Origin of the sequence: Haladaptatus sp. CMAA 1909 (assembly GCF_043952005.1) — an archaeon.
In the GTDB taxonomy this organism is placed as follows: domain Archaea; phylum Halobacteriota; class Halobacteria; order Halobacteriales; family Haladaptataceae; genus Haladaptatus.
The window spans coordinates 1,035,490-1,089,396 of record NZ_JBIOAV010000001.1 but is presented as its reverse complement, the minus strand read 5'-3'; the positions used below and the strand labels follow the sequence as shown (position 1 = coordinate 1,089,396).

Annotated in this window: 60 protein-coding genes and 1 pseudogene (2 of these 61 cut by a window edge); 38 read left to right on the top strand and 23 right to left on the bottom strand. The window is 62.3% G+C overall.

The features are described from left to right. Positions 1-878, bottom strand: partial view of a universal stress protein gene (locus tag ACGYLY_RS06110; RefSeq protein WP_395282494.1) — the 5' portion only. The gene continues 25 nt to the left of window position 1, outside the view; only the first 878 of its 903 coding nucleotides appear in the window; it begins with the start codon at positions 876-878; its stop codon lies beyond the left edge, outside the window. Positions 879-1,158: 280 nt separating this feature from the next. Continuing rightward, a complete protein-coding gene (locus tag ACGYLY_RS06105; protein WP_395282495.1) occupies positions 1,159-1,596 on the bottom strand; it encodes a hotdog fold thioesterase in 438 nt (145 codons plus the stop codon). A 51-nt stretch (positions 1,597-1,647) separates the two neighbouring features. Between ACGYLY_RS06105 and ACGYLY_RS06100 the strand changes: the two genes are divergently transcribed. The 3 genes from ACGYLY_RS06100 to ACGYLY_RS06090 all read left to right on the top strand — a co-directional run bounded on the left by ACGYLY_RS06100 (position 1,648) and on the right by ACGYLY_RS06090 (position 4,004). Next, positions 1,648-2,109 (top strand): MaoC/PaaZ C-terminal domain-containing protein, encoded by a 462-nt coding sequence (locus tag ACGYLY_RS06100; RefSeq protein WP_395282496.1) that lies wholly within the window; start codon positions 1,648-1,650, stop codon positions 2,107-2,109. Positions 2,110-2,160: 51 nt separating this feature from the next. Continuing rightward, on the top strand, positions 2,161-2,724 hold the full coding sequence (locus tag ACGYLY_RS06095; protein WP_395282497.1) for a hypothetical protein: 564 nt from the start codon (positions 2,161-2,163) through the stop codon (positions 2,722-2,724). A gap of 83 nt (positions 2,725-2,807) precedes the next feature. Next, on the top strand, positions 2,808-4,004 hold the full coding sequence (locus tag ACGYLY_RS06090) for an SLC13 family permease (RefSeq protein ID WP_395282498.1): 1,197 nt from the start codon (positions 2,808-2,810) through the stop codon (positions 4,002-4,004). A 19-nt stretch (positions 4,005-4,023) separates the two neighbouring features. Here ACGYLY_RS06090 and ACGYLY_RS06085 read toward each other — a convergent pair whose 3' ends face one another. Further along, complete coding sequence (locus ACGYLY_RS06085; protein ID WP_395282499.1) at positions 4,024-6,039, bottom strand: hypothetical protein; 2,016 nt, start codon at positions 6,037-6,039, stop codon at positions 4,024-4,026. Positions 6,040-6,182: 143 nt separating this feature from the next. On the opposite strand from ACGYLY_RS06085, the gene ACGYLY_RS06080 reads away from it, so the two are divergent. The 5 genes from ACGYLY_RS06080 to ACGYLY_RS06060 all read left to right on the top strand — a co-directional run bounded on the left by ACGYLY_RS06080 (position 6,183) and on the right by ACGYLY_RS06060 (position 10,202). Then, entirely contained in the window at positions 6,183-7,055 is an 873-nt protein-coding gene (locus tag ACGYLY_RS06080) for an amidohydrolase family protein (protein WP_395282500.1), read from the top strand. Between the two features lie 68 nt (positions 7,056-7,123). Then, positions 7,124-7,339 (top strand): DUF4177 domain-containing protein, encoded by a 216-nt coding sequence (locus tag ACGYLY_RS06075; protein WP_395282501.1) that lies wholly within the window; start codon positions 7,124-7,126, stop codon positions 7,337-7,339. Next, complete coding sequence (locus ACGYLY_RS06070; protein ID WP_395282502.1) at positions 7,332-8,360, top strand: hypothetical protein; 1,029 nt, start codon at positions 7,332-7,334, stop codon at positions 8,358-8,360. The genes ACGYLY_RS06075 and ACGYLY_RS06070 overlap by 8 nt, the downstream gene beginning before the upstream one ends. Beyond that, the gene (locus tag ACGYLY_RS06065; RefSeq protein WP_395282503.1) at positions 8,357-8,779 is read left to right on the top strand and encodes a twin-arginine translocation signal domain-containing protein; all 423 of its coding nucleotides are present in this window, start codon (positions 8,357-8,359) and stop codon (positions 8,777-8,779) included. Before ACGYLY_RS06070 ends, ACGYLY_RS06065 begins: the two co-directional genes overlap by 4 nt. A 61-nt stretch (positions 8,780-8,840) precedes the next feature. Further along, a complete protein-coding gene (locus ACGYLY_RS06060) occupies positions 8,841-10,202 on the top strand; it encodes a dihydrolipoyl dehydrogenase (protein WP_395282504.1) in 1,362 nt (453 codons plus the stop codon). 50 nt (positions 10,203-10,252) lie between these two features. On the opposite strand, the gene ACGYLY_RS06055 is transcribed toward ACGYLY_RS06060, so the two are convergent. The 4 genes from ACGYLY_RS06055 to ACGYLY_RS06040 form a co-directional block, all read right to left on the bottom strand. Next, entirely contained in the window at positions 10,253-10,540 is a 288-nt protein-coding gene (locus tag ACGYLY_RS06055; protein ID WP_231183351.1) for a hypothetical protein, read from the bottom strand. 113 nt (positions 10,541-10,653) lie between these two features. Then, positions 10,654-11,328: a hypothetical protein gene (locus ACGYLY_RS06050; RefSeq protein ID WP_395282505.1), complete on the bottom strand. Its 675-nt coding sequence runs from the start codon at positions 11,326-11,328 to the stop codon at positions 10,654-10,656. A 185-nt stretch (positions 11,329-11,513) separates the two neighbouring features. Further along, a complete protein-coding gene (locus ACGYLY_RS06045) occupies positions 11,514-12,473 on the bottom strand; it encodes an alpha/beta hydrolase (protein WP_395282506.1) in 960 nt (319 codons plus the stop codon). Between the two features lie 6 nt (positions 12,474-12,479). Continuing rightward, positions 12,480-13,466 carry an alpha/beta hydrolase gene (locus ACGYLY_RS06040; RefSeq protein ID WP_395282507.1) on the bottom strand — a complete coding sequence of 329 codons (987 nt, stop codon included), beginning with the start codon at positions 13,464-13,466 and terminating at the stop codon, positions 12,480-12,482. Positions 13,467-13,654: 188 nt separating this feature from the next. Here ACGYLY_RS06040 and sod point away from each other — a divergent pair, with 188 nt between their 5' ends. Then, positions 13,655-14,257, top strand: coding sequence for a superoxide dismutase (gene sod / locus ACGYLY_RS06035; protein WP_395282508.1), 603 nt, complete (start codon positions 13,655-13,657; stop codon positions 14,255-14,257). 107 nt (positions 14,258-14,364) lie between these two features. Here the strand turns inward: sod and ACGYLY_RS06030 are convergent, their stop codons facing one another. Beyond that, positions 14,365-15,033, bottom strand: a complete 669-nt coding sequence (locus tag ACGYLY_RS06030; protein WP_395282509.1) for a helix-turn-helix domain-containing protein — start codon at positions 15,031-15,033, stop codon at positions 14,365-14,367. 159 nt (positions 15,034-15,192) lie between these two features. Between ACGYLY_RS06030 and ACGYLY_RS06025 the strand changes: the two genes are divergently transcribed. Further along, complete coding sequence (locus ACGYLY_RS06025; protein WP_395282510.1) at positions 15,193-17,883, top strand: PEP/pyruvate-binding domain-containing protein; 2,691 nt, start codon at positions 15,193-15,195, stop codon at positions 17,881-17,883. 40 nt (positions 17,884-17,923) lie between these two features. Here the strand turns inward: ACGYLY_RS06025 and ACGYLY_RS06020 are convergent, their stop codons facing one another. After that, on the bottom strand, positions 17,924-18,364 hold the full coding sequence (locus ACGYLY_RS06020; protein ID WP_395282511.1) for a hypothetical protein: 441 nt from the start codon (positions 18,362-18,364) through the stop codon (positions 17,924-17,926). Positions 18,365-18,750: 386 nt separating this feature from the next. Between ACGYLY_RS06020 and ACGYLY_RS06015 the strand changes: the two genes are divergently transcribed. After that, entirely contained in the window at positions 18,751-19,896 is a 1,146-nt protein-coding gene (locus ACGYLY_RS06015; RefSeq protein ID WP_395282512.1) for a hypothetical protein, read from the top strand. Positions 19,897-20,326: 430 nt separating this feature from the next. Here the strand turns inward: ACGYLY_RS06015 and ACGYLY_RS06010 are convergent, their stop codons facing one another. Further along, positions 20,327-21,091 (bottom strand): enoyl-CoA hydratase/isomerase family protein, encoded by a 765-nt coding sequence (locus ACGYLY_RS06010; RefSeq protein ID WP_395282513.1) that lies wholly within the window; start codon positions 21,089-21,091, stop codon positions 20,327-20,329. Positions 21,092-21,145: 54 nt separating this feature from the next. Here ACGYLY_RS06010 and ACGYLY_RS06005 point away from each other — a divergent pair, with 54 nt between their 5' ends. The 3 genes from ACGYLY_RS06005 to ACGYLY_RS05995 all read left to right on the top strand — a co-directional run bounded on the left by ACGYLY_RS06005 (position 21,146) and on the right by ACGYLY_RS05995 (position 23,915). Continuing rightward, the gene (locus ACGYLY_RS06005; RefSeq protein WP_395282514.1) at positions 21,146-21,529 is read left to right on the top strand and encodes a PaaI family thioesterase; all 384 of its coding nucleotides are present in this window, start codon (positions 21,146-21,148) and stop codon (positions 21,527-21,529) included. 112 nt (positions 21,530-21,641) lie between these two features. After that, positions 21,642-23,195 (top strand): NADH-ubiquinone oxidoreductase-F iron-sulfur binding region domain-containing protein, encoded by a 1,554-nt coding sequence (locus ACGYLY_RS06000; RefSeq protein ID WP_395282515.1) that lies wholly within the window; start codon positions 21,642-21,644, stop codon positions 23,193-23,195. Positions 23,196-23,300: 105 nt separating this feature from the next. Next, a complete protein-coding gene (locus ACGYLY_RS05995) occupies positions 23,301-23,915 on the top strand; it encodes a molybdenum cofactor guanylyltransferase (protein WP_395282516.1) in 615 nt (204 codons plus the stop codon). A gap of 237 nt (positions 23,916-24,152) precedes the next feature. Here ACGYLY_RS05995 and ACGYLY_RS05990 read toward each other — a convergent pair whose 3' ends face one another. Together ACGYLY_RS05990 and ACGYLY_RS05985 are read right to left on the bottom strand one after the other, a co-directional pair. Beyond that, on the bottom strand, positions 24,153-24,350 hold the full coding sequence (locus tag ACGYLY_RS05990) for a hypothetical protein (protein WP_395282517.1): 198 nt from the start codon (positions 24,348-24,350) through the stop codon (positions 24,153-24,155). A 131-nt stretch (positions 24,351-24,481) separates the two neighbouring features. Beyond that, positions 24,482-25,123, bottom strand: a complete 642-nt coding sequence (locus tag ACGYLY_RS05985; protein WP_395282518.1) for a helix-turn-helix domain-containing protein — start codon at positions 25,121-25,123, stop codon at positions 24,482-24,484. 84 nt (positions 25,124-25,207) lie between these two features. Between ACGYLY_RS05985 and paaA the strand changes: the two genes are divergently transcribed. The 6 genes from paaA to ACGYLY_RS05955 all read left to right on the top strand — a co-directional run bounded on the left by paaA (position 25,208) and on the right by ACGYLY_RS05955 (position 28,316). Beyond that, entirely contained in the window at positions 25,208-26,149 is a 942-nt protein-coding gene (gene paaA / locus ACGYLY_RS05980) for a 1,2-phenylacetyl-CoA epoxidase subunit PaaA (RefSeq protein ID WP_395282519.1), read from the top strand. Between the two features lies 1 nt (position 26,150). After that, positions 26,151-26,471 (top strand): 1,2-phenylacetyl-CoA epoxidase subunit PaaB, encoded by a 321-nt coding sequence (gene paaB / locus ACGYLY_RS05975; protein ID WP_231183321.1) that lies wholly within the window; start codon positions 26,151-26,153, stop codon positions 26,469-26,471. Continuing rightward, on the top strand, positions 26,471-27,316 hold the full coding sequence (gene paaC, locus ACGYLY_RS05970) for a 1,2-phenylacetyl-CoA epoxidase subunit PaaC (RefSeq protein ID WP_395282520.1): 846 nt from the start codon (positions 26,471-26,473) through the stop codon (positions 27,314-27,316). Before paaB ends, paaC begins: the two co-directional genes overlap by 1 nt. Next, positions 27,309-27,776, top strand: a complete 468-nt coding sequence (gene paaD / locus ACGYLY_RS05965) for a 1,2-phenylacetyl-CoA epoxidase subunit PaaD (RefSeq protein ID WP_395282521.1) — start codon at positions 27,309-27,311, stop codon at positions 27,774-27,776. Before paaC ends, paaD begins: the two co-directional genes overlap by 8 nt. Continuing rightward, the gene (paaE, locus tag ACGYLY_RS05960) at positions 27,773-27,940 is read left to right on the top strand and encodes a 1,2-phenylacetyl-CoA epoxidase subunit PaaE (RefSeq protein ID WP_395282522.1); all 168 of its coding nucleotides are present in this window, start codon (positions 27,773-27,775) and stop codon (positions 27,938-27,940) included. Before paaD ends, paaE begins: the two co-directional genes overlap by 4 nt. A gap of 163 nt (positions 27,941-28,103) precedes the next feature. Then, on the top strand, positions 28,104-28,316 hold the full coding sequence (locus tag ACGYLY_RS05955; RefSeq protein ID WP_395282523.1) for a DUF2196 domain-containing protein: 213 nt from the start codon (positions 28,104-28,106) through the stop codon (positions 28,314-28,316). Here ACGYLY_RS05955 and ACGYLY_RS05950 read toward each other — a convergent pair whose 3' ends face one another. Together ACGYLY_RS05950 and ACGYLY_RS05945 are read right to left on the bottom strand one after the other, a co-directional pair. Next, positions 28,317-28,706, bottom strand: coding sequence for a methylated-DNA--[protein]-cysteine S-methyltransferase (locus ACGYLY_RS05950; protein WP_395282524.1), 390 nt, complete (start codon positions 28,704-28,706; stop codon positions 28,317-28,319). A gap of 353 nt (positions 28,707-29,059) precedes the next feature. Continuing rightward, positions 29,060-29,476: pseudogene (locus ACGYLY_RS05945) on the bottom strand (class I SAM-dependent methyltransferase); the annotation flags it as partial. A gap of 179 nt (positions 29,477-29,655) precedes the next feature. Between ACGYLY_RS05945 and ACGYLY_RS05940 the strand changes: the two are divergent. The 8 genes from ACGYLY_RS05940 (at position 29,656) to ACGYLY_RS05905 (ending at position 36,261) form a co-directional block, all read left to right on the top strand. After that, on the top strand, positions 29,656-30,516 hold the full coding sequence (locus ACGYLY_RS05940) for an NOP5/NOP56 family protein (protein ID WP_395282525.1): 861 nt from the start codon (positions 29,656-29,658) through the stop codon (positions 30,514-30,516). Continuing rightward, positions 30,513-31,148: a fibrillarin-like rRNA/tRNA 2'-O-methyltransferase gene (locus ACGYLY_RS05935; RefSeq protein ID WP_395282526.1), complete on the top strand. Its 636-nt coding sequence runs from the start codon at positions 30,513-30,515 to the stop codon at positions 31,146-31,148. The genes ACGYLY_RS05940 and ACGYLY_RS05935 overlap by 4 nt, the downstream gene beginning before the upstream one ends. Before the next feature lie 45 nt (positions 31,149-31,193). Beyond that, positions 31,194-32,264 carry a glutamate--cysteine ligase gene (locus tag ACGYLY_RS05930; protein ID WP_395282527.1) on the top strand — a complete coding sequence of 357 codons (1,071 nt, stop codon included), beginning with the start codon at positions 31,194-31,196 and terminating at the stop codon, positions 32,262-32,264. Positions 32,265-32,309: 45 nt separating this feature from the next. Beyond that, a complete protein-coding gene (locus tag ACGYLY_RS05925; protein WP_395282528.1) occupies positions 32,310-32,960 on the top strand; it encodes a winged helix-turn-helix transcriptional regulator in 651 nt (216 codons plus the stop codon). A 64-nt stretch (positions 32,961-33,024) separates the two neighbouring features. Further along, positions 33,025-33,864 carry a VOC family protein gene (locus ACGYLY_RS05920; RefSeq protein ID WP_395284146.1) on the top strand — a complete coding sequence of 280 codons (840 nt, stop codon included), beginning with the start codon at positions 33,025-33,027 and terminating at the stop codon, positions 33,862-33,864. 179 nt (positions 33,865-34,043) lie between these two features. Further along, positions 34,044-35,615 (top strand): AAA family ATPase, encoded by a 1,572-nt coding sequence (locus ACGYLY_RS05915; protein WP_395282529.1) that lies wholly within the window; start codon positions 34,044-34,046, stop codon positions 35,613-35,615. Positions 35,616-35,752: 137 nt separating this feature from the next. Next, entirely contained in the window at positions 35,753-35,974 is a 222-nt protein-coding gene (locus ACGYLY_RS05910; protein ID WP_395282530.1) for a hypothetical protein, read from the top strand. Then, positions 35,971-36,261 carry a hypothetical protein gene (locus tag ACGYLY_RS05905; RefSeq protein ID WP_395282531.1) on the top strand — a complete coding sequence of 97 codons (291 nt, stop codon included), beginning with the start codon at positions 35,971-35,973 and terminating at the stop codon, positions 36,259-36,261. The genes ACGYLY_RS05910 and ACGYLY_RS05905 overlap by 4 nt, the downstream gene beginning before the upstream one ends. On the opposite strand, the gene ACGYLY_RS05900 is transcribed toward ACGYLY_RS05905, so the two are convergent. The 3 genes from ACGYLY_RS05900 to ACGYLY_RS05890 all read right to left on the bottom strand — a co-directional run bounded on the left by ACGYLY_RS05900 (position 36,262) and on the right by ACGYLY_RS05890 (position 38,853). Beyond that, positions 36,262-36,924: a helix-turn-helix domain-containing protein gene (locus tag ACGYLY_RS05900; protein ID WP_395282532.1), complete on the bottom strand. Its 663-nt coding sequence runs from the start codon at positions 36,922-36,924 to the stop codon at positions 36,262-36,264. It abuts the gene before it with no gap. 38 nt (positions 36,925-36,962) lie between these two features. Then, positions 36,963-38,213 (bottom strand): kynureninase, encoded by a 1,251-nt coding sequence (kynU, locus tag ACGYLY_RS05895; protein ID WP_395282533.1) that lies wholly within the window; start codon positions 38,211-38,213, stop codon positions 36,963-36,965. Positions 38,214-38,316: 103 nt separating this feature from the next. Beyond that, the gene (locus ACGYLY_RS05890; RefSeq protein ID WP_395282534.1) at positions 38,317-38,853 is read right to left on the bottom strand and encodes an NUDIX domain-containing protein; all 537 of its coding nucleotides are present in this window, start codon (positions 38,851-38,853) and stop codon (positions 38,317-38,319) included. Between the two features lie 53 nt (positions 38,854-38,906). On the opposite strand from ACGYLY_RS05890, the gene ACGYLY_RS05885 reads away from it, so the two are divergent. The 3 genes from ACGYLY_RS05885 to ACGYLY_RS05875 all read left to right on the top strand — a co-directional run bounded on the left by ACGYLY_RS05885 (position 38,907) and on the right by ACGYLY_RS05875 (position 41,122). Next, on the top strand, positions 38,907-39,818 hold the full coding sequence (locus ACGYLY_RS05885; protein WP_395282535.1) for an alpha/beta hydrolase: 912 nt from the start codon (positions 38,907-38,909) through the stop codon (positions 39,816-39,818). A 99-nt stretch (positions 39,819-39,917) separates the two neighbouring features. Next, the gene (locus ACGYLY_RS05880; RefSeq protein WP_395282536.1) at positions 39,918-40,337 is read left to right on the top strand and encodes a heme-binding protein; all 420 of its coding nucleotides are present in this window, start codon (positions 39,918-39,920) and stop codon (positions 40,335-40,337) included. A 2-nt stretch (positions 40,338-40,339) separates the two neighbouring features. After that, positions 40,340-41,122 (top strand): hypothetical protein, encoded by a 783-nt coding sequence (locus tag ACGYLY_RS05875; RefSeq protein WP_395282537.1) that lies wholly within the window; start codon positions 40,340-40,342, stop codon positions 41,120-41,122. A gap of 33 nt (positions 41,123-41,155) precedes the next feature. On the opposite strand, the gene ACGYLY_RS05870 is transcribed toward ACGYLY_RS05875, so the two are convergent. Genes ACGYLY_RS05870 through ACGYLY_RS05860 form a run of 3 tightly spaced genes read right to left on the bottom strand, consistent with a single transcriptional unit; the run spans position 41,156 to position 45,090 of the window. Further along, on the bottom strand, positions 41,156-42,469 hold the full coding sequence (locus tag ACGYLY_RS05870) for a plastocyanin/azurin family copper-binding protein (protein WP_395282538.1): 1,314 nt from the start codon (positions 42,467-42,469) through the stop codon (positions 41,156-41,158). Between the two features lie 6 nt (positions 42,470-42,475). Then, positions 42,476-44,185: a pyrroloquinoline quinone-dependent dehydrogenase gene (locus tag ACGYLY_RS05865; RefSeq protein WP_395282539.1), complete on the bottom strand. Its 1,710-nt coding sequence runs from the start codon at positions 44,183-44,185 to the stop codon at positions 42,476-42,478. After that, the gene (locus ACGYLY_RS05860; protein WP_395282540.1) at positions 44,182-45,090 is read right to left on the bottom strand and encodes a hypothetical protein; all 909 of its coding nucleotides are present in this window, start codon (positions 45,088-45,090) and stop codon (positions 44,182-44,184) included. The genes ACGYLY_RS05865 and ACGYLY_RS05860 overlap by 4 nt, the downstream gene beginning before the upstream one ends. Positions 45,091-45,450: 360 nt before the next feature. Between ACGYLY_RS05860 and ACGYLY_RS05855 the strand changes: the two genes are divergently transcribed. The 3 genes from ACGYLY_RS05855 to ACGYLY_RS05845 all read left to right on the top strand — a co-directional run bounded on the left by ACGYLY_RS05855 (position 45,451) and on the right by ACGYLY_RS05845 (position 49,553). Further along, on the top strand, positions 45,451-46,521 hold the full coding sequence (locus tag ACGYLY_RS05855; RefSeq protein WP_395282541.1) for an ABC transporter substrate-binding protein: 1,071 nt from the start codon (positions 45,451-45,453) through the stop codon (positions 46,519-46,521). Between the two features lie 4 nt (positions 46,522-46,525). Continuing rightward, a complete protein-coding gene (locus tag ACGYLY_RS05850; protein WP_395282542.1) occupies positions 46,526-48,142 on the top strand; it encodes an ABC transporter permease in 1,617 nt (538 codons plus the stop codon). Positions 48,143-48,212: 70 nt separating this feature from the next. Then, a complete protein-coding gene (locus tag ACGYLY_RS05845; RefSeq protein WP_395282543.1) occupies positions 48,213-49,553 on the top strand; it encodes an ABC transporter substrate-binding protein in 1,341 nt (446 codons plus the stop codon). Between the two features lie 78 nt (positions 49,554-49,631). On the opposite strand, the gene ACGYLY_RS05840 is transcribed toward ACGYLY_RS05845, so the two are convergent. Further along, positions 49,632-49,934, bottom strand: coding sequence for an amphi-Trp domain-containing protein (locus tag ACGYLY_RS05840; RefSeq protein ID WP_231183277.1), 303 nt, complete (start codon positions 49,932-49,934; stop codon positions 49,632-49,634). Positions 49,935-50,035: 101 nt separating this feature from the next. On the opposite strand from ACGYLY_RS05840, the gene ACGYLY_RS05835 reads away from it, so the two are divergent. The 4 genes from ACGYLY_RS05835 (at position 50,036) to ACGYLY_RS05820 (ending at position 53,054) form a co-directional block, all read left to right on the top strand. After that, the gene (locus ACGYLY_RS05835) at positions 50,036-50,317 is read left to right on the top strand and encodes an ArsR/SmtB family transcription factor (protein WP_395282544.1); all 282 of its coding nucleotides are present in this window, start codon (positions 50,036-50,038) and stop codon (positions 50,315-50,317) included. A gap of 90 nt (positions 50,318-50,407) precedes the next feature. Further along, positions 50,408-50,935, top strand: coding sequence for an HAD family hydrolase (locus tag ACGYLY_RS05830; protein ID WP_395282545.1), 528 nt, complete (start codon positions 50,408-50,410; stop codon positions 50,933-50,935). 678 nt (positions 50,936-51,613) lie between these two features. Further along, entirely contained in the window at positions 51,614-52,009 is a 396-nt protein-coding gene (locus tag ACGYLY_RS05825; protein ID WP_395282546.1) for a DUF5805 domain-containing protein, read from the top strand. Then, positions 51,996-53,054: a tyrosine-type recombinase/integrase gene (locus ACGYLY_RS05820; protein ID WP_395282547.1), complete on the top strand. Its 1,059-nt coding sequence runs from the start codon at positions 51,996-51,998 to the stop codon at positions 53,052-53,054. The genes ACGYLY_RS05825 and ACGYLY_RS05820 overlap by 14 nt, the downstream gene beginning before the upstream one ends. Positions 53,055-53,381: 327 nt before the next feature. On the opposite strand, the gene ACGYLY_RS05815 is transcribed toward ACGYLY_RS05820, so the two are convergent. After that, positions 53,382-53,567, bottom strand: a complete 186-nt coding sequence (locus tag ACGYLY_RS05815) for a hypothetical protein (protein WP_395282548.1) — start codon at positions 53,565-53,567, stop codon at positions 53,382-53,384. A gap of 108 nt (positions 53,568-53,675) precedes the next feature. Then, a protein-coding gene (locus ACGYLY_RS05810) for a helix-turn-helix domain-containing protein (protein WP_395282549.1) crosses the window boundary here: on the bottom strand, positions 53,676-53,907 show its end. The gene runs 407 nt beyond the window's last position; 232 of the gene's 639 nt are visible here — the last part of the coding sequence; its start codon lies beyond the right edge, outside the window — the gene reads right to left on this strand; it ends in the stop codon at positions 53,676-53,678.

Here is a 53,907-nt window from a genome sequence, read left to right as displayed (position 1 = left end):
TCGCGTCGGTCCGTCCGTTCGACGCTGACGACGGTGCTGTACGCCGAGGACCGCACGTCTGCCGTCGTCGAACCGAAGACGAACTCCCGAAGCCTGTTTTTCTGCGGTGCGCCGAGGACGGTAACGTCGTAGTACTGCGATTGGTCGACGATAGCGTCGGTGGCGTCGTCGGCTTCGAGAATCCATTCATCCACGGCGGAGAACTCGCCCAGACGCTCGCTCGCCGCGGCGATGTATCGGTTCGCGTCGGCGTGAGCGCGTTCGTCCTCGGAACAGGGGACGACGTGGAGGAGTTCGAGCCAGGCACCGTATTTCTCGGCGATGTATCTCGCCATGTCCACGGCCAACCCCGAATGCGGCCCGCCGGCGACGGGGACGAGAATCGAGGACACGTCGGGTGAGAGGTGGTTCCCGCCGACGGAGATAACGTCACAATCGACGCGGCCCCCGACGCGCGTCGCGACGCTTCGACCGAACGCCGTCGGCGTCATCGACTCCGACTCGTCGACGACGACGACGCCGGCGGAGAACTCCTCGCTCGCCTCCCGTGCGATGGTCGAGTAATTCCGGCCGACGCGGGCCGCCGCACGAGTTTCCAGGTCCAGCGACGAATCTACCGTTGTCAGGCTTCGACGGGCCATCTCTCGGCGCTCGTCCAACATACCGTTGGCGAGCGAGAGCGGCGTTCCGGACGACCTGACGGCCGCACTGACGAGTATCAACTCGCCGCCCCGGGCGTTGGCCAACGTCGCCGCGAACGAAACGGTTCGTTCGGTACCGGTCCCGTCCGACAGAACGACGACGTTCCGTCGAGGGGGCCGCACTCCACTCGGTGCGTAAAGCAGCGATGGAGTCCACGCCATGCGACTCGTGTTCATACATCATGCCATTTTCCCAAACAGCATAAATCACACCATTATCCGACCGAATTTAGAATTTAAGGCCAAACTTACGATAAAATTCTCATTTCTTTCAGGATATATTTTTAAAGGCGTTTACCGCTCGCAGTTCTCGATGTAACTATCATCTCGATAAAAATAGGCTTCGAATATCACTATCGAAGACCCAGTGACTGGGGTCGGATGTAACGGAAACCGGTAGTGGAATTCCGTCTTCCCTGTCGACACGCTCGGCGGGGAAAATGGGTATTCCCGTCACTCAGGGCTTGTACACCCTGCCGCGGAAGATGGCGATTTCCGCGCCCCTCTCGTTTTTCTCGTCCCCTCCGTTTTCGTCACTCTCCTCTCCCTCGACACGAACCCCGACTCGATACGACCCGGTACGTCGAGTTTCGTCCTCGCGTTCTGCGACCGCGACGAGCGTCTCACCCACCTTCGCCGCCGAGAGATAGGAGATGTTCGTCTCCAGCGCGAGGGCGGTGTCGCCGTCGGCGTTCGACGCGGCCGCGAACGCCGCATCCGCGAGCGAGTAGACGGCCCCGCCGTGGGGCGTCCCGTGGAAGTTCAGGAGTTCCTCCCGAACCGTGAGTTCCGTTCGCGCCGTTCCCGATTCGAGGTTCGTGAGTTCGATTCCGAGCGTGGCACAGAAGGGGTCGCTTGCGATTTCGTCGTATCTCTCGTCCGGGACATTCGCCATGTGGCGGTTCCGCACAGTAGTTACTTATATTCTTCCCGAGTGGGGTTCGACATGGCTTACAGCTACGAACCGCACTACTTCGAGGACTTCGAGGAGGGCCAGACGTTCGAGAGCGTCGGCCGGACGGTCACCGAGTACGACTTCGTAATGCATTCTGCCTTTACGGGCGATTGGACGGAACTCCACACGAACAAACACTACGCCGAGGACGAGTACTTCGGCGAGCGCGTCGCCCACGGACCGATGACGTTTTCGCTAGCGACCGGGTTCGTCTACCGCTGCGGCTTCTTGGAGCGCACCGTTCTCGCGTTCCTCGGCATGAACTACATGGATATCCCCGCCCCCGTCCACATGGACGACACCATCTCGCTCGACATGGAGGTCATCGAGACGAAGGAACTCTCCAGTCGCGACGACGCCGGACTCGTCGTCATCGACACCACGATGACCAATCAGGAGGACACCGTCGTCTTCGAGGGCGACATGAAGTTCCTCATCAAGCGTCGTGACTGAACGTTCGAAACGACCGGATTGTTTTTATTCTTCTAACAAGTGATGGGTAGTATGAAACGCCGTACGTTCCTCGGTGCCAGCACCGGACTCGGCATCGCCGCCGTTACCGGCGGGTTCCTCGGCCGCGACCTCCTCCATCACGACCTCACCATGGACTGGGGGTACGGCAAACTGCACGACAGCGACGACAGGTTCATCGAGGGTGGGTTGAGCGATTCGAATCCCAAAACGCAGTACTTCGCGGCGGTGCTGACGAGCGAACTCGGTGCCAAACGATTGAACGCCGAAACGGTCGGCGAGGGGATGTCGGACCTGATGGCAACGAACTTCGACGACCGGTTCCTCCTCGTCTCGGAGTTGCGAACCACGGCGGAGAATCCGTTCCTCGTCTCCCCCATTCCCGGTGGAGTCGCTCGAAGCGGCGTTTGGTCGATCCGTGCGGCGATGATGCGCGAACCGACCGAACGCACCGATGCGACCGAAACGAGTTCGCTCGTGTATTCGAACGTGACCGTCGTGGACCGCGATTCGCTTCCTGCCCCGAACGACGTTCGCATCGACGTGTACGACTCCATCCACGCAAATCGACGGATCGGAACGTTTCGTAGCGACTGACGCCGATTTCGGCGGTATCAGTCATCCTCCGTGGTTCCGTCCCGTCCGAACATCCTATATCTCCCCCTGGTAATAAAATCGACATGGTTTCCGACGCGTTCGTCATCGCCGTCGTCTTCTGCACCTTCGGTCTGCTGTTTTTCAATCAAATCCGCGTCTACCCCCTCAGTCGGTCGCTGACGAGCGCGACGGGTGCCGTCGTCGTCCTCGCGCTCGGAGCGATTTCGCCCGACGAGGCGCTCGCCAGCGTCGATACGAGCACGCTCCTCTTGTTGTTCGGCATGCTCGCCCACGTCGAGGCGCTCTCTCGGAGCGGCTTTTACGGGTGGGCGGGGTCGTACCTCGTGGATTTCACCGGGACGGCGAGACGGCTGACCGTGGGAACGCTCGTCGTCGCCGCCGCCTTCAGTTCCGTCGCGCTCAACGACGCGACGGTCCTGCTGTTGACGCCCATCCTCGTGCAGGTGATTCGCAACGCCGACATCGACCCCGTGCCGCCGCTCATCGCCGTCGTCCTCGGCGCGAACATCGGCAGCGCGGCGACGCCGCTCGGCAATCCGCAAAACGCCTACATCCTGAATCGAAGCGGCCTGACATCCGTCGAGTTCGTCGCTCACCTCGCGCCGGTTGCACTCGTGTGCCTCGCCATCGCGGCGGTCGTCCTCGTGCCGATTACGGCCGCCGGGACGACGCTCCCCGCGATTCCCGTCCCCGACATCGACGAGCGGTGGGCGCTGTCGAGCGTCGCGTTCCTCCTCGCCACGTTCGCCCTCCTCATTGCTTTCCCGAACTCCGACCCAGGCATCATCGCCGCATCGATGGGAATTCTCCACATCTCGTGGCTCCAGTTGTTTCGTCGGGTTCCCGGCGAGGAGATACTGCACGGGATGGACTGGAGCATCATCGTCCTGTTCGTCGGCATCTTCGTCCTCGTCGGGAGTTTGGAGGAAACGTCGCTGATGGAACTCGTCTCCGGGTTCGGCGCTGGGTGGCGGTTCGCCGGACTGACGTTCGTCCTGTCGAACCTCATCAGCAACGTTCCGGCCGTCGTCCTCCTCTCCTCGGGCGTCACGAGTCAATCCGGGTGGCTGGTCCTCTCCGCGGTCAGCACGCTCGCCGGAAACGCCACGCCCATCGCCAGCGCGGCCACGCTCATCGCGTTACAGCAGGCCGCCCGCAGAGGAGTGGACATCTCAATCTGGCGGTTGCTGTCGGTGGGTGTCCCCGTCGCAATCGTCACCAGCGCCGTCGCCGTCCTCATGCTCGGCGCGGGACTCTGACGGTCTGACGGGACCCGCACTACTGCAGCGTCACGTCGTCGATGACGACCCGTTGTCCGCAGTCGAGATACGCGTCGTAGCCGATGCCGCCGGACGACCACATCCCGTCGCTCCCGGAAACCCTCGCGACGCGATTGCCGTCGGCGTCTCGAAGCGTCGCCATGTGGTTGCCCTCCTCGCTCCAGTCCACGACGAGTTCGTACCACGCCTTCTGCGAGAGGGTGTAGCCGGACGAGTCCGAATCCAGTCGCCGTGCCGTCCCGTCCTCGTAGCGGAACAACATGAGGTCGGCGTTGGCGATGTCCACGCGGACGAAGTATCGGTTGTCGGCGTCCTGCACGCCGTAGGAGAGGTTGACGTCCGCCGCGCCGCCGTCGCCGCGAAGCCAGTAACTGACCGTTCCGCCCGCCGAGGGATACGTCGGGAGGCCGTCCGTACTCGTCATCTCCGTGGCCGTGTCGGCGATCGAGAGCGCGCTCTTTCCGGTTCGTTTGGGCGACGAAACGACGCTCGCTCCGGATTCGCCGCGGTCGAACGAGTAATTCGACAGCGTGTCGTCCTTGAACCGATCGACCGTCGTGTTCACGTCGTCAGGACAGGTCGAATTCGCGCACTCCGCGGTTCCGATCGAGTTGTTCTTTCGTATCACGTCGCTCGAATGATCGAGGGCGATGGCGTCCCCGGTCACGTCGAACGAACCGCCCTTCACCCTGCTTTCGTCACAGTACTGAAGAAGAAGGCCGTCCCGGTCGTTGCCGGTCTGTTTCACACAACAGGACCAGAAGACGGAGTTCGGACGGCCGAAGGCGCGGAGGGCGGCGCTGCCGGGATTCCCGTTGCCCGTGTGGTCCGCGTCGCCCTTCACCTCGACCTTGGAACAGACGACCGGTGCGGGCGTCGAATCCGGTTTCACGGCGTACATCGCCGCCGTGTCGTCCGTACCGATTCGAATTCGGGTGTCCCGTATTTCGGTCGTCCCGCTCCCGGCGGCGACGATTCCCCCGTCGCTCGGCGCGTCGGCGACTTGCACCACGTCGCAGTTCTCGACGGTCGCGTCGTCGGCGAACAGCCAGATGCCGCGCATGTTCGTCGGGAAGTCCGGGTCGGAATGCGCGCGGTTGACGACGACACAGCAGTCCCGAACCGTGCCGCCGGACCCGGCGAGGCGAACGTTGGCGATGTTGTTGTTCTTGTACAGACCGCCGTTCACCGTCACGGTGCCGGTGCTCTTGCTCGACTCGTAGAGTCCGTTGTTCGGGAACCCCTCTATCCAGCAGTTCCTGAGTTCGAGGCTTCCCTTCATGTACTGGTGGACGAACAGACCCACCGCGCCACTCCCGTCGGGCGCACCGTCGGGGGCGCGCAGTTCCTCGATGAGTCCGGTTCCGTCCTCGCTGAAGAGGCCGAAGACGAACGGTCCCAGCGAACCGTCGTGAACACCCCGATGGAGAACGTCCCGAACGAGCAACCCGTCGTCCACGTTGATCTGCATCCTCGGCGCTTCGGGCGCACTTCCGACGTCGTGTCGAAATCCCTCGTACTGGATGTTGTACGACTCCCTTCCGCCGAGGGACAGCCACGATGCACCGGGATTCTGGGTGGCGCTATCCGGCGTGTCGAGGACGATGGTCGCGCCCGTTTCGACGCCGACCATCCCGAAGTCGTGGAGTCCTTCCCCGTAGTCGTACACCAACTCGGTGACGCGAAAGGTTCCCTGCGGGAACTCCAGTTTCGTGTTGCTCGCCAAGTTGTCGCGGAGGACGTCGTCTATCGGTTCCTCGCCGGTTGGGTCCATCCCGAGGTCGTCCACGACGTCGTACACGTCGTCGTACTGGAAGTCGTCCGGGTCCGGAACGTCGTTCGGTGCCGTCGTTTGGTCCGATATCGTCCCGTTCGTGCCTGCCGATGACGCCATCGTCGGGGCGATCCCGGCGGCGGTCCCCCCCGCAACCACCGCACTGCCTGCGATTTTCAGATACGACCGCCGGTCGAGCATCGCCGTTCGATCGTCTCGTGTATCGGATTTCTCGGACATCTTCGACAGAGACGCGCGTATAATCCATAAAATTAATACGTGGTTTAATTACTAAAATTATTGTTCATGATGGCAGGATCGGTGACGTGACTGCACGACGCCGGTTCGGCCATCTTTTTCACCTCTCCGGCGAACTATCGCGTATGACCCTCGACGTACTCGAAGGGGAGGAGACACCGATCATCGACACGCATGCCCATCAGCCCACGAAGGAATTCCTGGAGGACGCGGGCGGGCAGATGATGGAGGACGCGGCGAGCAAGTTCGGCGCGAAGATGGAGACGGACACCTACGAATCGTTCGTTGAGGAGTACCACGAGGCAGGTATCGGGCGAACGATTCTCCTCGGGTGGGACGCGGAGACGAACACCGGCAACCCGCCGGTGCCGAACGATTACGTCGCCGAAGTCCGCGACGAGTACGACGACTTCTTCATCGGCTTCGGTAGCGTTGACCCCCTGAAAGACGACTGCGTGGAGGAGGCCGAACGCGTCGTCAACGACCTCGACCTCTCCGGGTTCAAATTTCAGCAGATCGCACAGGGTTTCGACCCGAGTGCCACCGAACACGAGGAACTGTTCTCGACCATCGAGGACCTCGGAGTCCCCGTCGTCTTCCACGGCGGTAACTCCACGCTCGGTGCGGGCGCACCCGGCGGACGCGGCCTCAAAATCAAGTACGGCAACCCGATGCTCATCGACGACGTGGCGGCGGAACACCCCGACCTGCAAATCCTCCTGGCCCACCCCGCGTTCCCGTGGGAACAGGAGCAACTCGCCATCTGCCAGCAGAAGGGGAACGTCTACATGGACCTCTCAGGATGGCTGCCGAAGTACATCGACGACCAAGTCCTCCACTACGCGAAGACGCTCCTGCAGGACAAGGTGATGTTCGGGACGGACTACCCGATGATTCGGCCGGGACAGTGGTTGGACCAGTTCGAGGACCTCGACTTCCCCGAAGCGGTCCAGCGAAAGATCCTCTGGGAGAACGCCGAGAAGTTCCTCGACCTGTAGTCGGAACCTGGGTATACGACGGTCCGGGGCCACAATTCTATTCATTCCCGTTGCCGAACCAACAATCAATGGCGAAACGAGCGACCGAGCAGTGGGAATACCACACCATCAGGCCGCCGCGGGGGAGTACGAAAAAGGAGTCAATCGACCCCGTAAACGATCTGAACGATCTCGGCGAAGAGGGTTGGGAGTTGGTGTCGACCATCGAGTACGTCGGCGGGGGGACGAAGTATCTCGTCTTCAAGCGACCGGCATGGAGGGACGACGACGATTCGGATGAGTGAGAGCGACGACAACGGCGACCAGATCAGCACCGCCAACACGATGCGTGAGCGGGCGGGTGAAAGCCGAGCGAAACTGTGGATCGTTCTCGGCGCGAGACGGTTAGTCGTAACTGGCGTGATAGTCCTGCTCTTTTTCATCGCGTTCGTCCTCGCCGGGACGTTCCTGTATCCACCGCTGAAGTCCGCGGTAGCACGGAGCGACACCATCGAGACGATGTTCTCGACCCTGTTGGGCGCGAACATCACCGCGACGACGCTCGTCGTCACCATCACCCAGTTGGTCATCTCGCAGGAGAACGGCCCGCTCGGCGACCAACGCGGGCGGATGAGCGACGCGATGGACTTCCGGAACTTTGTCGGCGAGATGATCGGTCACACGACGCCATCCGACCCGTCCGCGTTCCTGAGCGAGATCATCGACACGACCGAGCGTCGGGCGAACGAACTGCGGGATTCGGTCGGCGAGGAAGGAAACGGGGAGTTGCGCGACGAACTCGACGAGTTCATCGACAGTCTCACCGGCAACGCCGATACGGTCAAGGAGAAACTCGACGGCGCGAAGTTCGGCACGTTCGACGTGCTGTTCGCGGCGCTCGATTTCAACTACTCGTGGAAGATTTTCCACGTCGAGCGGATGCGCGACGAGTATCGGGACGAGTTGTCGGACGACCAACTCCGTCGATTCGAGCAGCTGAAAACGTCGCTGTCGATGTTCGGTCCCGCTCGTGAACACATCAAGACGCTCTACTTCCAGTGGGCGCTCATCGACCTCTCGCAGATGATACTGTACGCCGCGATTCCCGCGCTGTTCGTCGCGGGTGCGATGCTCGCCTTCGTCGGAAGCGGGACGTTCACGGGGACGACACTCGGGTTTTCCGACATTCTGTTGGTCGTCGGCGGGGCGTTCAGCGTGACGCTGATTCCGTTCATGCTGCTCGTCTCCTACATCCTGCGCATCGCAACGGTCGCAAAGCGAACGCTCGCCATCGGACCGCTCATCCTGAGGGATTCACAGCGATGACGGGGAGGGACGCGAACCAAGAGGGGAACGGACGCTCGCGCCGAGCGTTCCTCGGTGCGGCCGCCGCGGCCGGACTCGTCGGCACGAGCGGTTGTCTGACCCTCGACCCGAAAGCGAGCGTCTCGGGAATCGACGACTCGGAGGTGTTCGAGAAGGTTTCGGTCAGCGAACCGTGGGCCAGCGGTCGGGTGAGCGCGAGCGTCAGTCTCACATCGGACGCGACGACGAGATACGGCGTCAGAAAACTCGTCGTCATCAGTTCGAGCGGGAGCGAGTTCGACACCGGTACCGTCCAGAGCGGCCAAACGTCGAAGAAGGTGTTCGTGCCGGTCGGCAAGTCCACGCTTTCGGCGGTCGATTTCGACGGCAAGACGGTCGATACGGTGTCCGTGAACGTCAGCGGCAACCGGATTCTGTAGGTCGGGGTTTCCGCGGTGAAATTCTTCACTGTCCCCGTCGTATGGGAGCGGGGAGATTGGAATGGAGGAATTCGATGTGGTCGTCATCGGCGGGGGAACCGGAAACAAAGTGGCGCTCGCGGCCGCCGACCGAGGGTTGGACGCGGCGCTCGTCGAACGCGGACCGCTCGGCGGAACGTGCGTCAATCGCGGGTGTAACCCGTCGAAGACGCTGATTCATCGCGCCGATGTCGCGGAAACCGTGCGCGGTGCTGGCGAGTTCGGACTCGACGCCGAACTGGATCGAATCGACTTCCCGCGTATCGTCCACGAAGTGACCGACGCGATGGCGGTCAAATCAGACCGGATGGAACGCGCCATCAGGGAGCGCGAAAACGTCACGCTGTTCCGCGAGGACGCGCGGTTCGTCGGCGAACGAACCCTCGAAGTCGGCGACGAGCGGATTCGGGGCGACAGAGTCGTCGTGGCGGTCGGCGCGCGTCCCGCGATTCCACCCATCGACGGTATCGAGGACGTGGATTACCTCACGAGCACCGACGCGCTTCGCCTCGACAGACGGCCCGACCGACTGGTCGTCATCGGCGGCGGCTACATCGCCGCCGAACTCGGTTACTTCTACGAAGCCCTTGGAACCGCCGTCACCATCATCGGGAGAAACGACGTCCTCGTCCCGACCGAGGACCGCGAAATCGCGAAGACGTTCACGGAAGTCGCCCGCCGTCGCCACACGGTTCACGTCGGCTACGAAGCCACCGCCGTGACGCAGGAGGACGGACGGGTGACGGTGACGGCGACAGCGGACGAGGGCGAACCGATTGCGGTCACGGCCGACGAGGTGCTCGTCGCGACGGGCAGACGACCGAACACCGACCGCCTCGACCCGGAAGCGGCGGGCATCGAACTCGACGACGGGGGTTACGTCGAGACGGACGAGTACCTCGAAACGAGCGCGGAAAACGTCTGGGCACACGGCGACGTTATCGGGACCTACGAGTTCAAGCACGCCGCCGACCACGAGGTGGAATACGTCGTGAAAAACGCCCTCGACGGCGAAGGTGAGGCGGTCGATTACACCGCTATGGGCCACGCGATTTTCACGTCACCGCAGGTTGCCGGAACCGGACGGACCGAGGAGGAACTGCGGGACGACGGACGGGAGTACCTCGTCGGACGATGTGCCTACGGCGAGACGGTGATGGGGAACGCGCTCAAGGACAGGGACGGATTCGTCAAGGTCCTCGCGGACCCCGACGGGGAAATCCTCGGCTGTCACATCATCGGTACCGACGCTTCGACGCTGATTCACGAAGTCCTCCTCGCGTTGGCGAGCGGGTCCGGGACGGTCGGCGACGTCACTGGGACGATTCACATCCATCCGTCGTTGAGCAAAGTCATCCTCAAGGCCTTCGAGGACGTCGAGTAGACGACGGCTCGTCAGTGCGTCGGCCGGAGTGTGTCCGATTGCGATGTGACTTACGGCGTGTCGCTCTGGGCGACTTTCGGTGCCCGTTTTCCGGACTCCACCATCCGCGTCTGCGGAGTGGGTTCGGTACAGCGTTGCTCCTCTCCGAACTCGATGGACGTGTGATGCACGTCGGAGTGCCGCGCCCGCTCCTCGACAGTGATTGTATCGAGGACGCGACCGCCGACAGTTTTCGGGAGGGTAGACGCCTCGTAGGCGTCGTCTATCGTGGGGGCGTCGAGGGTGCGGCGGACGACGCTTCCGTCTCTGTACGTGTAGGTGACCAACCAGACGGACATGTGGTTTCAACAGTAGCTTTTGACAGCGTGGGTGAAAGCTTTGTGGTATTGGACAAGATATTGGTATGAAAACAGACCAGTAGAAAAATGGGTGGTATAAAAATACGGACCAGTCAGCGGCCGGGGGCTAACCGCCGCAACCCGACGCGTGATTTCGTCCGGCGATAGCGCCGATACTGAATCGCGATGCCCGATCCGACGAGGAGCAACCAGAGGACCTCGTTCGTTCCGAGCGTCGTCCACACGTCGGCGTGAAACACCGGCAGGACGGTTCCCCACTGGCGCGCGAGTCGTTGGAGGATGGTCGCGCCGAAGAGGCTCGTCACGATCGTCAGGAACGGGAGGTAGAACCGCCAGACGAAAATACCGATGACGGCGGCGGCGGCCAGCGACCCGACGACGGGGTCTATGGCCCCGTTGAGCATCGGGATGGCTATCGACTCCATTCCGCCCGAACCGAGCGAGGAGTAGGCCACCGACGCGGCAGTGATGACACTCACCCCGATGATGACGAACCGTTGTGCCGAGTACGCGATTCGACTTCCGATGAACCCACCGATGAGGACTCCGACGAGCGACACGAGCAGGAGGTCCGGCGATGCGATTCCGAACGAAGGAGCGAGGGTTCGCGCGGCGAAGCTCCCGAACAGGGCACCGCCGAGACCGCCGACGAGCGACGTGAGTTGCGTCACGAATGAGTAGCCGAAGTAGGTGAACGCGAGTCCGATACCGACTGCGAACACAACGACGGCGGTCGTGAAGGGATCAGGGACCATTTCGTGTGTCATATCCTAGGTCCCGATTCCGTTAAATAGTTCGGTGGATTTTTGACAACAACTCCGCTTTCACGGTGATTTATCGGCCGGTTTCAGAGGCCGCACCAGCCGTCGATGAAACGCCATTCACACCGCTCCGAGGAACGGTGTGCCGGCCGCGATAAAGGACGACCGGCGGTGACGGTGGCTGATCGTGGTCACCGTCGGACCGCATCGAGCAGGTGGTATTCGAGGAACGCGCCCTCCCGCTCCACCACTTCCTCGAACAGGTCGCCGAAGAAGGCACCGAAGTGGTCGGTGTCGTATGCGACCCAGTTCACGTCTCGGAGCTTCGAAACCGTCGCGTCGATGGCACTTCGTGGTGCGAGTTGGTCCTCGGTCCCTTCCACGACGAAGGCCGGACAGTCGACGGCGTCGGCGTATTTGATGGGTCGATAGCGTCCCGTCTGGAGAATCACACGTGCGGCACACCGATTCCACTCCGCTCGCTCCTCGGGTCCCCACTCCTCCGGAAGCATCGCTTCGTGGCCCTCCTTCGAACCGGGTGAGGGGAGCGCCACCACTTCCCCCTCCTCGGCGTCACCGATGATTGGAATGTAATACGGCTCGCGACGAGCGTATTTTCGGGCGAGGTCCTTGAACGACGCCGCCGACATGCGCAGACCGTACTCCGGTCCCTGCTGGCCGACGACGTACCGGACGGTTCGAATCCCGTCGTACACGGGCGTCTGTCCGACGTAGGCATCGGCGTCCTCCCGGGCGGCGGTGATGAGCGCTTCCCCGCCACCGAACGAAAACCCCCATACGCCAAGTCGGTCGCCGTCGATATCATCCATCGCTCTGACGTGCGAAACCGCCGCCTTCCAATCGTCGAGTTGTGCGAACGGGTCCACGACGTTTCGCGGCACCCCGTCGCTGTCGCCGAGCGACCGGTAGTCGAACGTCAGCACGGACAGTCCGCGTTCGGCGAACCGTTCGGCGATGGATGGGAGGCACATCTCCTGCGTCAGTCCGAACCCGTGGCCCATGACCACGACCGGCGGCTTTCCGACGCCGGCCGACGCCGATTCGATCGGCCGATACAGCCACGCCGCACAGCGCGTTCCGTCGCTCTCGAAGTCGGCCCGTTCGCGTCGAATCGTTTCAGTCCGGGCCATGAGTCCTCATTCGAACGTCCTTCGAAGCGCCTCGCCGGCGCGTCGGCGCACGTCCTCCGCGGCTTCGACGCCCGGGAACGGGTCGGCGAGTCGGCGCATGTTGGCGAAGTCGTGAATCATGCCGTCGTAGTTGGTGTGGTCCACGCGGACGCCCGCATCGGAGAGCGCTTCGGCGTAGGCGTACCCCTCGTCCCGAAGCGGGCCGTATCCGCACGTAACCAACGTCGTTGGGGGTAGTTGGGCGAGCGTCTCTTCCGGTGCGCGAAGCGGAGACGCGCGGGGATTGGCCCCGTCGATGTCGTCGCGCAGGTAGTGATTCCAGAACCAGACCATCCCGCGGGCGGTCAGGAAGTATCCGTCCGCGTTCTCCTCGTACGATTTGGTGTCGTACGAGTGGTCCGTCACGGGATAGAGCAACACCTGACGCTCGATTTCGGGTGCATCGACTTCCTTTTCGACGGCCATCTGTGCGACGACCGTCGCCAAGTTGCCGCCCGCGCTTTCGCCGACGACGGCCAGTCCCCTGCCCGCGCCGATTTCGTCGGCGTTGTCAGCGGTCCACTTCGTCGCGAGATACGCGTCCTCGACGGCACCCGGGAACGGGTGTTCCGGGCCGCACCGATAGTCCACGGAAACGACGACGCAGTTACCCTCGTTGGCGAGCGACCGCGCGACGCCGTCGTGGGTGTCGAGGTCGCCGACGACCCAGCCACCGCCGTGGAAGTAGACGGCCGCGGGAAGCGATTCGCCGGGGGACGGGTCGTAGATTCGAACGCGGATGTCCCGCGCGTACGCCGGGATTTTTCGCTCCTCGACCGAGGCGACCGATTCGGGTTCCACGTCGGGGGTGAAAAGCCCGCCCAACAGCGCGCGGGCCTGTTCCGGCGAGAGATGCGAAAGGTCGGGGGCACCCTCCTCGACCAATTTGTCCAACAGTGCCTGTGCGTCGGAATCGAGTTCGTGAGCGCGTCGCTCGTCGGTTACTGTACTCATCGAACGCCATATGCTACCGATGGCCATAATCTCGTTGGCCAACCAACAGGTGCGTTGGATGTCAGACCTGTCTTCGAACGTACTCGTCCTCCATCGCTCCCTCCGCACAAAACGACAGCGACCCTACTTGAATTCGTTACAGGAAATCCTCATGGTATCGCCGGACGTATCCGAATTCGGTGATATCGATGAGCGAATACGAACTACCGCCGCTCCCGTACGACTACGACGCACTAGAACCGCACATCTCCGAGCAGGTGCTGACGTGGCACCACGACACGCACCATCAAGGCTACGTCAACGGATGGAACGGTGCCGAGGAAACCCTCGCGGCGAACCGCGACGAAGGCGACTTCTCGTCCTCGGCGGGTGCCATTCGGAACGTCACCCACAACGGCAGCGGCCACGTCCTGCACGACCTGTTCTGGCAATCGATGGGTCCCGACGGCGGCGACGCTCCCGAGGGCGCGCTGGCCGACCGCATCGAGGAGGACTTCGGTAGCTACGAGGCGTGGAAGGGCGAGTTCGAGGCCGCCGCGAGCGCCGCCGGCGGCTGGGCGCTTCTCGTTTACGACTCCTTCAGCAACCGACTCCGGAACCTCGTCGTGGACAAACACGACCAGGGCGCACTTTGGGGTAGTCACCCGATTCTCGCCCTCGACGTGTGGGAACACTCCTACTACTACGACTACGGGCCGGACCGCGGCGACTTCGTCGACAACTTCTTCGAGGTCGTCGATTGGGAGGAATCCGCCGACCGCTACGAGCAGGCCGTCGAACTGTTCGAGTAACGCGACGCGACCACAACTATCGGAGTACCACTATTTTTGCCAGTGACGCGGTTCTGTCGCCCGAGACCGGAGATACCGCCGTGAACCATCGTGAAACTCCCGCCGTCTCAGCGTACGAACTCTGATCGGAGGAGTTCGGTGATGAGTTTCAACTCCGCCTTCTGGAGGTGTTCCGAAACCGTGTTCGGGGCACAGTCGAGTCGAGCGGCCACGTCCTCGTGTGTCGCGCGTCGCGGATGCTCGTAGTATCCGAGGTCGAAGGCCGCGAGCAGCGCCTCCCGTTGCCGGTCGCTGAGATCGGAGAGCGGGGTTTTACGACTCCGGTCGAACTCCCCGATAGCGCTGATTTCGAGGTTTATCTCCGGAGGAAACCCGCCGACCGCGTTCTGAAGAACCGCCGCGCTTCCCACGAGACGGGCGTGAACCTGCCCGTCGCGGTAGACCAACGGTTTTTCGACCACCAACCCCTCCTGCGTAATGGTTGCGACCATCCTCTTCAACAGCGGAACGGCGTCGGGTTCGAGTACGGCGAGAAGCGTGAATCGGTCCTCGGATACCCGCGTCGTATCCACCGACCGTATCCCGGTCACGCTGACCGCCTGGTCCCGAAATCGCTCCCTCTCTCCGTCGACTTCCAAGAGGGCAGTTACGGCGTCCTCGGAGAGGTTCCAGTCGTACAACCGCGCCTCGTCGACGAACGACGACCGCGCGAGCAGATCGAAGATCTCCGGCGTTCGCTTCGGGTCGGGCGTGCCGGTGAGCCGAGCGTACTTCATACGGGACGCTATATTCGCATACTCATATACTAGCCGACCATACCCGGGATAACGATTTACGGCTCATAACTCCAATCGTCTCCTAGATATCCGGTAGTGGCGTCCGTTACAGGGAGAACTGTCCCGGACGCCGTTACCGACTCACGAGCCAGAAAGACAATGGACTACTCACGAGCGGATTTCCACGATGCAGCCTTCACCCTCGCGTTCGGAGACGAGAGCGCGACCGACCCGTGTGTCACCGGCGGGAAGGGTGCGAACCTCGCCCGTCTCGTCGACGCGGGTATCGCCGTCCCGACGGGGTTTTGCGTGACGACGAACGCGTATCGGACCCTCGTCACCGATCCGGAAACCCGTCGAGTGATCGAAGCGGTTGACGAACTCGACCCGACGGACGCGGACCGTATCGGCGAACTGGGCGCGACCATACGGGAACGCATTCGAAACGCTTCGTTTCCAATCGACGTCCGGGACGCTATCGAAACCGCGCTGGCAGACCTCGACGCGGATACCGTGTCCGTGCGGTCGAGTGCGACCGCCGAGGACCTCCCGACAGCGTCGTTCGCCGGGCAACACGAGACGTATCTCAACGTCTCACCCGACGACGTCCTCGACAGGGTACGCGATTGCATGGCGAGCCTGTACACCGACAGAGCGGTCACGTATCGGCTTCGAAACGACGTTCCGAGTTCGGACGTCGCGCTGGCAGTCGTCGTACAAACGATGGTCGATGCGGACACGGCGGGAGTGCTCTTCACCGCGGACCCGATTACGGAGAACAGACGCGTGGCCGTCATCGAAGCGAACTACGGACTCGGCGAATCAATCGTCGCCGGGGAAGTGTCCGCCGATACGATTCGCTTCGACCGCGAGCGTGATACCGTTCTATCGTACGATATCGGTCGGAAAACGGTTCGGGTGCGATCGGGGGACGAAGGCGGTGTCGAACGCGGGACCGTTCCCGACGATTTCAGGGGCCGGCGTGCGCTCTCGGGGGAGCGGGTGCATCGACTCGTAGAGTGCGGCGAGGAAATCGAGGATCTGTTCGATGGGCCACAGGACATCGAATGGGCGTTTCGAGACGGGGAACTGTTCGTCCTCCAGTCCCGTCCCATCACGTCCCTCTTTCCGCTCGTTTCGCCCCAACCGGACGACGGCCTGTTGCACGTGTACATGAGTTTCGGACACCAGCAGGCCATGCCGGAGGCGTTGCCGCCCCTCGTCGTGGATTTCTGGCGGTCGTTCATCGACGGCGGGGTCGAACGCTTTCGACCACCGGAGTCGGGAGGATTGTCCGCGGAAGCCGGGAATCGAGTGTACGTCGATTTGACGCCCCTCGTTCGACTCGCACCGTTCCGACGGCGGGTGCCGAACGCGTTGTCGTTCCTTAGCGAACCGGCATCCGACGGACTCCGGGAAGTGTTGCGGGACCGAGGACACGACATCCCGGAACGCGGACGAATAGCAGCGTGGGTGCGGGTACTCCGAGCGATCCGACGTGCCGGGCCATCGCTCCGGCCTATCGTGTTCGAGGCGCTGTTCCGGTTCGTTCGCTCGCTCGTGTTCGGTCTTCCCGAACTCGACGAACTGTGGGCGTGGAGCGACGCGTGGGGAAACAAAGAGGCGAGCAAACTCCGCGCACCGCAAACGACGGAAGGACGCGTTCGAGCGATCTTCGGGGGCATCGATATCGTCGCCTTCTTGGGACATATCGCACCGAAAGGCGCGTCGATACTTCCGGGCGTCGTTGCAGGGCGCCTGCTCGGGAAGGTCTTCCCCGACGCGACGGACGAGATGGACGCCATCGGAAAGGGATTTCCGGACGAAGTCGTCACTCGAATGAACGGCGAACTCGGGGAGTTGGCGGCGCTCGCCGGGAACGCCCCTGAAGTGAAGGCGGCGCTCGATTCGGGCGCATCGCTGGACGAGATTCGAACTCGTTCGGGCGGCGAGGGGTTCGTGGAGGCGTTCGAGTCGTTCATCGAGCGATTCGGCCATCGAGCGACGGGTGAAATCGACCTCCGTCGGCCGCGGTGGCGGGACGACCCGTCGGTGCTCCTCTCGACGATTCGGAGCAACGTTTCCCACGGTACGGAACGCGAAACCGGAGAACATATAGACGAACTGCAACGCCGTGCGACGACGGCCCAGCGCCGACTGGAAGCGCGAGCGAATCACGGACTACTGGGACCGATTCGAAAACGCGTCGTTCGCCACTTGATTCGAAGCTACCGGAAAGCGATGCCGTTCCGCGAATTCCCGAAACAGGGGATGGCTCACGTGTTCGCGACGGTCCACGAGATTTGTGCCGAGGCCGGGGAAACGCTGGCCGAGAACGGGCGCATCGAGCGCCCGGACGACGTTTGGTTCCTTCGGCGCGACGAACTCCTTGCCTTGCTGGGCGGGACCCCGGTGGACGTGGACATCGAATGGCGGCGACGGACCCACGAACGATACTCGAACCTGACCGCGCCGCCGTTGCTGACCGGCGAAGGCGAACATCCGACGGCCGCGCATAATCGGGACGTCGACGGGGAGATGCTCGTCGGGACGGCCGTCTCCGCGGGCGTGGTCGAAGGGACAGCCCGCGTCGTCCGGGACCCGTCCGAAGGGAGCCTCGAACCCGGTGAAATTCTCGTCGCGCCATCCACCGACCCCGGTTGGACGCCGCTGTTCCTGAACGCGGCGGGACTCGTCATGGAAGTCGGCGGGCGGATGACGCACGGTGCGCTCGTCGCTCGGGAATACGGCATTCCGGCGGTAGCCTCCGTCTCGAATGCGACCGCCGAGATTCGAACCGGCGATCGGATTCGAGTCGACGGCAAAAACGGAACCGTCGGACGGTTGTGAAAATACGGATGCCGGAAAGCGATAGCGAAACGGGTCGTGATTAGTTCTCGTCGGTGCCATTGACTACACCGCCGTCCGCTGTGGCACGCATCTCGGCGCCGGACAGTTCTTTCAGTTCGTGGTCCGGCAGTGCGAGCGAGACGATCAGACTCATCCCGAGGACGACGACACCGACGAGGAAGACGACGTGAAAGGCGTCCACGGGTGCCTGGATTTTCCCTTGAAGCTGTGGCGAAAGCTGGTGGATGGTCCGTGGGCTCTGTGAGACGACGCTCGCATCGACGCCTTTCGGAAGCACGTCTGCTAGTTCGTTGATCAGTTTTCGGTCGAAGACGATACCGAACTCGGAGACCCCGAGCGCGCCGCCGAGGTCCCGTCCGAAGCTGTACAGCGAACTCACTTCGCCGATATCACTGCCGCTCACGGCGCTTATCGACATCCGAGCACAAGCGATACACGGCGCGGAGTACAGGGACCGCATGGGTCGGATCGAACGTATCCGGCGAATCGAACTTTCGGTCGTCGCGGTTGGCGGAACCGATCTACGCGACGACGTACTCTCCTCGATGGTGCGTCCTCGGTGCTGAGCGCCGCGGGTGGTCGTTCCAATCGAGCTTCGTTCGTTTTTTTTTTTGCTTATTCATCAACCAAACGTTCGGCTGGCAATTGCGTTCGACGATATCTCGGTGCAACTCGACACCGCATCGAGGGTGGCTGTCGATGGGAGCGACCCGTGTTCCTCCGAAGAGAAAAACGATCGAACGGAGAGCTACAACACCCTAATTATACAAATGATCCATTATTAAATTAATTTCTAGTATATTCAATTAATTATATTAATAGTCAAAATATAGTCTGTGCTGGAGTATGAAAGACGATTCGTCCGCGGAACACAGCAGCAAACGCACCGATAGACGAACAGTTCTCAAGGCCGGAGCAATCGGGGTGACGGGTCTCGTCGCCGGGTCCGGATTCGCCAGCGCCGAAATTTCCCCGTCCGGCACAGCCCCTCGCGGAAGTAACGTCCACGCCGCAACGGCGGTGAACGGGAAGTCGGTTTCCGAGAAGCAGCGCCACGAACTCCGGAAGCGTGCCGTTCGCGACTACGAGCGGAAAAACGGCCGCTCGTTGGACGCGATTCCAGCAGGGACGCACGAAGATTCGCCGGGAGCGGTCGTGGCGTACGCCTTCGGTTTCGATGCAAACGGGAGTGCCCACGAGTACGTCGGACTCGCCGATGAAGAGACCACGCACCTGGAAGCGCAATCGGGACGTGCCGAAGCGCTGATTCACGACCGGTTCACCCGGCGAACCGCGGAACTCGCCTCGGACATCGCTGTTTCGGAACAACGAGCGACCACGGAGTCCAACCAGACGATTACCAACACACAGAACATGTCGCAGTTCGCAAAACACCGGTTGGAGTACGCATTGGACCCTTACGGTGTGGCCGGAATGACGAACTACTGGTACACGAGCACGAAGCAGGACGAAAAGGAGGCACACGCGTTCCACACCCCTGCCGGGTTCGAACCGGGGACCAGCGCGTTCGACTCCGAATACGAGAACGATTGGGGCCGCGTGCAACACCGGTGGGACGAGGGCGAGATGAACGCGGACGTCGATTACGGGCAGTGGGAACCGTACGGAACCAAGAGCGGGTCCACGTCGAAAGGGTACTCGATAAGCGTGAGCATCGGGTACCAGACGGGCTACGTCACGGCCGGATTCTCGTGGACCTACACCCAACCGAACGTCGAAGTGGTGGACGAATCCTCCGCGTACAACGAGTACAACCAGTGGCAGTTGAAGATAAACGCCGATTGGGGCGACGATACGCGTACCAATTTCGTCGGCTTCAAACCGTCCAGTCTGGTCACGATAGACAACTGGGAACCGTCGATGGGCGAAAAACAGATCACCAAACAGGAGGTCTCCGCCCGGTTCGACAACGGCGAGGACCACTTCAAGCGATTGTACTCGTGGTACGGCCCCACGCTGTACCCCGCCTAAGCGGGAGGGGATTCCACTACCGGCGTCGATTCGCCGCGGTGTGAACAGGCTGCACCCGATTAAAGCAGCCGTCCTCCCGTGCGACGAGATTGAACCCCCGTGTGAAAGTAACCTTCGTACACTGTCCGTGGCCCTTTGACGATTGACTAACCACTGGACACGCGAAGGCGAAATATTGCTGACGGTAAACAGTTCGAGGCGGATGGTGCGGCGAGGACGTTCGAGCGGTATCGCCGGCTCCTGTCCTCTCTCCGGGAAAATCCGAGAAATTACGATGGGCTACGGTTCGAACCATGTGACGGTGATTCTATAGAGCGATATATGATTCATGAGTTCGAGATTCGACAGCCTCGGTGCAGGAACATCGCAGTATGTGAACACGAATTCGCTCGAAAGTCGCGGTTCGGGAGAAATGTAGTCCCGCGACGCCTCACTGAAAGTCCGGTTCTCTACCTTCCAAAAACGCCGAGACGCCCTCCGAGTGGGCGGGCATGTCGTACGCTTGCGACTGAATCATCGTCTCGTAATCAAGCGCTTCGCGCCAGTCCTTTCCTAAATTCTCGTGGAGAGCTTGCTTCCCGAGTGCGATGGTGTGAGTCGGCTGTTCGGCCAGCGTATCAGTGAGCTCGGTGACTCGGATGTCGAGTTGTTCGTCGGGGACGGCTTCGTTCACGATGTCCAATTCGACTGCTTCGTCGGCCGAAATCAGCTCCCCAGTGAACGCGAGTTCCTTCGCCTTCCGCAGGCCGACAAGCCGCGGGAGGATGAACGTCCCGCCCATGTCGGGAATGAGACCGACGTTGATGAACGACGCCGCGAACCGAGCGGTTTCGGTGGCGTACGCGAAATCCGACGCCGTGACGAGCGCCATCCCGGCACCGACCGCGTCGCCGTTGACCTTGGCCACGACGGGAACCGGCGCGGAGAGCACCTCCGCCACCGCGCGCGAGAGCGTGTCGGTGACGCGTTCGTAGGCATCCCTGACGTTTTCCTCGCGTTCGGCCATCGACTCGATATCGCCGCCCGCGCTGAACGCCTTGCCCTCGCCGGTCAACACCACGGCGTCGTGGACGTTCGGGTCGCTCTCCGCGAGGATTTCGGCGAGTTCGCCCGCGGCCTCGGGCGTGAAGGCGTTTCGAACCTCGGGGCGGTCGAACGTTATCGTCCGGATGCCGTCGTCGTCGGAAACGTGCATACTTGAGTGGGTCGCCCCATGCACATTTAATTACTTCCCGTGTACAGTCGTGGTATGGATATCGAAGCGTTCTTCGAGGGAATGCCGTTTGCGGACCTGCTCGGCGTCGAAGTCACGGAGGCGGCGGATGGACACGCCGAGGGGCGACTCGAAATGCGCGAGGAACTGTCGTGGAATCAGGACCGACTCATGGCCCACGGCGGAGTCACGTTCACGCTCGCGGACACCGTTGGCGGCGCGGCGCTCGTCTCACTCAACGACCAACCGGTTCCGACCATCGATATGCGAATCGACTACCTCAGCGCCGGAACGGGCGACCTCTATGCTGAGGCCGACGTAGTGCGTAACGGGAGCGACGTGGGAACCGTCAACGTGAGTGTTTACGACGAGGACGACGAACACGTTGCAGAAGCGCGCGGCGTCTACAAGACGGGGTAGCACGATGAACCGATATCGAACCGACGTTCTGACGTCGTCGGGTTCGTTTCTCCGCTCGTGTCGGTAAATCGGTCATAATCTTTTATCCATTGGCGGTGCCAGTAGTTGGGGAATGGGAACTTCTGATTCGCCTGCACTCGATGCACCGATCCTTCGCGTTTCAGCCGGGGCGGGGCGCGAGGACGCGGAAGCAGTACTCGATGGTGCACGCGACGTAGCGGAAACGGTGGCGGTCGTCGATGTCGGTCCGGTCGGAATAGAGGGGTTGACCCCCCTTGTCTCAGTCACCGACGACGGAACGACCGCGTTTCACGCGAACTGTACCCCCGAGCACGCCCGGACCCTCGCCGAATCCCTTTCGGACGGAACCGTCGTGGAGGAGGACGCTCACGCCGTCGTGAGCCACGACGAGGGGCAAACGACGTTGCCGACGCCCGAAGACGGTCCGCTGTCCGTCGGCCGACGTGACGTCCTCGAACGATGCGGGTGGGTGGACCCGACGACGGCGGCGGGATACGAGGAGTTCGTCGCGACGGAGGCCGCCGACGCTCCCGAAGCCGTCATCTCGCAGGTCGAGACGATCGGCCTGTTGGGGCGCGGACGCGGCGATGCGAGAATGGACGAACCGGTAGCCGAGGAGTGGAGAATCGCCCGCGACACCGACGGCGAACCCGTAGTTGTCGTGAACGCCGGGGAAATCGACGACACGAACGACACGGACAGGACGTTGTTGGACGCCGACCCGATAGCCGTTCTCGACGGGGCAACGGCGGTCGCCAAAGCCGTCGGTGCAGAAGACATCATCGCCTACTTCCCCGAATCGGCCGTCGGAACGCGTGAACGGGTTCGAGAGGCGATGAACGCGTTCATGGACACGGACGCCGCGGCTGACGTTACGATTCGGACGGCAACCGGCCCGGACATGTACATGGCGGCGGAACCGACGATGGCCCTCGAAGCGCTTGAGGGTAACGACCGACTGGAGGCCCGCCTTCGTCCTCCGTCACCCGGCGAACACGGCCTCTACGGTCGGCCGACCGTCATCCACACGCCGCGGACGTTCGCACAGATCCGGCGAATCCTCCGTTCCCCGGACGCGTTCGACTCGGAGGACGCCGACCCTGGAACTCGACTCGTGACCGTGACGGGCGACGTTACGGCACCCGCGACCATCGAACTGTCGACCGGCGGCAGTCTGGAAACGGTTCGAGAAGCGGTCTCGCTCGACAGCCAGTTCAAGATGGCCTGCATCGGCGGGCAGTTCGGCGGCGTCACGCGCTCGCTCGACCGAACGCCGAGCGCCCCGGCGCTGACCGGCGCACACCTCGGGACCGACGGCGTCGTCGAACTGTTCGACCAGTCACGGTGTGCCGTGGCGACCGCAGGGACTCGCGCGCGGTTCGCCGAAGAGGAGAACTGCGGACGCTGTGTTCCCTGCCGCGAGGGTTCGAAGCAGTTGACGAACCTGCTCCGGGACGTGTACTCGGGCGAGTTCAAGGACGACATGCTCCGCGAACTCGGCCGCACGATGCGCGATACGAGCATCTGTCACTTCGGTCGAACCGCCTCCCGTCCCGTAACGACCGCGATGGACGAATTCGAACCCGAGTTCCACGCGCACGCCGAGGGCCGTTGTCCGACCGGTACGTGCGAACGGATGCAGTAGCTGGAGACTCGCCGAAATATATCGCATATCGCGATATAATCTTGGGCAATTCCAACGTTTGGGAGTGACCGCAGAAACTTACTCGCTCGTCCCATACGAGAAAACATGCCCGCGGGAATCGTCGTCGCCGGCGGACGCTCGACCCGATTCGGAAAACCGGACAAAGCGGTCGCTCCGCTGGCGGGAGTGCCGATGATTCGGCGCGTCGCCGACCGGGTCGCCGATGCCGTCGACGAACTGATCGTCAACTGCCGGGAAGATCAGCGTGCGGCTATCGCCGATGCGCTGTCCGGTTACTCGCTCCCATCTCGTTTTGCCGTCGATACCGACTCGGACACCGGACCGATGGCCGGGATTCGAACCGGACTCGCGGCCTGCGACCACGAGTACGCCGTCGTCCTCGCCTGCGACATGCCGTTCGTGGACCCGGAACTGGTTTCCTATCTGCTGAATCGAGCACGCGGTCGTGACGCCGCAGTACCTCGATTCGAGGGCTGGTTGCAGACGACCCACGCGGTGTACCGAACGGACCCGATGGTCGAGGCGTGTGATGCCGCTCTCGCCCGTGGCGAGCGGCGAGTCGTGGACCCGCTGCTCGAACTCGATTACGCCGTCGTCGGAGCGGACGACCTCCCCGAACACGGGTCGCTCTCCTCGTTCGAGAACGTCAACACCCGAGAAGAGTTCGAACGCGCCGAAGCCCGACTCGAACGGACCTGAAGTTTATATACGAGATGGGGGCCAGACCCTCTATCCGCCATCGAGCGCCGTGAAGCGATCCGCGGGAGTACGGCACACCGCTTCACGAACGACCGTGCCGTCTGTTCGCCCCATTCAGAGGTGCTGTCAGCGTTTACAGTGTCAATTTCTACCCGGGCTCCTACCGCTCTACCGATACGAAAGTGCTAGACGCTGCGGCTGCCGTAACGAGGACCGTCCGACGAAACCGAATGGACGCTATTTCGAACCGTTAGCTTCCGAACGGGACTCGGCGTCGTCCAATATGAGCAGCGGAATCAACGCGAGCAATAAAAATCCCGTCACGTAGCCGAGAATCTCCGCCCCGTCCGGGAGATGCTCTGCTTGCGAGATGGAGAGATAGCCGAGAGCGAGGAGGACGATTTCCGGCCGGGAGGGAACGTCTTGGAGCGACACGAGTGTGTTTCAGAGAACCGCGTATGAATCTTACTCGGAATTCGTGGCTGTTCGAAGAATCATACGGTTGCCCTCCTTCTCGTTTCATCTCTCGGTTTCCGAGTCCATTCGAACGGTGGATGTATGTCGGGTCACGCGAATATCTGCGTGAACATCGACCGTTCGGCGCGGTGGAGTCGCTCTAAAAACGCCGACTTGCTGATTCCCAGCTCGTCGGCCACACCGCTCGCGGTCGTTTCGCGTGGGACGCTGAAGTAGCCCGATTCCAATGCGGTTCTGAGCGCGCGTTCCTGTGCCGGTGTCACGTCCCACTGCTGGGCCACGACGTCCTCGTCCTCGGAACCGAGTTGGTGGACGCGTTCCAGTCGCATGCCGACCGTCTCACCGGCGGCGGCGAGGACCCCCTGGAGGACGTCGTGGCCGACGACCGCACCCGTAAACTTCGCGTTGCCGTCGTGATAGCGAACCGATTCTGCCATGAACCCGACGTTGGTCAGTTGGTGGACGACGCAGGCGTGTTTCGAGAGACAGCGGAAGTTCTGCCGGCCGTCCGTCGTGGAGACGTGTAGGTATCGGATTCTATCGTCTTCGTCGAGGACGTCGATGAGACCCCCGTTTTCTGTGGGGGCGCTAAATCGGAGGAGGGTGTAGCCGTCGTCGCGGTGTTGCGGTGGTTGACAATCGATTCGCGTCCCCGTCTTGCGTGATGCCTCGGCGAGCGGACAGTCATCGCCCGTCACGGCGAATTCGACAACGAGACACTCGTCAATCATGCCGTGATTGTAGGAGCCCTCCGTATTTAAACCCCGTCTATGGGCGGGCGAATTGGTATGGGTCGGGGTCGATAATTAACGACCATGGACATCGAGACAGTCAAGGAGCGGGCCGGACCCCGGCAGTTCAGTCCGAAGGACGACATGCCGGAGGAGTACCGGAAGGCGGCGACCCGGATGATTCAGTTCCACGCGAACTCCGAAATCATGGGCGCGTATCTCGAACGCCCCTTCATCCGACAAGCGCCGAGCCTCGACCGAAAACTCGCCTGCAGCGCGAAGGTACAGGACGAAATCGGCCACGGGCAACTCCTCTACCGGGCCGCCGAATCGCTCGGCATCAAGACCCGCGACGAAATGCTCGACGAGTTGGCGAACGGGGAGGGGAAGTTCCTGAACTGTTTCCACTACCCGATGGAGAACTGGTGGGAGACCCCGATGATCGCCTTCTTCGTGGACGGCGCGGCGATGCGCCGGCAGGCGACGCTGAAGCGTACGAGTTGGGAACCCTACGCGCACGCCATGGACAAGGTGTGCTTCGAGGAGGGCTTCCACGTCAAGCACGGCGAGGACATCATGCGCGAACTCTCCATGGGGTCGAAGAAGGAACAGGAACTCATGCAGGAGGCCTTCGAGGAGTGGTGGCCGCGCATCATCCAGTTCTTCGGGCCGACCAACGACAAGAGCACGCATCACGACTTCTCCGCCGACGTCGGACTGAAGACGATGTCGAACGACGATCTCCGCAACGCGTTCCTCAACGCCTACATCCCGAAGGCGAAGAAGTACGGACTCGAAATCCCCGACGAACCGCGTATCGAGCGCGACGAGGAGACGGGCACGTACAAGGTGCGCGAAGACGACCTCGACTGGGACGAGTTCTTCAAAATCGCGAAGAACAGCTACGAACCCGGCATCGGCCAGATAAACGGCCGCAAGAACGCACAGGACGCAGCGGAATGGGTCCGTACGGTACTGGACGACTGGGAATCGAGCGGTTCGAACACGCCGGTGGCGGCCGATTAACATGATCTGGGAAGTGTTCCGACAGGAAGAAGCGGGGAAGTATCACACCCACTGCGGAAACGTTCACGCGCCGGATCGCGACATGGCGCTCATGTTCGCCCAAATCCAACACGGGCGGCGCAAGCCGACCAACAGCCTCTGGGTCGTCCCGAAGGACGAAATCGGCGAGGTCGATGCCGACGAAACCGCCTTCGGCGGGACGACGGACAAATCCTACCGCTGGGTGATGGCGTACAATCGCATCGACTCCAGTTTCGCACAGGAAATCGAGGACTCCGAGAGCGAACAGGAGGACGCAGACCGACGACGGAGTGAGGCATAATGTCGGCACAGCTCGCGGGACCGGACGAACTGAGCGATGAGGAGCGAGCGGCCGTCGAGGATCTGCTTCGCCGACTCGCGGACGACGAACTCGTCCTCGCCGAGCGCTACACCGAATGGCAGGTTCGATCCCCGACGTTGGAATCCGACCTCGCCATCTCGAACATCGCACAGGACGAACTCGGTCACGCTCGACTCTGGTACGACCTGTTACAGGACTTCGGCTACACGGAGGCCGAACTCATCTTCGAGCGCGACCCCGCGGATTTCCGCCACTCGACGCTCGTGGAAGGACCGTTCGAAACCGGCGACTGGGCGGACGCCGTCGTGCGCGGGTACTTCTACGACGTCGCGGAAAAGCTGCGCCTCGAAGCCCTCGAAGACACGTCCTACCCGCGAATCGCTGACCGCGTGGCGAAGGTTCTCAGCGAGGAGAACTACCACCGCGAACACGCACAGAACTGGCTCGAACGGTTGACGAGCGACGACGAGGGAACGGAACGCATCCAGTCGGCCGTCGACCGACTGTTCCCGTACGCGTTGACGCTGTTCGAGGCGGGCGATTCGAGCGAGGACATCGACGAACTCGGAATCCGAACCGAGTCGCTCGACTCGATGCGTGACCAGTGGCTCGACATCGTGGTCCCGTTCCTCGCGTCGCTCGGCGTGGACCTCCCCGCCGAAGTCGAGGACGGCGACATCGACGAACTGCTCCCCGAGGACATCGGACGAGACGGAAGCCATACCGACGACTGGGCCGACCTTCACGACGAGATGACGCGGACCTACCGAGAACTCGGGCGAACCGAAGCCCACCGAATCATGCCGGACCCGGACAATGAGTAGTGACCCACAGGAGTTCGACATCGACTCCGAACCGACCGCGTGCACGTACACCGATTACTCGGAAACCGGCCGCTCGCCCGAAGACTTGCCCGCCACGGGCGAGGGAGCGACCGGCCTCGAACGACGCGTCTGGGACGCGTTGTACGACATCGAGGACCCCGAAATGCCCATCAGCATCGTCGATTTGGGGCTGATTTACGGGGTGGAGTGCGAGACACCGGAAGAGTCCCGTGACGAAGACGGCAACGCCGCCGGAATGAATGTCGCCGTCATCATGACGCTGACCTACACCGGATGCCCCGCCCGAAAGATGCTGACCGAGGAGATCGTGGACGAAGTGGCGTCCGTCGACGGCGTCGCCGACGCGGACCTCGAACTCGTCTGGAACCCGCCATGGTCCATCGAGATGGTGACCGAACAGGGCAAAGACGACCTCAGGGAGTTCGGACTGAGCATATGAGACGACTCGACCCCAGCGTCACGACGAGCGGCGAGGATAGCGGTGCGGAGTGTCCCTATTGTGGTTCGACGGACACCCACAGGGAACATCCGAAGGGGCCGTCGCTCTGTCGGTCGATGCATTACTGTAACGGCTGTGAGCAGCCGTTCGAGAAGTTCGAGTAGGGGTTTTGTTCGTCCCGACGAAAGGACGTGTTGATGGGTCCGCATCCGGGGATATGAACGGTGTTAACATAACCCTTTTCGCAGTCCGAAGAAAGGTCCCGAAAGCGGACGTATAGGAGAAGTGGCCATCACGTTTTTTCCGCCGTCCGTTGCAGTCCGTCGTATGTCCGCAGATACACCGACACGAGAGGAATTGCGCCGCGGAATGACCGTCGAAATCGAGCAGACGAACGCCGAGAACGCGGACGAGGCCGAGCCGCTTCGCGGCGACATCGCCAAGGTCCTCTCGGAGGAACACAGCGAACCCGGCGGCGTGAAGGTGGAACTGGAGTCCGGGATTACGGGCCGCGTCAAACGCATCGCTCCCGACGAGTAGCTACCGAGATTCGAGGGACAGCAACCGCTCTTTCAATCCGAGTCGATTCTCCTCGCCGCCCGAAAAACCGCCCAAACCGCTTGCACCGACGATGCGGTGGCACGGGACGACTAACGGGACCGGATTGCGGCCACAGGCCTGTCCGACCGCTATCGGTGCGGTGTCGAGGACACCGGCGATGTCGCCGTACGTTCGCGTCTCGCCGCGCGGCACCTCGGCCATCGCGGCCATAACCCGCCCGGTGAAGGAGTCGGGATACGTGACCGAGAGGTCGAACGCGTCCCGTTCGCCCGTGACGTACTCGTCCACTTGCTTCCGGATTTCCTCGGGACTTTCGGCGACGAGCGCGTCGTCGATCTCCATTTCCCAGTCCCACACGGACACGAACATCAGTGCCTCCTGAGGACCGTCACGGGTCGATGAAGCGTTCCCGGTTCGCAGTCTTCGACCGGGGCCGAGAGGTCGAAGCTATCGAACCATCCCACGTGGTCGAACTCGGTTCGTTCGAGGAGCATGCGGAACTCCTGTGGGGCGAACGTCTTTACGATGTACTCCTCGCGGAAGCGACGAGTGTCGTCGGGCGTTTCGACCCGCGTCGTCAGTGTCTGGCGAACCAACTGTTCGGTCGTGTGTATCGGTTCATGCTCGATGCCGAACCGAACCGTCGTCTCGCCTTTCCTCGTTTCCCACTCGCTCTGGGAGGAGGTTCCGCCGGCGAAGTCGATGGACCCGTCGATACAGTAGAGCGACCCCGGCGTCAGCGCGTCGGCCATCGAATCGAGGTGTGACAGTAGCGCCTCGTTCGAGTCGAGGTACAGCGACCCGAGCGCACAGAACGCGAAATCGACGTCGCTCGGGAGGATAAACTCCGCCATATCTCGTCGGAGGAACGTCGCTTCGATGTCGTTCTCGCGGGCCTTCTCGATGGAGTGTGCGATCATCTCCGTGGAGTTGTCCAACCCGGTGAAATCGTAGCCTCGGGCGTCGAATTCGAGGAGATACGGGGACGGTCCACAGGCGATTTCGAGGACGGAATCCGCTCGGTTCGAGCGCTCGCCGAATCGGTCGATACAGGCTTCGAAGAAGTCGACTTCGGCCGCCACATCGCGGAAATCGAACGCAATCTCGTAGTAGTCAGGATTCGCGTAGAGACCGGCCATAGGTTCCAACTCTGGTGACGGGTCTTAACTACTCGTATCAGGACGAAAAGGGTTGAGTGAACGGTCGAACGCCTTCGTTTTTCTCGACGAAGCGGATTCGATTGCTCCATACCGAGTCGAACAGCGACCACAGCGTCCGTAAACGTAGGTTTAAACGAGAAGGCGCACAAGCCACAGCCATGACCGAATCGGACGCCGAGGAGACGGGTGGCGAAACGGGGTGGTTCACGGGCGTCGAATCGGACGACGTGGATGCCGGAGCGCGCTCCATCCGAGAGGGACGTGCCGACGAACCGGCGGATTGGCCGGAACGGGCCGTCGAAACCGGATTCGCGGAGGACGAAGCGGACTACTACGCGATGCTTCGGGAGGCGACCATCCGTGCGACGCGAGAAGCGGTGACGGAACGCGAACGGGCGGACGACAAGCAACTCGTTCACGCGGTACGAGCGATGGACGACTGCGAGTCGGAGGCGAACGAACTCGCGGAGCGCGTCGCGGAGTGGGCGGGAACGCTGTATCCCGACGCCGGAACGGGCGTGGAATACGCCCGCGAATTGGCCGAGAGCGACCCCGAAACGCCGGTCGAAGAGCGCCTCGTTTCGCTCGCGGGGCGGGTCGCGGACCTCGCCGCGGAACGCGACGAACTCAGGTCGTTCGTCGAGCGGCAGTCACCGGCAGTCGCGCCGAACCTCGCGACGCTCGCCGACCCGGTGCTCGCCGCGCGACTCATCGCGCTGGCGGGCGGTCTCGAACCGTTGGCAAAGATGCCGGGCGGGACGGTGCAGGTGCTCGGGGCCGAAAACGCGCTGTTCGCCCACCTCCGCGGGCACGCCTCCTCGCCGAAACACGGCATCATCTACACGCACGAAGCGGTTCGAGCTGCCCCACCGAACCAGCGCGGGTCGGCGGCACGCACCCTGTCCGGGAAACTCGTCATCGCCGCGCGAATCGACCACTATTCGGGCGAACACAACCCGGACCTGAAGGAGGAACTCGACCGTCGGATGGACGCGATTCAGTCGCGGGGTGTGGAATGACGCTCCCGGATGGCGTCGAACGGCGAGAGTTCGGCGGCGGCGACCGACTGGCGACCGAGGGACTGCCGGTTTACGGCGAACCGACCGACGGCGACTGGCGCTGTTGGGACGCGCGGCGTTCGAAGTTGGCTGCGATGTTGGAACACGGCATGGACACCGGATTGGAGGGCGACGAGACGATCCTCTATCTCGGTGCTGCGAGCGGTACGACGGTGAGCCACGTCGCCGATTTCTCGGGGGCGACGTACGCAGTCGAGTTCGCACCGCGTCCGACGCGGGACCTCCTCGATGCGGTTGATACGCGTGAAAACCTCTTTCCCCTGCTGAAGGACGCTCGAAAACCCGAGACCTACGCACACGTCGTCGAATCGGACGTGGACATGCTGGTTCAGGACGTGGCGACGCGAGGACAGGCGCGCGTCGCCTGTGAAAACGCACGATTCCTCAGGGAGGACGGCCGATTGCTCCTCGCCATCAAGGCTCGAAGCGAGGACGTTGCGAGCGACCCCGATACCGTGTTCGAAGGCGCGCTCGATACGCTGCGGGAGGGATACGAAATCCTCGAAACCAGACGGCTGGAACCGTTCCACGTGGACCACCTCGGCGTCGTCGCGATTCCCCGGAAGGTGTAACCGTCACCGGAAGTATTTACGTGTCCCGTGGCTAAATCTCGAAAAATGGATTTGGGTTCGGCCGAGAATTTCACCGATATGGGGACGCTCGGCGTCGAAGAGGAGTTCTACGTCGTCGACGAACGAGGCGTCCCAACTGCTGGCACTGACGAACTCGTCTATGGGACCGACCCACCAGAACTTCTCGACGGTCGACTGGACCACGAACTGTTCAAATGCGTCATCGAGACACAGACGCCGAAGACGACGCTTTCGGACGTGGACGATGACGTCCGACGCGTTCGTGAGGCCCTTGTGGAACACGCCGGGTCACAGGGGTTCGGTATCGCGGCGGCGGGCCTTCATCCCGGCGCGAAGTGGCGGGAACTCGACCACGCCGATAAACCGCGCTACCGTGCGCAACTCGACCGGATTCAGTACCCACAACACCGCAATACGACTGCCGGGCTTCACGTTCACGTCGGCGTGGACGACGCGGACGCCGCCGTCTGGGTGGCGAACGAAATCCGTTGGTATCTCCCCGTCATGCTGGCCCTGTCGGCCAACTCGCCGTACTGGAACGGCTACGACACCGGTTTGCAGTCCGCGCGAGCCAAGATATTCGAAGCGCTGCCGAACACCGGTATGCCGACCTACTTCAAGGATTACGAGGCGTTCTCGCAGTTCGAACGGACGATGGTCGAAACGGAGTCGATAAACGATCGCGGCGAACTCTGGTACGATGTGCGCCCCCACTCGGGGCACGGAACTGTCGAAGTCAGAACCCCCGACGGACAGGCCGACCCGGAGCGCGTACTCGCCTTCGTGGAGTACACCCACGCGCTCGTGACGGACCTCGTGGAACGATACGAGGACGGCGAATCCGGCTACTGTCACCGCCGCGAACTGCTGGACGAGAACAAGTGGCGAGCACTGCGCTACGGCCACGATGCCTCGTTCATCGACCGTGACTGCGATGGCGAAATCTCGCTCGGCGACGTAGTCAACCGCGAGTGTGACCGCCTCGGCGTTACGGGCATCGGCGACATCTACGACGGGGAGAGCGGCGCGGCGTGTCAGCGGCGACTCAACGAGCAGGAGGGCTTCGAGACGCTGTGTGAGTCCCTTCTGCTGTAGGCAAGTTTTTTACCCGGCACCGACTTTTGTCCTTCTGATAACGACATGACTGGGGACGATGCCGATAACGACCGAAACGACGCCGAGGAAACGGGCGACGAGATACCCGTGGATACGGGCGGAGACGAACTGGACGAGGGAGCGACGGAGGAAGAAAAGCCGTTTTCACGCGGCCGAAAACGCATCGGAGAGGAGGCGGACCGTGCGGTCGAAGGGTTCGACCAAGGTATCGTGGATCTGCTTTCGTGGGTACTCGACACGGAGACGCGCGCGCGAATCTACGTCTATCTCCGGCAGAATCCGGGAAGTACGAGCGAGGAAATCGCGGAAGGGACGGGTCTGTATCCGAGCACGGTTCGCGAATCGCTCGCCGAACTTCACGAAGAGGAAAACGTCTCGCGCGAGAAGCGCGAGAGTTCGGGTGCCGGAAACAACCCCTACGAGTACACCGCTATCGCGCCGAGCGAACTCGTCGGCGGCATCGTTGATCAGGTCCAACAGGAACTCAACACGGTGTTCAACCTAGACAGCCACCTGAACGACGAGGTGTCCGAGACGGAACCCGTCAGTATCGAAGTCGAGGACATCTCGGACGATGTAGAAACGGGGGGAGAAGACGCAAGCGACGTGGCCGACGTGAGCGAGACCGGTGACGACGATACCGAACCGGACGCCACCGAATCGGACGAGGAGTAATCCCCCTGTCGCGTGGAAAGCTATACGGTCTTCTCACTCGACTATTCACACGATAATGACCGACATGGAGTCGGGGATATCCCCCGAAACGACCGTCGGCCGCGTCGCTCTGCGAGTGAATGCGCTCGACCGGATGAGTCGGTTTTACGAAACCGTCGTCGGACTCGAACGCCTGCGGAAAACCGACGGAACCGCCGTTCTCGGCGCTGTCGACGTCCCGTTGCTGGAACTAGTCGCGGATTCGGACGCCTCCGAACGAAAGCGGCAGGAAGCGGGGCTGTTCCATACCGCGTTTCTCGTCCCGTCACGGAGCGCGTTGGCGGACGCGCTCGTCCGTATCGAGGACGGGTGGGAGTTGTCCGGTGCGTCCGACCATCGCGTGAGCGAAGCGCTCTATCTCACGGACCCGGAGGGGAACGGAATCGAAATATATCGTGACCGTCCGCGCGCGGAGTGGCCGCTCTCCGAGGACGGACTGGTGCAAATGGAAACGCTGCCGCTCGATATCGACGAACTCCGGAGTCACGCGACGGGGGCGAAAAACGTCCCACCCGGAACCGTCGTCGGACACGTCCACCTCGAAGTGTCGTCCCTCGCGGCCGCGCGGGAGTTCTACGTCGAAACGTTGGGAATGCGGGTTCGACAGCGATTCGGCCCGTCGGCGCTCTTTCTCGCGGCCGACGACTATCATCACCACATCGGTCTGAACACGTGGAACGACCGAACGGAACCGGTCGAAGGGTGCGGGTTGCTGTGGTTCGAACTCGTCGTTCCCGACGACTCAGCACTCGACCGGATTCGGGAGCGGTTCACTGCGAGCGGTATCGACGTCACATCGGGGGAAACCGGTATCGAAGTGACAGATTCCGACGGTATAAAAGTAAATATTCTAGCCAGAGATTGATTTCTGATAGGGAATTTTTTGGTACGGCAGAAATCTGGCGACTGTGTACCTATCGATGGCGTTTCGAGCGGTAGTGACTCATCGTATCTGTTATCGAAACGGATATGTTCCGATACAAACTGGAAACAGTCACTTTTCTTGGCGCATGATTTATATATCCATTCTCGGATGTGAACAGTATGAGTGATTTCAGCAGCGGGAACGAAGTGATTTCGGGTTCGGAAGGCGGGGTTACGATAGAAAAATCGTTCGATGGAGAGGAGTTCGCGGTCCCGGCGATTCGCTTCGAACTGCAGTCCGACCACGATGACGCGGTGACGGTTCGTCTCACCGACCGAATCCCGGACGACTTTCCGATGGACAACGTGGGGTTTCACCCGGAATACGAAAACGAGAACTGGACGGCCTACAAGGACCACCGAGTGCAGTTCGAACGAACGCTCGAACCCAACGAATCGCTAACGACGGTGTACGGGATTCGACTGTCCGACTGGTCGGACGCCGAGAAGTTCCTCATCGAACCGGAACTCGAAGAGGTGACGCCGGTCACGGGCGACGCGAAAGGACAGGGCGAAGAGCGCATGGAGGAACACACAATCACCGACATCGTCTCCGAGGACAGCAGCCAGGTCGTTCGCGACGTCATCACGGGCGACAGCGGGCTTCCCGGCCTCGACGAGTCCGAAGCGAACGACGATGCGGCGGACCCACTCGCCGATGACGGAAACGACCCGCTCGCTTCCACCGTGGACGCGTCCGAAGACGACCCGCTTTCGGATGCGTCGGATGGTGACGCGGAGGGTGTAGGCGAAGTGAACGGTTCGATCGAAGTCGAACCCGAGGACGACTTCGAGGAGTCCTCGCTCGACGACGCCGACGACCTCGATGATGCGACCGGCGGTCCGTTCGACGAGCCGGTGAACGAACCCGACGCCGTGGCCGGCGGCCTTGGGGGGAGCGAGGACATCATCGAAGCACCCGAGGAGACGTCGGACGAACTGACCGTGTCGCCGCCGCGTCCCGGAAGCGTCGCGGCAGCCCTCGCGGACGAAATTCGTGCCGGGGAAGTGAACGGTGCCGACCTCAAACTCATCCAGCAGGAGCTCGATTTGGACACGCCGGAGAGTACGAACGTTCGTATCCGTCACCTCCAGTCGCGGGTGGACGACCTCGCGGCGTACACCGAGGCGCTGGAGGAGTTCATTGACGACAACGGAACGGCGAAAACCCTCATCGACGGGTTCGAAACCGAGGTCGAGTCGGTTCGCGCCGAACTCGACGAGATGGACGACGAAATCGAGAACGCGAAGGACGAGAGTTCACGGGCGCGCGCCCGCGTCGCCGACTTCGAGACGACCGTCGAGAGCCTCGAAACGGGCCTCGAAAGCGACATCGAAGCCCTCGAGGACGATATGGACGAACTGGGCGAACTCGATTCCACCCTCGACGGACTCGAATCGCAACTGGACGACTTGGAGGACCTCGTCGCGACGAACACGCAAGAAGCGTCCGCGTTGGACGACGAACTCGAAGACCTCAGGGATGACTTCGAGACGCTCGGTTCGCTCGAAGGAATGATCGGTGAGGTTTCGGACGACGTCTCCGAACTTTCGGACTCCGTCGCGGCCACGGAGACGCGCATGGACGAGAAGGTCGAAACCCTTCGAGCGGACATCGAGAACATCGAAAGCGAACTGAAGGAAGTGAACGAGTGGCGCGACCAACTCGGTTCGGTGTTCGGCGGGAACTGACCGCTTCCCCCGTTCTTCGTCGTATAGCTTTTCCGCTCCCGAACGACGGTCGAACCCTTTTCATCCGCTTGCGGTTGCAGGCAAGAGTCACCTGCGTCCGCGGACGTTTGTTTTTGGTAGAGAGAGGACTCATGACCATGACACGAGTGGGTTACACGTCGTCCGAGTCTTCGGAGTCGGACGACGAACGTCGTCTGTACGGCGACCCACAGCACGAGGTCGGTGGCGGTGCCGACCCGGAGCGATTGTACGGGAAACCACAACACGAGGGGAGAGGGCCGAAGAGCGACCTCCAACGGTTTTGGCTCGACTGTCTCGCTTTCCGAAAGAACGTCGAAGAAGAGGTCGAATTCCAATGACCGCAACACCACGACGAAATCGAACGGAGAAGGAAGAACCGCGAAACGAGCACGGGAACGAAGAGCGGAACGAGCGGGAGGCACATCGAGATGCAGCGGGGATGGAAAACGCGGACAGAATAGAGGAGTGTGACGCCTGCGTGGCCGAAACACCCCACGAAGTACGCATCGAGATCAAAACCGAGAACGAACAGGCCGAACACAGTTCGTTCTCGCGCGAACCGTACCGTGTGAGCGTCTGCATGGAGTGCGGCGAGGAAACGGTCCGTCGGATGAACGACGCCTGATTATTCGCGTCCGTCGTTCGGGGAGAGTGCGAGTGCGTTTTTCACGAGGCTCCGATGGCCGCGGCGAAGTCGCTCGGAGACCGCTTGATGGGAGATGCTGAGGTCCCCGGCGAGATCGTCCGCCGTGGAGTCCCGCGGAACGTCGTAGTAGCCCGCTTCGAGCGCCATCATCAGCGTCTCGTGCTGTTCTTCGGTCAGTCCGTACAGACCGTGGCGCGTGTCGCTTATCTCGTAGATGTTGCGCACGTCCACCGAGAGTCCCGTGTCCTGACAGAAGTCGTACGTCGCCGACAGCGAGTCGCGGTCGGGAAAGAGGATTCGAAGCCGCCACCGGTCGTCCTTGCCGTGGAGGTTTAGGATGGTCGCTTCCTCCTCGACGAGGACGTGGATGACGACGTGAATCTGTTCGACCCAGTGCATTCGATACAGTCGCTCGTCGTCGAGGTCCTCGATGAGCGCCAACTCGTCGATGCTGTTGTCCTCCCGAAGTGCCGTGTCCAGTTCCTCCAAATCGTCCGCCGACACCCACAAGTAGGGCATGACGTGGTCCGCGTCGTGTGCCGCCACGCGAACGACATCGAATTCGGCTTCCGGCACACGCTCCAAAGCTGTCCTGAGCGCGAACTCCTTCGCGGGGAGTTCTATTTCCGCGATAGTACTCATACGAAAACGAATGTCAGCGACCGTAATACGTCCTATGGCTACGTCACCCCGCCACCGCGGCGGTCGAACGTTTCGTATTCGGCCGTCTCGGCGATTTCGCGCAAGTGTTTCCCGACCCGCCACACGTCGTGAAAGCCCACGTATAGCGGTGCGGGGCACACTCTGATCACGTTCGGCGGGCGGAAATCGACGACGACGCCCCGTTCTTTGAGCGCCTCGCCGATTCGGTACGCCTCCTCGTGTTCGATGGCGACGTGCCCGCCCCGTCGTTCGGGGTCGTGTGGCGTGCCGACGCGATACTCCGGCAGGTCGTCTATCACCTCGATGAGGTACTCCGTGAGCGCCAGCGATTTTTCCCGAACGGCGTCGATACCGACCTCCTCGAACGGTTCGAGCGACCCCCACAGGGGAGCGGCGCTGAACACGGGAATCGTTCCGACCTGCCACGCTCCCGCGTCCTCGGCGGGCGTGAACGTCGTCGCCATCTCGAACTGCGTCTCCTTGTCGTGCCCCCACCACCCGGCGAGTCCGGGTTCGGTCCCGAAGTGACGCTCGTTGACGTACAACCCCGCGACCGCACCCGGTCCGGCGTTCAGGTATTTGTAGCTACACCAAACGGCGAAATCCACGTCCCACTCGGAGAGTCGGTGTGGAACCGCGCCGATGGAGTGAGCGAGGTCGAACCCGGCAAGCGCGCCGTGGTCGTGTGCGGCCTCGGTTAGTCGTTTCAGATCGAACAACTGCCCGCTCCGGTAGAGTACCGACGGCATGAACAAAATCGCGGTATCGTCCGAAAGCGCGTCGATGACGTCCTCCTCCTCGATGGTTCGCCCGTCGCGACTCTCGACCACGACGAGGCGTTCTTCCGGGTCGATTCCCGAGTTCCGCATCTGTGCGCGGATGGCGTAGTGGTCCGTCGGGAAGTCGAGTTCGTTCACGACCACGTCGCCGCCGTCGTAGAACGTCGAAAAGAGGGCGTGGATGTTGACTGTCGTGGAGTTGCCGACGACGACTTCCGACCTGTCGGCCCCGACCAACGGCGCGAGTCGGTCGCCGAGTCGTTCCCCGTAGTGGAACCAGTCCGGGTCAGCATCGGTCCAGCCGCGGATTCCGAGTTCCTTCCACTCCTCGACGGCGTCCGACAGCGCCCGTTCAGCGTCCGTCGAAGACACGCCGAGCGAGTTGCCGTCCATGTACAGTTCGCCCTCCGGAACCGAAAACCGGTCCCCGACGGCGGCGAGCGGGTCGGCCTCGTCACGTCGTCTCGCGTCGTCCGCGCCCGTATCCATACCTCCCGTTTCGGATACGGCTACTTCACTGTACGCTCCCCGGTCAGGTGTTCGGGAGCGGTGAACCGAGCGTCGAAGAAGCGAAATCGATGGCCGATTTGAGTCACGTCTCGAACCACCGTTCCGCGTGTTCCGCCACGAAATCGAGGAGATTCTCGGGCGGCGACTCGAACCAGCGGGCGTCCAGCACGTCATTTCCGGCGGCCAACTCGCCGCCGACGCAGACGCCCGAGAAGAGGACCGAGAGGGAGAACAACCGCTCGTCGGGGTTCGTTTCGAGGAAAATCTCCCGTCGTCGAACGTCCAGTACGTCGGTCAATCGACAACGAAGCCCCGTTTCTTCCCGTACCTCGCGGCGGGCCGTCTCGGAGAGTGTCTCGCCGGGTTCGTGACCGCCGCCGGGGACGCCCCACGCGTCGGGTGCGTTCGGATGGCGAATCATCACCACTCGGTCCTTCGAATCGGACGTCCAGACGGCGGCGGACCCGAGCCATCCGTTCTCGGCCTTCCGTCGTCCGCGTTCGAAATATTCGGGATCGTTTTCGACTCGTTCGTCGTGGACGGGAAACATCCCGTATGCGTTTCGAAGCCGACGGAGGCTATCCGTCGTGGCCTCGCGGGTTCGCGCTTCGAGCGACATGATTCGACGTTCGCGGGCTGAAGCTATAACTCCCTTGCCGGGCAGAAGTCGGTATGGAAGACGAGATGGCCGAGGCAGTGTCCCGAATCGAGGCGATGGGCGTTCCGCCGTGGCACGCCCTGTCCGTCGAGAGCGCGCGACGCGTCGAGGACGAAGTGTTCACCGCCGACGACCGCGCGTCCGTCGAGTTCGTGCGCGACCTCTCGATACCCGGCCCCCGCGGGGAAATCCCGATTCGGGTGTATCGTCCCGACGTGCAGGATGCGCCAGTCGTGGTGTTCTACCACGGCGGCGGGTGGACCCTCGGCACTCTCGATTCCATCGACGGCGTGTGCCGCGAACTGGCGAACCGTACCGACTGCGTCGTCGTCTCCGTGGACTATCGACTCGCGCCGGAACACCCGTTCCCGGCGGGGGTGGACGACGCCGTCGCCGCGCTCGAATGGGTCGCCGAGAACGCGGCCACGTTCGGCGGCGACCTCGAACGACTGGGCGTCGCGGGTACGAGCGCCGGAGGGAACCTCGCCGCCGTAACGGCACTCTACGCACGCGACTTCGACGGGCCGGAACTCTCCCACCAGGGCCTCCTGTATCCCATCACCGACCACGCCTTCGATACCGAATCGTACGAGGAGAACGGCGACGGCCCGCTCCTCTCGCGGGCGGACATGGAGTGGTTCTGGAACCACTACCTTCGAAGCCCGATTGACGGCGAAAATCCCTTCGCGTCGCCGCTTCGTGCGCGTGACCTCTCCGACCTCCCGCCGGCGACGGTCGTCACGTGCGGTCACGACCCGCTTCGGGACGAAGGTATCGCGTACGCCGAGCGACTCGCCGACGCCGACGTCGCGGTCGAACACGACCACTATCCCGGGATGGCACACGGCTTTCTCAGCCTCACCGGCGACGTGACGACGGCAGACGACGCGATGGACGCGGTCGCCGAGTCGCTTCGGACGATGTGAGAGGGCCGTCGTTCGGGAGCGTCAGTAGGCAAAAAAGCAAGACGGAGCGTCCGCCACAACGCTTAGGCGACTCCCTACCGAGGACGCTGAGGGGGAACTATGACCGAGAATATCTCGTTAGAAACGGCGAAACAGTTGATAGACGCAGCGGAACAGAAGGCCGACGAAATCGGCGTTCCATCCGTCATCACCGTCGCCAATCCGGACGGAAACCTCATCGCACAGCACCGGATGGACGACGCGTGGCTGGCGAGCGTCAACATCTCGCGGAATAAGGCGTACACGTCCGCCGCGCTCGAAATGCCGACGCACGAACTCGCCGAACCGTCACAACCCGGGAACTCGTTGTACGGCCTCCAGACTACCGACGACAACAGAATCGTGGTGTTCGGCGGCGGGTTCCCGCTTGAACGTGACGGCGAAATCGTCGGGACGATAGCGTCGAGCGGCGGCCAAGTGGACGAGGACATGACCGTCGCGCGGGCGGGTATCGAGCAGTTCCAGACGCTCGTCCACTGATCGTGCGGTCGATACGGCAACCGGAGTACACCGGCGAAAACCGGTGTGTTCCCTGTACCGTTCTCAACCTCGTTATCGCGGTCGCCGTCAGTTCGCTACTCGCGGCGTTCGGGTCGTTGCTCCTCGGAGCGGCGGTGCTTTTCGCGTCCTTCGCCGTCATCTACCTTCGCGGCTATCTCGTTCCCGGAACGCCGAGGCTGACGGCGAGATATCTCCCGGACGAAGCGCTTCGACTGTTCGGCAAGGAACCTCGTTCATCGTCGGGATTCCAACTGAAAGAGAGCGGCCAGTTGACCACCATGGGAATCGTCGTTCCGTGCGACGAGAAAGCGCCCGACGAAGCGGCGTGTCTCGACGCGGACTTTCGGACGGCGTGGCGCGAACGCGTCGAATCGACCCGTCCCGAAGAAGTCGAGCAGGCGGACATCGCGGACCTCTTGGGCGTCGAGGCCGATTCCATGTCGTCCCTCGGCGAACATGCCGTCGTCACCGGTTCGCTCCTCGTCCGCTGGCCCTCGGCGGCGGCGCTCGTCGCCGACGTTGCGGCAGGAACGGTGTTGGAGGACCGAAGCGAGGCGTGGCGGCACCTGTCGCCCGAACGCCGTGAGGAGACGCTCACGGGGTTGCGAGCCTTCCTATCCCGGTGTCCGGCGTGCGGGGAACCACTTTCGCGGGGAACGGAGGAAGTAGATTCCTGTTGCCAGCCGTCTCAAACCGTCTTCTCTTCGGTCTGTGACCATTGTGATACCCATCTCGTCGAACTCGAAGTTCCGAAAACGGAATGACCCGACGGGATGGCGAAACGACGTCGTGAGTGGTTAGCTCATCGTGTTGGTCGTGGTAGTCGTGCCGCCGCTTCCGCCACCACCACCGCCTTTGACGGCGATGTTCCCCTTCGCCGACGAGTAGTTCTCGGCGAAGTACGCGGACATGTTCTTCGTCGCGGTGAACGTCACCGTCTGCGAGGTGTTCTTCTTCAACAGGAAGTCCGAACGCTGTATCGCCGGACCGTTCGGGTAGTTCGACGTGAGAACGAGGTTCGGACGGTTCGCCGCCCGCGAGTAGGACCCCATGTTCGTCCACTTGATGGCGTACCGCTGGCCCTGCTGGAGGTTCAACGTCGGGTTGGTTTTGCCCTTGATGCCCGAGGATTGACCCTTCCACTTCCCGTTTTGGAAGGCGAGTTGGAATGTCTTCGACGGACTCCCTTGGGTTGTCTGCGTCGTACTGGATTGGGTCGTTCCGTTCCCGCCACCCGTGCTGATGCCGCCGCGCATCTCGACGGGGTGGACCTCACAGTAGTACTCGTTCGTGTCCTTGTTCGGCGTGAACCGAACGATTTGGGTCGCCCCCTGTTGGCCCATGATGGGTGAGCGAACCACGGTGCTTCCGTAGTCCCCCGTTTCGGGGTTGCCGTCGCCGCTCATGGCGATGAAGTTGTGGTCGAAGCCGTCCCAGTTCTGCCAGATGACTTCGTACGTCTTCCCGGCTTGCAAGTTCAAGGTCGGATTCCATTTCCCCTTTATCGACTCGGGTTCGAGGCCTTTCCATCCCGTCGAGAGCCCCCCGAGCTTGAACTGTTTCGCGGGTTTCTGCGACCCACTCCCCTGCGATTGTGTGGTGTTTCCGGACGTGGTGCTGTTACCACCGCCCCCACCGCCACCGTTACCGCTCGTGCCCACCTGGCCCTTCATCGTGGTCGGATGGACGGTACAGATGTACGTCGCCATGTTCTTCTTCGCCGTGAACGTGACCGACTGCGTCTTCCCCCGCGTGTTCATTATCTTCGTCTTGACCAACTGTTTCCCGCCCTTGTCCCGAATCACGAAGTCGTGTGGCTGGCCGTCAAGGTTCTTCCAAACGACGGTGTACTTCTTCCCCGGCTTGAGCGGCAGCGTCGGGTTCTTCTCCCCTTTGATCGAGTTCGGGGCCATCCCTTGCCACCCCGACACCTTTCCGCCGAGACGAATCGTCGTCCCGCCGCCCTGCGCGAGCGTGCCCGTGAGTCCGGCGAGCGTCCCGCCCGCCACGGTTCGTTTGAGGACGGACCGACGCGACACCGCGTCGGTCCCGCCCGATCGACTGTTCGCCCGTCGCGTTCGTGCGTTCTCGTTGTTCGAGGTAAATCCCATCCAAACTCACTCCCCCTTCATGGCGAACACGGCAACCGTGCTGCCACGGCGACCGTGACGGAGCCACCCGCTTCCGCCGATCTGCACGGCGATATACTGTTTTTTCGTTCCCGGGTCGTACCAGCCGCTCGGCGAGGAGCAGATGGGCGCGCCCAACTGCATCTGCCAGAGTCGGTCGCCCGACTTTCCGTCGTACGCGACGAAGTTCCCCTTCTGCGTCCCGAGGAAGGTCAATCCGCTTGCCGTCGTCATCGATCCGCCCCAGATGTAGTTGTCGTCCTCTATCCACTCACGCCAGACGCGTTTGCCCGTCCGTGGATTCACCGCGACGACGGCGCTCGTCTTGCCGTTCCAGCCGTCGGGTTCCTCCACGTTCGGCCAGTCGTGGAACGTACCGCCGAAGTAGCCGCCGCCGGGGCTGTACTCCTGATGTTGCCACCAGATTTCCTGCGGCGTGTTCTGTTGTTTCATGTACACGAGGCCGGTCTTCGGGCTGTAGGACGGCGGCTGCCAGTCGTTGCCTCCCTGTGCGCCGGGGACGAACGAAGTTCCCTGCTCGCCCACGTGAGGCACCTGTTCGAACGTGTTTATGTGCTGAACCGTCGGCTCGCTCCGCTTCAGCAGTTTGCCGTTCGAGGCGTCGAGCGTCTGCAACCATCCCGTCTTGCCGGGGCTGACGACGATGTCGTGCTTATTCCCCTCGACCTGTTGGTCCCGGATGAGGATCTTCGGCGAGGAGGAGTCGTAGTCCCACGTATCGTGGGGACTCTCCTGGTAGTTCCACTTCGGCTTTCCGTCGTTGGCGTCGAGCGCCAACGTCCCGACGCTGAAACGGTTCGGGCCGGGACGCACCGCGCCGTCGAAGTCCGGGCCGGGGTTGCCGACCGGCGAGAAAATCACGTCGTTTTCGGTGTCGATGGTCCGGGACATCCACGTCGTCGTCGCCCCCTGTTTCCAACTGTCGCCGACCCACTGGTCCTTCGGCCGCGTTTCGGTTTTCCAGACCTGTTTCCCGGTTTTGGCGTCGAGCGCGGTGACGAACCCTCGAACGCCGTACTCGCCGCCCGCGCTTCCCGTGATCACCTTCCCCTTGTACGGGGTCGGTGCCCACGTCGCGGAGTAGCCGTCCTGCCATTTGCCCGTGGAGGTGTACCACTTCTGCTCGCCGGTGTAGCGGTCGAGCGCCACGACGCCCGAGTCGAGTGTGGTCATGAACAGCGTGTCGCCCAAGATGCCGAACCCGCGGTTGTTCGTGTCACAGCAGAGGATGAGTCCGTCGGGGTTCGCGTAGGTGTAACTCCACAACACCTCCCCCGTGCGGGCGTTGATGGCCTTCCCGTGGTCCGGCCCGTTCGTCTGGTACATGATGGGGGGATCGCCCGGCACGATCAACGGCGTCCCTTCCATGCTGTCGGCGACGCCCGTCTCGACCAGATACTCTATTTCCAGATTTTTCACGTTGTCAGGCGTGATGACGTTCGCGTTGGAGTGGCGCTGTTGTTCGTACCCACCCCCGTAGGTCAACCAACTGGTCTGGTCGGTCGTCGTCCCGTTCAGCATCTCCTGTGTGACCTGCTTTTTCGGGATTTGGTCCACGTCGTACTGCTGTGTAATGGACTGGCTCGGCGTCCCTTGCAGTTGATACCCCTCCTCGACTTCCTTCAATTCGTGATTCTGTGCCGCTTTCACGGCGTCGTCGTTCTCTATCCGTGTCATTGTGCCTCCTCCCACGAGTGCGGTGCGCGCATCTCCTCGGTGATGCGGAACACCTCGTTGTTCAAATCCTCCTGTCCGACGATCATTGCGGCCGTTCCGGCCGTCAGCGCCGCGGTCAACTGGCTGTCGGTCACGCTCCCATCGGTCACGCCGTTGGCGGCGGTCGTCAGCAGGTGGAACCCGCCAAGCATCGTCTTCACGTTCCAGATGCCGTCGTCCAACATCTCGTCCGTGAGGAGGACCTCGTTCTGCCAGAGGTGCGTGTCCATGTCGTCGATCCACAGCAGCGACCCCTCCGCGGCGCGGTGATGCAACGGCGCGACGTGTTCGACGTTGAACTCGACGCCTTCGGGGATGTTCTTCGTCGGCATCCACAGCGCCAACCGCCCCGTGTTGTTCACTACGTTCATCGTCAGCGCGGTTTTCTCCCGCTCGCTGAACCCGAGGTCGGACAGCGTGTTCGAAAGCAGCTCCGTCTGGATCAGTTCGCTCGCGACGTTCTCGATGTGGTTCTCGCTGAACGCCGGAAGGTGTGACTCGACGCTCTCGTAAAAGCCGACGTCGACGAGATGGTCGTTGACCGTCCACGCCGGTGCCGCGAGCTCCCGATAGAGACGCTCGTTCTCGCCGGGAATCCCGGCGGCCCGAACGTCTTCGAGGCGCTCCATCGCCGCGCCGATACTGCCGAGTTCGCTCCCCAACAGGTCGGCATCGAGTTCGCCGGTCACGTCCGCACGGATCGAGTGCCCCATCGTGGACAGTTCCTCGGTCGAGTTTTCGTGTAACTCCTCTCGAATCCCGTCGAGCGTGAGTTCGCTCCCCACGGCGGCGGCACTGGTGAGCCCCAGTACTCGTAAAAACTGTCGTCGCTCCTCGTCGTCTATCTCCGGTGCATAGTTTGTCATCTCGTGTTCTCCCCCGATCCGGGACGACAGCCCCATGTCCCGATACCGAAAATCGGTCGGGTTATTTGTTAATACTTGGATGAAAATCGCGCGACGGGTCAGTAAGATGTGAAACCGGTAGCGGGAATACCAACTCCAAAAACGGAGACGTTATCCCGAAAACCGTACCCCGAATACGGATGATAAAAATGATTTCGTGAATCATTTTTATATACACCGTGACCGACCCTTTCATCGACGTCCCACGGAAAACCATCGCTCGCCATCCGATGATTCGACGCGCACCGAAGTGGTTTCGAAATGACGTATAAAGGAACTGGAAAACTATTATGAAACTGTCCGTCGTTGGTCCCGTTCCACATGGTGGGGGAGAAAAAAGTGGGACGACGAGAAGCGATGCAACTGATGGCGACCGGACTCGGTCTCGGCGTTTCCGGAACCGTGAGCGGAAAGGGAGGAAAGGGAGGAAAGAAGCGGAGCGCCGTCCGTGTCATGCTGAACTGGAAGGCCAACGCGACCCAAGCGGGCTACTTCGTCGCCAAACGACGGGGATTCTACGACGAACAGGGGGTGACGGTTCGGGAGTTCGTTCCGGGACAGGGAGGAACGTTCGCGGCCAAACAGGTCGGGTTGAAACGGCACGCGTTCGGCCTGAGCGACGCCGCATCAGTCCTCACGGCGCGAGGGAAGGGCCTGCCGGTCCGTTCGTTCGGTACCAGCCAACAGCGAAGCGACGGCGTCGTCTACACCGTCAAAAAGGCCTTCGGCGGAACGCTGAACCGGCCCAAACAACTGAAAGGAAAGACCATCGCGGTTCCCAAGGACTCGCCGATGACCACGCTGACCAAGGCCGTATTGAAACGCGTCGGCGTCCTCGGCAGCGTGGAGTTCCTCGGCGTCGCGCCCGAACAACAGACGCCGATGTTGCTGTCGGGCAACGCCGACGCCGCGGTGGCGATATTCGACTCGCCGACCGCGCTCAAGCGGAAGGGCTACGACGCCTCGGCCATTCGCCTCGCCGACCACATGCCGACCGTCGGGCGAACGGTCGTCTCGCGCCCGAAATTCGCCCGGCAAAACCCCGAAACCGTCCGCGGATTCCTCCGGGCGACGGCGAAGGGGTGGGCGTGGGCCGCCAACAATCCCGAGAAGGCGATGGACGTGATGGTCGCGGCGAAACCGAGTCTGAAACAGGAACGAGGGATGGGCGTGTTCAAAATCAAGTACACGACGGACAACCTTATCGCGGCCGGAAAGCGGACGCGCTGGGGCTGGCAACACCCTAAATCGTGGCGTGCGGTCAGCAACGCGCTGTTCGAGACGGGCGTCGTGCCGAAAACCGACGTGGGAGCGGCGTGGACGAACCGGTTCCTCGACACCGACTACAGATACGTCGGTGACTACGCCGGTCAAGTCGTGACGAACCGATAACTCGATGGAGTTCAATCGAACCGTAGAGTCCGAGTCGGACCCGAACGCCGACTCCGACGCCGAGCGAGCGGAAATCGCTGCCAGCCTTTCGCTTCGGAGTCGTTTCCGTCTCCCGTTCGCCCTCGCGGGAAGCGTCCTCCTCGTACTCGTCACGTGGCAGGTCGCAGTCACCGTGGTGGACGTTCCAACGGTCCTCCTCCCGGCCCCGAGCGAAATCTGGGTCAGTGCCGTCGCCAACGTCGGTTCGATGTACCCGCACTTCGTCTACACCGGCACGGAAGTCCTGGCGGGGTGGACCGTCGGCGTCGGGAGCGGCATCCTTCTCGCCGCGATGATGGCGTCATCCGCGCGACTACGCGCCGTCCTCTACCCGACGCTCCTCGCGGTTCGAATCGTCCCGCTGGTGGTGTTCGCGCCGTTGCTCATCCTCGCCTTCGGCGCGACCTTCGCCACGCGCGTCGGCATCGCGGCCCTGCTGACGTTCTTCCCCGTGACGGTCGCCGCCCTCGACGGACTCCGCTCGGTGCCGAAAATGCACCTCGACCTCGGTCGTCTCGTCGGTGCGTCGCGGTGGCGGTCGTTGGTTTCCGTCCGCCTTCCGCACGCGCTCCCAGAACTGTTCACGGGGATAAAGATCGCTACACCGCTCGCCGTCGAGGGCGTCCTCATCGCCGAATTTCTGGCCGCGACGCGCGGCGTCGGGTTCGAACTCCTGGAGACGAGCCGACTACTTCGAACGCCGCTCCTGTTCGCGTACTTGGCGGTTCTCGTCCTCGGGGCGCTCGTGCTGTTCGGTGCGGTCGTGGCGGGAGAACGGTCGGTCACATCGACCGAGGAGACGGGTTCGCTCGGTGAATCCTTCGTCACTGGCCGTCCCGTCGGCGAACTCGGCCGCGAAGCCCTTCCCGGCGCGTTCGTCGCGCTGCTCGGTATTCTCGTCGCGTGGCAGGTCGGAGCCGCGGTCATCCCGAACGCGTCGGTGTTCCTGCCTCCGCCGGCAGACGTGGGCACGACGCTCCTCTCGTCACCCGGCCTGTTCGTCGCCGCCGGGTACGCGACCGGGAAAAAACTGCTCGTCGGATGGCTTCTCGGCGCGGGGGTCGGCATCGCACTTGGCGTCTGTATCCGTCTCGTGCCGGGGCTTCGAACCGTCCTGTACCCGTATCTGGTCGGTCTTCGCGTGATGCCCCAAATCGCGCTCGCGCCGCTCCTGCTCGTCTGGTTCGGCGTCTCGTTCGAAGCGGCGGCCGTCATGATCGCGCTCTCGACGTTTTTCCCGCTCACCGTCGGAACCGTGGACGGACTCGCCGCTACGCCGAACGAACACGTCGAACTCCTCCGGTCGGTCGATGCGCCCCGCTGGTGCGAGGTGCTGTTCGTCCGGTTCAGACACGCCGTGCCGTCCCTGTTCGCGGGCGTCAAACTCTCGGTCGTCACGGCGCTCGTCGGCACGGTCATCGCGGAGTGGTTCGTCGCCGAGCGCGGGTTGGGCGTCCTCGTGCTTCAGGGGATGTCGGATTTCGCGCCCGAACTGACCTTCGCGGCGGCGACCTGTCTGTTCGCCCTGGGTGGCATCGTCTTCGGTATCGCGGCCCTCCTCCAGCGATACGTCTCGTGGTGACGTGCCGATAGACGGCGACGGACGGGAACGGGGGACAGAGTTTTACCGTCGGTCATTGCATTTTTTGTGGATGCGGGTTCAGGAGTTCCCGGTGCTGGGCGAGGACGACCGACCGGTCATCGACCGACTGGCCGGCGGGCTCGGTGAGACGTCGGCGACGGTGCTCGCGTATCTACTGCTCCGAAACGAGGAATTCTCGGCCGAATCGGCGTCCCTGCTCGCAATCCGGGTCGGAACCGGCCTGAACCGAAAGGCCGTTCGGGACGCGCTTTCGAGACTTGAAGATCGGGAACTGGTCGAGACGACCACGGTTCGCGACGAGACGCCCGGCCGCCCGCCGACGGTGTGGCGGACGCCCCGCGACCGACAGGACACGGTCGAATCGGTGTACGAGGGCCACGCTCGCGGCTTGGTTAGCCGAGCACGGCGCTTTACTGATTCGGACATGTCCACGTCCACCGCTGCCGTCGCCTCGGCGTATCCGGCGAACGCCGACGTCTCGTTGGCGCTGAACTGGCGACCCAACGGGCTTCACGCGCCGCTGTTCGTCGCCGAGGAACGCGGCGCGTACGAGGAACGCGACCTCTCGCTCCGATTCGGCACCAATCGGGGGTCACGGGACGCATTGGATGCTCTCCGTTCGGACGATGCCGACATCGCCGTCAGCGGTGCGGCGACGGTCCTCCGGGCGAGGGCGAACGGGGAACCGGTCGTCCCAGTCGCGCTGTTGTTTCAACACGCCATGACGGCACTCTACGGACTCGAATCGGCGTTCGACGGCCCGTTCGAACGGGTCGACCAACTGCGGGGCTTACGAATCGGTACGCCGCCGACCTCGGAGACGGACCTCCTCGGCCGATTGTTTCTCTCGCAGGCGGACGTGTTGACGGACGTCGAACTCGTCGAACTCCGCGGCGAGGAGCGCGACGCCCTGTTGTCCGGCACCGTGGACGTCGTCACGGGATCGTTTTCCGATCCGCGCCAACTGCGTTCGGACGGCATCCCGGTCGAATCGATACTCGTCGCGGAACAGTTCCCGCTTCCCGGTCCCGCGCTGGTCACGACGGCCCGGAACCTCTCCGCGCGCGAATCCGACCTCGTCGCTTTCCTCGCCGCTACCACGGACGGGTGGACGGACGCGAGGGCGAATCCGACGCGCGTCCGTGATGCTATCGCGAAACGAAACGGAGACGATAGGGATGGTGATGACGGCGAGGGCGACGGGGTCGAACGTCGCGCCGACCGCGAACGACACACCTTCGAAGAGGCCGTCTCGGAGTTCGGCATCACCGACACGGTTCGGAAACGCGGATGGGGTCGTAACCGTATGGAGGCGTGGGACCGTCTGAAAACCGCACTCGAACAGGTGGGTCTCCTCTCGCCCGAGGAGGCCGAACGGTCATCGACCTGACGGACGCGTCCGTCCCGTTCGGATCGGCAAGACGACCCTCCTCCGAACCGTCGACGGTCGCTTCACGACCGGTCGCCCTCAGCGGACGGAAAGGTCGCCGCCCGATTTCGCTTCGGTGAATTCCACTTCGATTTCGAGTTCGCTCTCCCGCCCCCCGGTGAACTCCACCTCCACTTCGATGGGTTCGTCGAACTCGAAGGGGATTTCCCACTCGCTCGTCGAGACGGTGAGGCTCGTGTCGTCCGCGATTTGGTCCGCGAGTTCGTGGAGGAACGCCGCGGTCTGTTCGCGGGACAGTTGGACTTCCCGCTCGAAAAACCCGTCCGTCACCCTCGACCGTTCCGAACTACTGCTCGTGGGAAGTTCGACATCGTCGCCCATACGCCATCCTCAACGGGCAGGTCATTAAGTCATCGTGCCCGACACGACACGATCCGCCCCCGTGGCGTACTTCTTTGACGACCGCTGTCGTATTTCGTGTGATGTCACTGCTCGACATGCTCGGGAGCAAGCCGCGTCTCGAAATCCTTCGCCGTCTCTCGCGGGAACCGATGTACGTCTCCGAACTCGCCGAGGAGGTCGGGATGGACGGAAAGACGGCCGTCCATCACTTGACGGCGCTGGAGGAAGCGGACCTCATCGAACCGTACCGGCGGGGAAACCGCAAGTACTACCGACTGACCAAGGTCGTGACCCTCCGTGCCGCGCCGCAGCCCGAGCGGACGTTCATCGTTCAAGCCACCGACATCGACGGGACGGCGTAGCCACCGTCGCGCGATTCGTTCACCTCACAGGAGGAGGATTGTGCGGATCGAGAGCGAGATTTTATTTCCCCGAACGTCGCATGGTACGAAGTGACCGACGAATACGATGCCGTCGTGTACGACCTCGACGGAACGCTGGTTCGACTCGCCGTGGACTGGGCCGCCGCCGCGGAACCCATCAAACCGATACTTCGTGACCACGGGGCCGGTACGGACGCCGAGGCGGACGACGCCCTCGACTTGTTGCCCGTCGCGGAGTCGCTCGGTGTCGAGGGGAAGATAGAACCGCACCTCGCGGCGGCCGAACGCGCGGGTGCCCGGGAGTCCGAGCGACTGCCGCTGCTGGACGAGTTCGCCGACGCCAGCCTTCCCGTCGGCATCTGCTCGCTCAACTGCGAGAACGCGTGTCGCCTCGCGCTGGACGCCCACGACGTTCCGAACGCGACGGACGTGATCGTCGGCAGGGATTCCGTCGAGGAGCGAAAACCCCATCCGCAACCGCTGCTCGCCGCCGTCCGGGAACTCGATGTGACACCCGAACGCACCCTCTTCGTCGGCGATTCGGACAGTGACGCCGTCACAGCGGAGAGGGCTGGAACCGCGTTTCGCCGGGTATAACAGCGACCACACACGGAACTGGTTCTCCCCCGACTTCGGAAGTTCGCCTCCGTCCCACCGTAGCGTCCGTGATGATATCGCGACATAGGATATACGATTCCGCTGGTCGACGCGGCCCGTTCTCGAACTCGACCGTACACGTCCGACCGTTGCAGCGTTCGGAACACCGGAGACGCCCTTCGACGGTGAAAGCGAAGAATAACCGATTTCGTTCGGAGCGTTTGGTGAGGTTCGGTTGATACTACAGAGCTGGACGAAACGGGTGACATGACTGTTCGGAACACTTTCCCCGCCATCCGAGGGAGGTTCCGAGAATCACAGTCGATTCTCGATTCCGTCGGAAAGGAGTGCGCCCCGAAATCCACTCTACTTCTGCCGGGAACTGTTGTCGTCTCCAGTGAGATTCGGCCGTAAGCCACCACCAATCGTGACGGATGAAGTGAACAAATTAGTGTAGATACCGGTCGATTTGCACTTCCTGTTGTAAATATAATCATTACGTCTACTGCCTCCTCAGAAGAATATCGTCTTCTGCATGACTACATCGGGCGGCACTACCGTACCATTGAGAGAGATATTGTAGTAGTTGGCCGTATTCTACGGTGCTATATTCACAGATAAGTTCGCTTATCACTCTTCGTGGGACAAGTTAATGTACTCGGAGTGTGACGGGAAACCATGGCCGACGAGGGGACGGAACGAACGGTCGTCAAAACGTACATTCCGAAATTCCAGAAGGACGAGTGGCAGGCCCACGCCGACGAACTCGATATGAGCCAGAGCGAGTTCGTCAGGGCGATGGTACAGGCTGGCCGACGGGGGTTCGAGACGAACCCCGTGGAAGACCATTCTAGGGGGTCGAACCCTGGGGGGAACGACCTCGAAAGGCGGTTGCTCGAAATTCTCGCTCGGGAGGACAATCTGTCGTGGGACGAACTGGTCGAACGACTCGCCGGGAACTTCGAGGACCGGTTGGACGACGTGCTGAACGACCTCCAATCGAGGAACCGGGTTCAGTACAGCGGACGCCACGGCGGATACGTCCTCGTCGGAGGTGTCGATGGCGACGAGTAGTCCCTCTAATCCGAACCCGGACGACCCTGTGGGGTACTTCCTGCAGGACCTACTCTACCATGGGAAGAGCGAACGCACTCGCGGCGCGTACGAACGCGTGCTGCGGCGGTTCGAGGGATTCCTCTCCGACCCCGACCGAAACCCGTCGGGTCGAAGCGTCACGCCGGGAGAGGCGACCCAACGGGATTGCATGGCGTGGATTCACACGCTCCGCGGGGACAACGCCGAGAGCACGATCGCCACCTACGCCTCGTACCTTCACCGATTTTACGCGTACATGACGCAGGTCGGCGCGTTCGAATCCAACCCGATGGCGCTCGTCGTCGAGGAGATGCACGAATCCGTCGACAAGGACCCGACCCGACGCGAAATCTCTATCGAGGACATGCGCGGGTTCGTCGGGCGAGTCACCCATCCGTTAGAGCGCGCCGTCGTTTGCACGCTGTTGAAGACGGGGATGCGTGTCGGCGAGGTGAGCAACCTCGATTTGCGGGACGTGAACCTCGCCGACGAGGACGTTCGGTCGGCGTACACCCTCGGAACGCGCCCGCGTCTCGACGGCCGACCGGATTCCATCTTCGTCGCCACCGACGCGGTTCGCGGGCAGGTGATAAACGGCGAGGAACGCACCGCCTCGAACAAGCGAAAGCGCGACACCGTCGTTCCGGTGGACGACGAACTCCGACGGGTACTCGTTCGGTGGTTGGCGATTCGACCGGATTCCCCTTCCCCCGCGGAACCGTTGTTCGTCAGCACGAGCGGCGATTGGGGGCAACGACTCACGCCGAAGATGATCCGAAACGCGGTCGAGCACCACGCTCGCGACGCGGGATGGTATCGAACCGGCGGCGGCGCGGAGGAGAACGTCACACCCCACTATTTCCGGCACTTCTTCACGACGCACCTCCGCGACCGGACCGGGGACCGCGGTATCGTGAAATACCTCCGAGGCGACGTGGCGAGCGACATCATCGACACCTACACGCACAACTGGGGCGATAGGGTGCGGGAAGTGTACGAGGAGAACATCTACTCGCTTTTGTGAACTGAAGCGTTCGCCGGCAGCGGTGGTGGTTGTGCCGGGAACGCTTCTCGAACGGCGGTTTTCTCACGGGAGCTTGGAACTACGCTCTCCTGTCGTGGTGTCGTCTCGATGGTCGGGTATTCCGACCGGATTGAGCGACAATAATTATAAATTTTCAGTTATGTATGTTGTTTGGGTTGTCCCGTTTCGAATTGATGAATTCTATTTCGCTATATAGAACTGCGGCGGTATCTCCGCAATTTCGGAGGTCGATTTTCCGAACGGGTGTTTTCAGTGGGGAATTCTCACGTCCGTGTTTTCCGCAAAAACAGTCCCTGTGAAAGGGGCTTACTCGCTCTCGGAACCGAATTCGAGCTTCCGCGAGGCGACCATACCGAGGGCGATACCGATGCCGAGGACGACGAAGCGGGGCGGTCCCCGCCGCGGTTGCCGTCCGTACTGTTCTCCCGATTCGCTTCGACCGCATTCGGTGCCATTCAACTTCGACTGAATGGGGCATGATGTTCGAGCCATCGAGTAAACGAACGGGTCGATACTCCCTCAAGATTCGTTCGAACATGTTCATCACGGCGGTATTGCGGGGAGTTCGTCGGTTGGTTCGGTACGTCCACGCGCGAGAAGTCAGTCGGATTCGGCGAAGAACTCAGTTATCACCGTCTCCTCGGCGCGGTGAAGCACGACGCTCAGTGTCGATTTGCTCACGTCCAACTCGCCGGCCAACTCCGTGAGAGAACACCGCCTCGGCGTGTCGTAGTACCCTTTCTCGATAGCTCGGGTGATGAAGCGATGCTGGCGATCGGTGAGAAGGTCCTCGGGATCGGCCGACTGCCGAATCCAGTCGACGACGAAGGTG

Excerpts from the sequence above, each read along its gene's own strand:
- ACGYLY_RS05870 (WP_395282538.1), bottom strand. The coding sequence starts at position 42,469 with ATGGGATTTACCTCGAACAACGAGAACGCACGAACGCGACGGGCGAAC.
- ACGYLY_RS06065 (WP_395282503.1), top strand. The coding sequence starts at position 8,357 with ATGACGGGGAGGGACGCGAACCAAGAGGGGAACGGACGCTCGCGCCGA.
- ACGYLY_RS06085 (WP_395282499.1), bottom strand. The coding sequence starts at position 6,039 with ATGTCCGAGAAATCCGATACACGAGACGATCGAACGGCGATGCTCGAC.
- ACGYLY_RS05865 (WP_395282539.1), bottom strand. The coding sequence starts at position 44,185 with ATGACACGGATAGAGAACGACGACGCCGTGAAAGCGGCACAGAATCAC.
- ACGYLY_RS05825 (WP_395282546.1), top strand. The coding sequence starts at position 51,614 with ATGGCCGACGAGGGGACGGAACGAACGGTCGTCAAAACGTACATTCCG.
- ACGYLY_RS06005 (WP_395282514.1), top strand. The coding sequence starts at position 21,146 with ATGGATATCGAAGCGTTCTTCGAGGGAATGCCGTTTGCGGACCTGCTC.
- ACGYLY_RS06070 (WP_395282502.1), top strand. The coding sequence starts at position 7,332 with ATGAGTGAGAGCGACGACAACGGCGACCAGATCAGCACCGCCAACACG.
- ACGYLY_RS05935 (WP_395282526.1), top strand. The coding sequence starts at position 30,513 with ATGACGCTCCCGGATGGCGTCGAACGGCGAGAGTTCGGCGGCGGCGAC.
- ACGYLY_RS06090 (WP_395282498.1), top strand. The coding sequence starts at position 2,808 with ATGGTTTCCGACGCGTTCGTCATCGCCGTCGTCTTCTGCACCTTCGGT.
- kynU (WP_395282533.1), bottom strand. The coding sequence starts at position 38,213 with ATGGATACGGGCGCGGACGACGCGAGACGACGTGACGAGGCCGACCCG.
- ACGYLY_RS06010 (WP_395282513.1), bottom strand. The coding sequence starts at position 21,091 with ATGCACGTTTCCGACGACGACGGCATCCGGACGATAACGTTCGACCGC.
- ACGYLY_RS05985 (WP_395282518.1), bottom strand. The coding sequence starts at position 25,123 with ATGATTGACGAGTGTCTCGTTGTCGAATTCGCCGTGACGGGCGATGAC.
- ACGYLY_RS05880 (WP_395282536.1), top strand. The coding sequence starts at position 39,918 with ATGACCGAGAATATCTCGTTAGAAACGGCGAAACAGTTGATAGACGCA.
- ACGYLY_RS05835 (WP_395282544.1), top strand. The coding sequence starts at position 50,036 with ATGTCACTGCTCGACATGCTCGGGAGCAAGCCGCGTCTCGAAATCCTT.
- ACGYLY_RS05905 (WP_395282531.1), top strand. The coding sequence starts at position 35,971 with ATGACCGCAACACCACGACGAAATCGAACGGAGAAGGAAGAACCGCGA.
- ACGYLY_RS06040 (WP_395282507.1), bottom strand. The coding sequence starts at position 13,466 with ATGAGTACAGTAACCGACGAGCGACGCGCTCACGAACTCGATTCCGAC.
- ACGYLY_RS06080 (WP_395282500.1), top strand. The coding sequence starts at position 6,183 with ATGACCCTCGACGTACTCGAAGGGGAGGAGACACCGATCATCGACACG.
- ACGYLY_RS06020 (WP_395282511.1), bottom strand. The coding sequence starts at position 18,364 with ATGCGGTCCCTGTACTCCGCGCCGTGTATCGCTTGTGCTCGGATGTCG.
- ACGYLY_RS05995 (WP_395282516.1), top strand. The coding sequence starts at position 23,301 with ATGCCCGCGGGAATCGTCGTCGCCGGCGGACGCTCGACCCGATTCGGA.
- ACGYLY_RS05815 (WP_395282548.1), bottom strand. The coding sequence starts at position 53,567 with ATGGCTCGAACATCATGCCCCATTCAGTCGAAGTTGAATGGCACCGAA.
- sod (WP_395282508.1), top strand. The coding sequence starts at position 13,655 with ATGAGCGAATACGAACTACCGCCGCTCCCGTACGACTACGACGCACTA.
- ACGYLY_RS05845 (WP_395282543.1), top strand. The coding sequence starts at position 48,213 with ATGCGGGTTCAGGAGTTCCCGGTGCTGGGCGAGGACGACCGACCGGTC.
- ACGYLY_RS05915 (WP_395282529.1), top strand. The coding sequence starts at position 34,044 with ATGAGTGATTTCAGCAGCGGGAACGAAGTGATTTCGGGTTCGGAAGGC.
- ACGYLY_RS06050 (WP_395282505.1), bottom strand. The coding sequence starts at position 11,328 with ATGACACACGAAATGGTCCCTGATCCCTTCACGACCGCCGTCGTTGTG.
- paaE (WP_395282522.1), top strand. The coding sequence starts at position 27,773 with ATGAGACGACTCGACCCCAGCGTCACGACGAGCGGCGAGGATAGCGGT.
- ACGYLY_RS05850 (WP_395282542.1), top strand. The coding sequence starts at position 46,526 with ATGGAGTTCAATCGAACCGTAGAGTCCGAGTCGGACCCGAACGCCGAC.
- ACGYLY_RS06045 (WP_395282506.1), bottom strand. The coding sequence starts at position 12,473 with ATGGCCCGGACTGAAACGATTCGACGCGAACGGGCCGACTTCGAGAGC.
- ACGYLY_RS06000 (WP_395282515.1), top strand. The coding sequence starts at position 21,642 with ATGGGAACTTCTGATTCGCCTGCACTCGATGCACCGATCCTTCGCGTT.
- paaC (WP_395282520.1), top strand. The coding sequence starts at position 26,471 with ATGTCGGCACAGCTCGCGGGACCGGACGAACTGAGCGATGAGGAGCGA.
- ACGYLY_RS05885 (WP_395282535.1), top strand. The coding sequence starts at position 38,907 with ATGGAAGACGAGATGGCCGAGGCAGTGTCCCGAATCGAGGCGATGGGC.
- ACGYLY_RS05900 (WP_395282532.1), bottom strand. The coding sequence starts at position 36,924 with ATGAGTACTATCGCGGAAATAGAACTCCCCGCGAAGGAGTTCGCGCTC.
- ACGYLY_RS06025 (WP_395282510.1), top strand. The coding sequence starts at position 15,193 with ATGGACTACTCACGAGCGGATTTCCACGATGCAGCCTTCACCCTCGCG.
- ACGYLY_RS06030 (WP_395282509.1), bottom strand. The coding sequence starts at position 15,033 with ATGAAGTACGCTCGGCTCACCGGCACGCCCGACCCGAAGCGAACGCCG.
- ACGYLY_RS06055 (WP_231183351.1), bottom strand. The coding sequence starts at position 10,540 with ATGTCCGTCTGGTTGGTCACCTACACGTACAGAGACGGAAGCGTCGTC.
- ACGYLY_RS05940 (WP_395282525.1), top strand. The coding sequence starts at position 29,656 with ATGACCGAATCGGACGCCGAGGAGACGGGTGGCGAAACGGGGTGGTTC.
- ACGYLY_RS05910 (WP_395282530.1), top strand. The coding sequence starts at position 35,753 with ATGACACGAGTGGGTTACACGTCGTCCGAGTCTTCGGAGTCGGACGAC.
- paaB (WP_231183321.1), top strand. The coding sequence starts at position 26,151 with ATGATCTGGGAAGTGTTCCGACAGGAAGAAGCGGGGAAGTATCACACC.
- ACGYLY_RS05820 (WP_395282547.1), top strand. The coding sequence starts at position 51,996 with ATGGCGACGAGTAGTCCCTCTAATCCGAACCCGGACGACCCTGTGGGG.
- ACGYLY_RS05840 (WP_231183277.1), bottom strand. The coding sequence starts at position 49,934 with ATGGGCGACGATGTCGAACTTCCCACGAGCAGTAGTTCGGAACGGTCG.
- ACGYLY_RS06095 (WP_395282497.1), top strand. The coding sequence starts at position 2,161 with ATGAAACGCCGTACGTTCCTCGGTGCCAGCACCGGACTCGGCATCGCC.
- paaD (WP_395282521.1), top strand. The coding sequence starts at position 27,309 with ATGAGTAGTGACCCACAGGAGTTCGACATCGACTCCGAACCGACCGCG.
- ACGYLY_RS05955 (WP_395282523.1), top strand. The coding sequence starts at position 28,104 with ATGTCCGCAGATACACCGACACGAGAGGAATTGCGCCGCGGAATGACC.
- ACGYLY_RS05860 (WP_395282540.1), bottom strand. The coding sequence starts at position 45,090 with ATGACAAACTATGCACCGGAGATAGACGACGAGGAGCGACGACAGTTT.
- ACGYLY_RS05920 (WP_395284146.1), top strand. The coding sequence starts at position 33,025 with ATGGAGTCGGGGATATCCCCCGAAACGACCGTCGGCCGCGTCGCTCTG.
- ACGYLY_RS05855 (WP_395282541.1), top strand. The coding sequence starts at position 45,451 with ATGGTGGGGGAGAAAAAAGTGGGACGACGAGAAGCGATGCAACTGATG.
- ACGYLY_RS05950 (WP_395282524.1), bottom strand. The coding sequence starts at position 28,706 with ATGTTCGTGTCCGTGTGGGACTGGGAAATGGAGATCGACGACGCGCTC.
- ACGYLY_RS05890 (WP_395282534.1), bottom strand. The coding sequence starts at position 38,853 with ATGTCGCTCGAAGCGCGAACCCGCGAGGCCACGACGGATAGCCTCCGT.
- ACGYLY_RS05930 (WP_395282527.1), top strand. The coding sequence starts at position 31,194 with ATGGATTTGGGTTCGGCCGAGAATTTCACCGATATGGGGACGCTCGGC.
- paaA (WP_395282519.1), top strand. The coding sequence starts at position 25,208 with ATGGACATCGAGACAGTCAAGGAGCGGGCCGGACCCCGGCAGTTCAGT.
- ACGYLY_RS06015 (WP_395282512.1), top strand. The coding sequence starts at position 18,751 with ATGAAAGACGATTCGTCCGCGGAACACAGCAGCAAACGCACCGATAGA.
- ACGYLY_RS06075 (WP_395282501.1), top strand. The coding sequence starts at position 7,124 with ATGGCGAAACGAGCGACCGAGCAGTGGGAATACCACACCATCAGGCCG.
- ACGYLY_RS06100 (WP_395282496.1), top strand. The coding sequence starts at position 1,648 with ATGGCTTACAGCTACGAACCGCACTACTTCGAGGACTTCGAGGAGGGC.
- ACGYLY_RS06105 (WP_395282495.1), bottom strand. The coding sequence starts at position 1,596 with ATGGCGAATGTCCCGGACGAGAGATACGACGAAATCGCAAGCGACCCC.
- ACGYLY_RS06060 (WP_395282504.1), top strand. The coding sequence starts at position 8,841 with ATGGAGGAATTCGATGTGGTCGTCATCGGCGGGGGAACCGGAAACAAA.
- ACGYLY_RS05925 (WP_395282528.1), top strand. The coding sequence starts at position 32,310 with ATGACTGGGGACGATGCCGATAACGACCGAAACGACGCCGAGGAAACG.